The sequence below is a fragment of the Nocardiopsis deserti genome, from assembly GCF_008638355.1.
GTDB classification, from domain to species: domain Bacteria; phylum Actinomycetota; class Actinomycetes; order Streptosporangiales; family Streptosporangiaceae; genus Nocardiopsis; species Nocardiopsis alborubida.
Genome location: NZ_ML703349.1, coordinates 115,343 through 171,122 on the forward strand (window position 1 = coordinate 115,343; position 55,780 = coordinate 171,122).

General features: G+C 71.4%; 53 protein-coding genes, 1 tRNA gene, 1 other RNA gene and 2 pseudogenes (2 of these 57 cut by a window edge). 14 read left to right on the top strand and 43 right to left on the bottom strand.

Features of this window, described 5'->3' with window-relative positions:
- Together FYW99_RS05625 and FYW99_RS05630 are read right to left on the bottom strand one after the other, a co-directional pair.
- A protein-coding gene (locus tag FYW99_RS05625) for an NADPH-dependent 2,4-dienoyl-CoA reductase (protein WP_150250910.1) crosses the window boundary here: on the bottom strand, positions 1–1,878 show its 5' portion. Its footprint begins 132 nt before the window's first position; the window shows 1,878 of its 2,010 coding nt (coding positions 1–1,878); its start codon is at positions 1,876–1,878; the stop codon falls past the left edge of the window.
- A gap of 168 nt (positions 1,879–2,046) precedes the next feature.
- Positions 2,047–2,988: an alpha/beta fold hydrolase gene (locus FYW99_RS05630; RefSeq protein ID WP_150250911.1), complete on the bottom strand. Its 942-nt coding sequence runs from the start codon at positions 2,986–2,988 to the stop codon at positions 2,047–2,049.
- Positions 2,989–3,126: 138 nt separating this feature from the next.
- Here FYW99_RS05630 and FYW99_RS05635 point away from each other — a divergent pair, with 138 nt between their 5' ends.
- A complete protein-coding gene (locus tag FYW99_RS05635; protein WP_150250912.1) occupies positions 3,127–3,441 on the top strand; it encodes an ArsR/SmtB family transcription factor in 315 nt (104 codons plus the stop codon).
- 157 nt (positions 3,442–3,598) lie between these two features.
- Here the strand turns inward: FYW99_RS05635 and FYW99_RS05640 are convergent.
- A tRNA-Ser gene (locus FYW99_RS05640) sits at positions 3,599–3,683 on the bottom strand.
- Between the two features lie 102 nt (positions 3,684–3,785).
- Positions 3,786–5,144 (bottom strand): DUF2252 domain-containing protein, encoded by a 1,359-nt coding sequence (locus FYW99_RS05645; RefSeq protein ID WP_150250913.1) that lies wholly within the window; start codon positions 5,142–5,144, stop codon positions 3,786–3,788.
- Between the two features lie 182 nt (positions 5,145–5,326).
- On the opposite strand from FYW99_RS05645, the gene ffs reads away from it, so the two are divergent.
- Together ffs and FYW99_RS05655 are read left to right on the top strand one after the other, a co-directional pair.
- An RNA gene (ffs, locus tag FYW99_RS05650) (signal recognition particle sRNA small type) lies at positions 5,327–5,422 on the top strand.
- A 108-nt stretch (positions 5,423–5,530) separates the two neighbouring features.
- On the top strand, positions 5,531–7,699 hold the full coding sequence (locus FYW99_RS05655; protein ID WP_150250914.1) for a DNA polymerase III subunit gamma and tau: 2,169 nt from the start codon (positions 5,531–5,533) through the stop codon (positions 7,697–7,699).
- Between the two features lie 139 nt (positions 7,700–7,838).
- On the opposite strand, the gene FYW99_RS05660 is transcribed toward FYW99_RS05655, so the two are convergent.
- Positions 7,839–8,465 carry a TetR/AcrR family transcriptional regulator gene (locus FYW99_RS05660; protein ID WP_150250915.1) on the bottom strand — a complete coding sequence of 209 codons (627 nt, stop codon included), beginning with the start codon at positions 8,463–8,465 and terminating at the stop codon, positions 7,839–7,841.
- A 118-nt stretch (positions 8,466–8,583) separates the two neighbouring features.
- Between FYW99_RS05660 and FYW99_RS05665 the strand changes: the two genes are divergently transcribed.
- Complete coding sequence (locus FYW99_RS05665; protein WP_190394565.1) at positions 8,584–8,799, top strand: DUF6243 family protein; 216 nt, start codon at positions 8,584–8,586, stop codon at positions 8,797–8,799.
- Positions 8,800–8,932: 133 nt separating this feature from the next.
- Here FYW99_RS05665 and FYW99_RS05670 read toward each other — a convergent pair whose 3' ends face one another.
- Positions 8,933–10,198, bottom strand: a complete 1,266-nt coding sequence (locus FYW99_RS05670; RefSeq protein ID WP_150251189.1) for a methyltransferase domain-containing protein — start codon at positions 10,196–10,198, stop codon at positions 8,933–8,935.
- 452 nt (positions 10,199–10,650) lie between these two features.
- Here FYW99_RS05670 and FYW99_RS05675 point away from each other — a divergent pair, with 452 nt between their 5' ends.
- The 4 genes from FYW99_RS05675 to FYW99_RS05690 all read left to right on the top strand — a co-directional run bounded on the left by FYW99_RS05675 (position 10,651) and on the right by FYW99_RS05690 (position 14,349).
- Positions 10,651–10,998, top strand: a complete 348-nt coding sequence (locus FYW99_RS05675) for a YbaB/EbfC family nucleoid-associated protein (RefSeq protein WP_150251190.1) — start codon at positions 10,651–10,653, stop codon at positions 10,996–10,998.
- Positions 10,999–11,240: 242 nt separating this feature from the next.
- A complete protein-coding gene (gene recR / locus FYW99_RS05680) occupies positions 11,241–11,840 on the top strand; it encodes a recombination mediator RecR (protein ID WP_150250916.1) in 600 nt (199 codons plus the stop codon).
- Between the two features lie 179 nt (positions 11,841–12,019).
- A complete protein-coding gene (locus tag FYW99_RS05685) occupies positions 12,020–13,291 on the top strand; it encodes an aspartate kinase (RefSeq protein ID WP_082768385.1) in 1,272 nt (423 codons plus the stop codon).
- Positions 13,288–14,349 carry an aspartate-semialdehyde dehydrogenase gene (locus tag FYW99_RS05690; protein ID WP_150250917.1) on the top strand — a complete coding sequence of 354 codons (1,062 nt, stop codon included), beginning with the start codon at positions 13,288–13,290 and terminating at the stop codon, positions 14,347–14,349. The genes FYW99_RS05685 and FYW99_RS05690 overlap by 4 nt, the downstream gene beginning before the upstream one ends.
- 216 nt (positions 14,350–14,565) lie before the next feature.
- Here the strand turns inward: FYW99_RS05690 and FYW99_RS05695 are convergent, their stop codons facing one another.
- Complete coding sequence (locus FYW99_RS05695; RefSeq protein ID WP_150250918.1) at positions 14,566–15,309, bottom strand: GntR family transcriptional regulator; 744 nt, start codon at positions 15,307–15,309, stop codon at positions 14,566–14,568.
- A gap of 365 nt (positions 15,310–15,674) precedes the next feature.
- Here FYW99_RS05695 and FYW99_RS05700 point away from each other — a divergent pair, with 365 nt between their 5' ends.
- On the top strand, positions 15,675–16,022 hold the full coding sequence (locus tag FYW99_RS05700; RefSeq protein ID WP_150250919.1) for a PLD nuclease N-terminal domain-containing protein: 348 nt from the start codon (positions 15,675–15,677) through the stop codon (positions 16,020–16,022).
- 193 nt (positions 16,023–16,215) lie between these two features.
- Positions 16,216–16,863, top strand: coding sequence for an endonuclease (locus tag FYW99_RS05705; protein ID WP_150250920.1), 648 nt, complete (start codon positions 16,216–16,218; stop codon positions 16,861–16,863).
- A gap of 2 nt (positions 16,864–16,865) precedes the next feature.
- Here the strand turns inward: FYW99_RS05705 and FYW99_RS05710 are convergent, their stop codons facing one another.
- The 14 genes and pseudogenes from FYW99_RS05710 to FYW99_RS05775 all read right to left on the bottom strand — a co-directional run bounded on the left by FYW99_RS05710 (position 16,866) and on the right by FYW99_RS05775 (position 32,289).
- A complete protein-coding gene (locus tag FYW99_RS05710) occupies positions 16,866–17,645 on the bottom strand; it encodes a cupin domain-containing protein (RefSeq protein WP_150250921.1) in 780 nt (259 codons plus the stop codon).
- 76 nt (positions 17,646–17,721) lie between these two features.
- The gene (locus tag FYW99_RS05715; protein WP_223838769.1) at positions 17,722–18,831 is read right to left on the bottom strand and encodes a hypothetical protein; all 1,110 of its coding nucleotides are present in this window, start codon (positions 18,829–18,831) and stop codon (positions 17,722–17,724) included.
- 92 nt (positions 18,832–18,923) lie between these two features.
- Positions 18,924–20,351 (bottom strand): DUF6177 family protein, encoded by a 1,428-nt coding sequence (locus FYW99_RS05720; RefSeq protein ID WP_150250922.1) that lies wholly within the window; start codon positions 20,349–20,351, stop codon positions 18,924–18,926.
- A gap of 155 nt (positions 20,352–20,506) precedes the next feature.
- Complete coding sequence (locus FYW99_RS05725; protein ID WP_150250923.1) at positions 20,507–21,013, bottom strand: hypothetical protein; 507 nt, start codon at positions 21,011–21,013, stop codon at positions 20,507–20,509.
- On the bottom strand, positions 21,010–23,595 hold the full coding sequence (locus tag FYW99_RS05730) for an MSCRAMM family adhesin (protein ID WP_150250924.1): 2,586 nt from the start codon (positions 23,593–23,595) through the stop codon (positions 21,010–21,012). Before FYW99_RS05730 ends, FYW99_RS05725 begins: the two co-directional genes overlap by 4 nt.
- Positions 23,596–23,677: 82 nt before the next feature.
- Positions 23,678–24,052, bottom strand: coding sequence for a DUF6507 family protein (locus tag FYW99_RS05735; protein ID WP_150250925.1), 375 nt, complete (start codon positions 24,050–24,052; stop codon positions 23,678–23,680).
- Positions 24,053–24,318: 266 nt separating this feature from the next.
- Positions 24,319–24,501, bottom strand: a complete 183-nt coding sequence (locus tag FYW99_RS05740) for a DUF397 domain-containing protein (protein ID WP_150250926.1) — start codon at positions 24,499–24,501, stop codon at positions 24,319–24,321.
- A gap of 172 nt (positions 24,502–24,673) precedes the next feature.
- Positions 24,674–25,677 (bottom strand): annotated as a pseudogene (locus tag FYW99_RS05745) (IS5 family transposase).
- Between the two features lie 54 nt (positions 25,678–25,731).
- Positions 25,732–26,100 carry a DUF5753 domain-containing protein gene (locus FYW99_RS05750; protein WP_223838771.1) on the bottom strand — a complete coding sequence of 123 codons (369 nt, stop codon included), beginning with the start codon at positions 26,098–26,100 and terminating at the stop codon, positions 25,732–25,734.
- Positions 26,101–26,256: 156 nt separating this feature from the next.
- Positions 26,257–27,204, bottom strand: a complete 948-nt coding sequence (locus tag FYW99_RS05755; protein ID WP_223838772.1) for a hypothetical protein — start codon at positions 27,202–27,204, stop codon at positions 26,257–26,259.
- A 352-nt stretch (positions 27,205–27,556) separates the two neighbouring features.
- The gene (locus FYW99_RS05760; protein WP_150250927.1) at positions 27,557–28,879 is read right to left on the bottom strand and encodes a dihydrolipoamide acetyltransferase family protein; all 1,323 of its coding nucleotides are present in this window, start codon (positions 28,877–28,879) and stop codon (positions 27,557–27,559) included.
- 14 nt (positions 28,880–28,893) lie between these two features.
- A complete protein-coding gene (locus tag FYW99_RS05765) occupies positions 28,894–29,907 on the bottom strand; it encodes an alpha-ketoacid dehydrogenase subunit beta (RefSeq protein WP_150250928.1) in 1,014 nt (337 codons plus the stop codon).
- Between the two features lie 13 nt (positions 29,908–29,920).
- Entirely contained in the window at positions 29,921–31,030 is a 1,110-nt protein-coding gene (gene pdhA / locus FYW99_RS05770) for a pyruvate dehydrogenase (acetyl-transferring) E1 component subunit alpha (RefSeq protein WP_150250929.1), read from the bottom strand.
- 581 nt (positions 31,031–31,611) lie between these two features.
- On the bottom strand, positions 31,612–32,289 hold the full coding sequence (locus FYW99_RS05775) for a GntR family transcriptional regulator (protein WP_150250930.1): 678 nt from the start codon (positions 32,287–32,289) through the stop codon (positions 31,612–31,614).
- A gap of 743 nt (positions 32,290–33,032) precedes the next feature.
- On the opposite strand from FYW99_RS05775, the gene FYW99_RS05780 reads away from it, so the two are divergent.
- Positions 33,033–33,797 carry a phosphatase PAP2 family protein gene (locus tag FYW99_RS05780; RefSeq protein ID WP_150250931.1) on the top strand — a complete coding sequence of 255 codons (765 nt, stop codon included), beginning with the start codon at positions 33,033–33,035 and terminating at the stop codon, positions 33,795–33,797.
- A 189-nt stretch (positions 33,798–33,986) separates the two neighbouring features.
- Here the strand turns inward: FYW99_RS05780 and FYW99_RS05785 are convergent, their stop codons facing one another.
- Complete coding sequence (locus FYW99_RS05785; RefSeq protein WP_150250932.1) at positions 33,987–34,499, bottom strand: SRPBCC family protein; 513 nt, start codon at positions 34,497–34,499, stop codon at positions 33,987–33,989.
- A gap of 628 nt (positions 34,500–35,127) precedes the next feature.
- Here FYW99_RS05785 and FYW99_RS05790 point away from each other — a divergent pair.
- The gene (locus tag FYW99_RS05790; protein WP_150250933.1) at positions 35,128–37,074 is read left to right on the top strand and encodes a heavy metal translocating P-type ATPase; all 1,947 of its coding nucleotides are present in this window, start codon (positions 35,128–35,130) and stop codon (positions 37,072–37,074) included.
- A gap of 201 nt (positions 37,075–37,275) precedes the next feature.
- On the opposite strand, the pseudogene FYW99_RS33045 reads toward FYW99_RS05790, so the two are convergent.
- From FYW99_RS33045 to FYW99_RS05895, 21 genes and pseudogenes are all read right to left on the bottom strand, one after another.
- Positions 37,276–38,149: pseudogene (locus tag FYW99_RS33045) on the bottom strand (hypothetical protein).
- A 36-nt stretch (positions 38,150–38,185) separates the two neighbouring features.
- Entirely contained in the window at positions 38,186–38,500 is a 315-nt protein-coding gene (locus FYW99_RS32185) for a hypothetical protein (RefSeq protein WP_223838774.1), read from the bottom strand.
- Positions 38,501–39,109: 609 nt separating this feature from the next.
- Entirely contained in the window at positions 39,110–39,958 is an 849-nt protein-coding gene (locus FYW99_RS05805) for a polyphosphate polymerase domain-containing protein (protein WP_150250934.1), read from the bottom strand.
- 50 nt (positions 39,959–40,008) lie between these two features.
- Positions 40,009–40,626 carry a DUF4956 domain-containing protein gene (locus FYW99_RS05810; RefSeq protein WP_150250935.1) on the bottom strand — a complete coding sequence of 206 codons (618 nt, stop codon included), beginning with the start codon at positions 40,624–40,626 and terminating at the stop codon, positions 40,009–40,011.
- 303 nt (positions 40,627–40,929) lie between these two features.
- Positions 40,930–41,589 (bottom strand): response regulator transcription factor, encoded by a 660-nt coding sequence (locus FYW99_RS05815; RefSeq protein ID WP_017562850.1) that lies wholly within the window; start codon positions 41,587–41,589, stop codon positions 40,930–40,932.
- Positions 41,586–43,184, bottom strand: a complete 1,599-nt coding sequence (locus FYW99_RS05820; RefSeq protein ID WP_150250936.1) for a sensor histidine kinase — start codon at positions 43,182–43,184, stop codon at positions 41,586–41,588. The genes FYW99_RS05815 and FYW99_RS05820 overlap by 4 nt, the downstream gene beginning before the upstream one ends.
- On the bottom strand, positions 43,174–43,563 hold the full coding sequence (locus FYW99_RS05825; protein ID WP_150250937.1) for a hypothetical protein: 390 nt from the start codon (positions 43,561–43,563) through the stop codon (positions 43,174–43,176). The genes FYW99_RS05820 and FYW99_RS05825 overlap by 11 nt, the downstream gene beginning before the upstream one ends.
- A 117-nt stretch (positions 43,564–43,680) precedes the next feature.
- Entirely contained in the window at positions 43,681–45,126 is a 1,446-nt protein-coding gene (locus FYW99_RS05830) for a PepSY-associated TM helix domain-containing protein (RefSeq protein WP_150250938.1), read from the bottom strand.
- 107 nt (positions 45,127–45,233) lie between these two features.
- Positions 45,234–45,821: a hypothetical protein gene (locus FYW99_RS05835; RefSeq protein ID WP_150250939.1), complete on the bottom strand. Its 588-nt coding sequence runs from the start codon at positions 45,819–45,821 to the stop codon at positions 45,234–45,236.
- Between the two features lie 582 nt (positions 45,822–46,403).
- Positions 46,404–46,610, bottom strand: coding sequence for a hypothetical protein (locus FYW99_RS05840; protein WP_263364045.1), 207 nt, complete (start codon positions 46,608–46,610; stop codon positions 46,404–46,406).
- 153 nt (positions 46,611–46,763) lie between these two features.
- A complete protein-coding gene (locus tag FYW99_RS05845) occupies positions 46,764–47,672 on the bottom strand; it encodes a DMT family transporter (RefSeq protein WP_150250940.1) in 909 nt (302 codons plus the stop codon).
- A gap of 116 nt (positions 47,673–47,788) precedes the next feature.
- Positions 47,789–48,292: a hypothetical protein gene (locus FYW99_RS05850; RefSeq protein ID WP_150250941.1), complete on the bottom strand. Its 504-nt coding sequence runs from the start codon at positions 48,290–48,292 to the stop codon at positions 47,789–47,791.
- Positions 48,293–48,460: 168 nt separating this feature from the next.
- A complete protein-coding gene (locus FYW99_RS05855) occupies positions 48,461–49,465 on the bottom strand; it encodes an ABC transporter ATP-binding protein (protein WP_150250942.1) in 1,005 nt (334 codons plus the stop codon).
- Positions 49,466–49,467: 2 nt separating this feature from the next.
- Positions 49,468–50,304 carry an ABC transporter permease gene (locus FYW99_RS05860; protein ID WP_150250943.1) on the bottom strand — a complete coding sequence of 279 codons (837 nt, stop codon included), beginning with the start codon at positions 50,302–50,304 and terminating at the stop codon, positions 49,468–49,470.
- Positions 50,297–51,097 carry an ABC transporter permease gene (locus FYW99_RS05865; RefSeq protein ID WP_150250944.1) on the bottom strand — a complete coding sequence of 267 codons (801 nt, stop codon included), beginning with the start codon at positions 51,095–51,097 and terminating at the stop codon, positions 50,297–50,299. The genes FYW99_RS05860 and FYW99_RS05865 overlap by 8 nt, the downstream gene beginning before the upstream one ends.
- A 492-nt stretch (positions 51,098–51,589) precedes the next feature.
- A complete protein-coding gene (locus FYW99_RS05870; protein WP_150251192.1) occupies positions 51,590–52,486 on the bottom strand; it encodes a hypothetical protein in 897 nt (298 codons plus the stop codon).
- A gap of 2 nt (positions 52,487–52,488) precedes the next feature.
- Positions 52,489–53,127 (bottom strand): DUF6286 domain-containing protein, encoded by a 639-nt coding sequence (locus FYW99_RS05875; protein WP_150250945.1) that lies wholly within the window; start codon positions 53,125–53,127, stop codon positions 52,489–52,491.
- A 19-nt stretch (positions 53,128–53,146) separates the two neighbouring features.
- The gene (locus FYW99_RS05880) at positions 53,147–53,641 is read right to left on the bottom strand and encodes an Asp23/Gls24 family envelope stress response protein (protein ID WP_150250946.1); all 495 of its coding nucleotides are present in this window, start codon (positions 53,639–53,641) and stop codon (positions 53,147–53,149) included.
- A complete protein-coding gene (locus FYW99_RS05885) occupies positions 53,638–53,823 on the bottom strand; it encodes a hypothetical protein (protein WP_150250947.1) in 186 nt (61 codons plus the stop codon). The genes FYW99_RS05880 and FYW99_RS05885 overlap by 4 nt, the downstream gene beginning before the upstream one ends.
- A 54-nt stretch (positions 53,824–53,877) precedes the next feature.
- Entirely contained in the window at positions 53,878–54,384 is a 507-nt protein-coding gene (locus tag FYW99_RS05890) for an Asp23/Gls24 family envelope stress response protein (RefSeq protein ID WP_150250948.1), read from the bottom strand.
- A 172-nt stretch (positions 54,385–54,556) separates the two neighbouring features.
- Positions 54,557–54,748, bottom strand: a complete 192-nt coding sequence (locus FYW99_RS05895; RefSeq protein WP_150250949.1) for a hypothetical protein — start codon at positions 54,746–54,748, stop codon at positions 54,557–54,559.
- A 208-nt stretch (positions 54,749–54,956) separates the two neighbouring features.
- Here FYW99_RS05895 and FYW99_RS05900 point away from each other — a divergent pair, with 208 nt between their 5' ends.
- Together FYW99_RS05900 and FYW99_RS05905 are read left to right on the top strand one after the other, a co-directional pair.
- Complete coding sequence (locus FYW99_RS05900; protein WP_150250950.1) at positions 54,957–55,505, top strand: RNA polymerase sigma factor; 549 nt, start codon at positions 54,957–54,959, stop codon at positions 55,503–55,505.
- Positions 55,496–55,780: the 5' portion of an anti-sigma factor gene (locus FYW99_RS05905; RefSeq protein ID WP_150250951.1), read on the top strand. 273 nt of this gene lie beyond the right edge of the window; only the first 285 of its 558 coding nucleotides appear in the window; its start codon is at positions 55,496–55,498; its stop codon lies beyond the right edge, outside the window. Before FYW99_RS05900 ends, FYW99_RS05905 begins: the two co-directional genes overlap by 10 nt.

Genomic DNA, 55,780 nt, shown 5'->3' on the forward strand with positions numbered 1-55,780 from the left:
CGGCTCCTGGCCCGCGCACACCACGACGGTGTCCACGTCGAGCACGCGCTTCTCCCCGTCGACGGTCAGGTGCAGGCCCTCGTCGTCGATCCGGTCGTACTCGGCCCCCGCGACCATCTCCACGCCGCGGTGGCGCAGTTCCAGCCGGTGGATCCACCCCGTGGTCTTCCCCAGGCCCGCGCCGACCTTGCCGGTCCTGCGCTGGACCAGGTGCACGGTGCGCGGTGACGCCGGGCGCTCGGGTTCGCCGAGACCGCCGCGGGAGGCGGGGTCGGTGTCCACGCCCCACCTGCGCAGGAACTCCCCGGTGTCGACGACGCCCCCGCCGTCGGTGAGGAAGGCGGCCACGTCGAAGCCGATGCCCCCCGCGCCGATGACCGCCACGCGCTCACCGACCTCGGCGTCTCCGCGCAGGACGTCCACGTAGCCCACCACCTTGGGGTGGTCCACGCCCGGGATCCCCGGCACGCGCGGAGTGACGCCCGTGGCGAGCACGACCTCGTCGTAGCCCTCCAGGTCGGCGGCCCCCGCCCGGGTGTCCAGCCGCACGTCCACCCCGTGCCTGTCGAGCTGGACGCGGTAGTAGCGCAGGGTCTCGTCGAACTCCTGCTTGCCGGGCACGCGGCGGGCCAGGTTCAGCTGGCCGCCGATCTCCCCGGCCGCGTCGAACAGCGTGACCTCGTGTCCGCGCTCGGCGGCGGACACGGAGAAGGCGAGCCCGGCGGGTCCGGCGCCCACGACGGCCACCCTCCTGCGCAGGCGGGTGGGGGAGAGCACGAGTTCGGTCTCGTGGCAGGCGCGCGGGTTCACCAGGCAGGAGCTGGTCCTCAGGCTGAACGTGTGGTCCAGGCAGGCCTGGTTGCAGCCGATGCAGGTGTTGATCCGCTCGGGGGTGCCCGCCGCGGCCTTGGCGACGAAGTCGGGGTCGGCCAGGAAGGGACGGGCCATGGAGACCATGTCGGCGTCGCCTCCGGCCAGGACCGCCTCGGCGACCTCGGGGGTGTTGATGCGGTTGACCGCGACGAGCGGCACGGACACCTCGCCGCGGAGCCGGCGGGTCACCCAGCTGTAGGCGCCGCGCGGCACGGACGTGGCGATGGTGGGGATGCGCGCCTCGTGCCAGCCGATGCCGGTGTTGATGATGGTCGCCCCGGCCTCCTCCACGGCCTTCGCCAGCCGGACCACCTCGTCGAACGTGGAGCCGCCGGGCACCAGGTCGAGCATGGACAGCCGGTAGACCACGATGAAGTCGGCGCCGACGCGCTCGCGCACGCGCCGCACGATCTCCACGGGGAAGCGCATGCGGTTCTCGAAGGAGCCGCCCCAGCCGTCCTCGCGCCTGTTGGTGGCCTGGGCGACGAACTGGTTGATCAGGTACCCCTCGGATCCCATGACCTCCACGCCGTCGTATCCGGCGTGCCTGGCCAGTTCGGCGGCGCGGGCGAAGTCCTCGATGGTGCGCTCGACCTCGTCACCGGTGAGCGCCCGGGGCGTGAAGGCGCTGATGGGGGCCTGGATCGCGCTCGGCGCGACCGCGTCCTCGTTGAAGGCGTAGCGGCCGGTGTGCAGGATCTGCATGGCGATGCGCCCGCCCTCGCGGTGCACGGCCCCGGTGACCACGCGGTGCTCCTCGGCCTCCGCCTCGGTGGTCATCTTCGCGGCGCCCCTGTAGGTGGCGCCCTCGGGGTTGGGGGCGATGCCGCCGGTGACGATGAGGCCGACGCCGCCCCGGGCGCGCTCGGCGTAGAAGGCGGCCATCCGCTCGAAGCCGCCCGGCGCCTCCTCCAGGCCCAGGTGCATGGAGCCCATGACCACGCGGTTGGCCAGGGTGGTGAAGCCCAGGTCCAGCGGTTCCAGCAGGTGGGGGTAGTCGCCCATGTCGTCTCCTCGCGCGGTGCCTCACGGGCCGGAGTCCGGTCGGCCCGCACTCATTATGCAACAAGTTGCAAAAAGGTCGCGAGTGCCCTCGGCGATCCCTGCCCGCCGTGCGCGGGTGCCCCGCAGGGGCCCGCGCACGGCGGGCAGCGCCGTACCGGAGGCGGAGCGTCAGACGAGGAAGGACTCCAGCGCGTCGATGACCACCTCGGGCTGTTCCTCGGGGACGTAGTGGCCGCAGTCCTTCACCTTGAGCACGCGCACGTCGGTGCCCTTGGCGGGCATCACCTCGCGGAGCGAGGCGTGGTTGCTCAGCTCACCGCCGAGCACGAGGATCGGCGCCGACACGGGCGCGTAGGTCCGTTCGTCGGCGATGTCGGTGTTGAACGCCCGGTACCAGGCGTTGCCCGCACGGACGGCGTCGGCGGTGGAGAGGGCGCGGGCGTAGACCTCGCGGGACCGTTCGTCGATGGAGCCGGGGTCCTTGGCGGCGTGTTCGGCGAGCCAGTCGACGAGTACACGGGTGCGCCCCTCCAGCAGCTTCTCCGGCAGTCCCAGGACCTGGTTGAAGGCGAACCACCACAGGAGGGGGTGCCCGCCGTCCCCCACCGGGGTGTTCACCGCCTGGCCGGGGGCGGGAAGCAGCCGGAACTCCGACCACCCGTCGTCCGGGTGTGCGACGTCCAGCATGCAGATCCGCCGCGTCGCCTCGGGGTGGTTGGCCGCGTACGCGTAGGCGACCATGGCGCCGATGTCGTGGCCGACGACGTCCACGGACTCCAGGCCCAGGTGTCGGACGAGCTCGCGGACGTCGCGCGCCATCGTCTTCTTGTCGTAGCCGTCGGCGGGCTTGGCGGAACCGCCCATGCCGCGCAGGTCCACGGCGATCACCCGATGGCGGCGCGCCAGCGCGGGCATGACCCGGTGCCACTGCCACCAGGTCTGCGGCCAGCCGCCCAGCAGCAGCAGCGGGGTTCCGGAGCCGCCCTCGACGTAGTGCAGGCGGACGCCGTTGACGTCGGCGTGGCGGCTGGAGAAATCGCCGTCGAGCGAACGCGCCAGTGCGGCGTCGTCCAGGGGGCCGACCGAGGGGGCGGTCAGGGGTGCGGACACGGGGGTTCCTTCCGGTGGGGCGCCCGTCGGCGAGGGCGGGCGTTCAATGTTCGAACGTACGTAATATTCGTACTAACGAACAGTAGGTGTCAAGCTCCGTGCTCCCTGATCGATACGAAATTCGCGTACAGTGGCGCCATGGCCGTACTGCACCACCCCGACACCTCGGAGATCGAGCTCGTCGACGTGCTGGCCGCCCTGGGGCACCCCGTCCGCCTGGACGTCGTGCGCGCGCTGGCCGACGGCGAGGAGAGGTTCTGCGGGGAGGTCCTCTCCGGCATCCCGAAGTCGAGCATGACCCACCACTGGAGGGTCCTCCGTGAGAGCGGGGTCATCCGCCAGCGCCGCGCCGGGCGCAGGCTCTACATCACGCTGCGCCGCAACGAGCTGGGCGCCCGCTTCCCGGGGCTGCTGGACCTGGTCCTCGCGGACGGCGTTCCGCCCGCGCCCTGATCGGCGCGCCGCGGATTCGGCCGCGGCTGTTGTCCCACTACTGCGGTAGCGGTTCCGGGACGGCGACCGCCGCCCCGGAACCGCCGACCGGGACCGCCGACCGGGACCGCGAACGACGAAGGCCCGGAGCGCTGTGCGCTCCGGGCCTTCCGTTCCGCGGAGGATAGGGGATTCGAACCCCTGAGGCGTTGCCACCAACACGCTTTCCAAGCGTGCGCCCTAGGCCACTAGGCGAATCCTCCGCGAACAACTCTACATGCCTTCAGGGGTGCTCTGAACAGGTTTTCGCGGCCCCTCCCGGGCACCTCCGAGCGGCACCGGAACCGGGCTCCCCGGCGCCGGGATCACAGGGCCCGGCTGGACCTCACCGCGCTGATGGCGTTGTTGCGGAAGGCGTCCACGAACAGCGAGTAGTCGGCCCGGGTCTGGGCCGCGTACCGGTGCGCGAAGTCCACGCACCACCGCGTGAACTCCGCCTCGCGGCCGTCGAGCACCGCCATGACCGCCTCCTCGGTCTGGCCGCGCACGAGCGTGACGTCCGCGTGCGAGTCGGACACGCAGTGCGCCTTGGCGGTGGCGCGCCCCAGGTAGTCCAGTACCGGCACGATCTCCGCGGGCTCGGTGAGGTCGTCCCAGTCCAGGTCGTTGGTGTAGGGGGAGACCTCGCTCACCACGAAGCCCACGCCGCCCATCTCGGTGTGGCCCAGCAGCGGATCGGCGTGCGCCTGGAGCGCCCGCTGGGACACCGCGGTGCGGTGCCCGTGGTGCTGGAAGTAGTCCATGATGCGCCGGTCGGTCACCACCCGGGAGGGCGCGGCCACGTTGCCCTGCTTCATGGACAGCACGACGTCGTTGTCCCACGCCTCCGACTGGCCCTCGATGAGCAGGGTGTAGGCGGGCAGGCCCGCCGATCCGATCCCGAAGCCGCCGCTGCCCACCACGTCCTTGACCGCGTAGTTGATCGACGCGTACCGCCGGTCCTCGGGGATGGTGTTCAGGTAGGCCTCGTAGGCGGCCAGGACCCGCTCCCGCTCGGCGTCGTCCAGGCGGCGCGCCCGGGGGCCCTCGGCGAAGCGGCGGGTGTACCCGTCGCGGGTCGTCATGGACGACAGCATCTCGGCGCGGCTGTTGAGCCGCGTCTGCTGGAGCACGTCGTGCACGGTGCCGTCGGTGTTGCCCAGCTTGAGGGAGAACTCCGAGTCGTTGCCCGTCGTCGCGAACTCGCGCACCTGGGCGATGTAGGCGTCGATGTAGTACGGCAGGAGCGTGCTGATGTCCTCGTCGGACAGGGCCTTCTGCCAGCCCATGACCCCGATGCTGGCCGCGAACCTGAGTATGTCCCAGGTGAAGCGGCCGAGGTAGGCCTCGTCGAAGTCGTTGACGTCGAACACCAGCCGCCCGGTGGAGTCCATGTAGGTGCCGAAGTTCTCCGCGTGCAGATCGCCCTGGATCCACACCCGTGAGGTGCGTTCGTCGGCCCAGGGGTCGTCCATGCCCGAGACGTCGTTGTAGAAGAGCGCGGCGCTGCCCCGGTAGAAGGCGAACGGGTTGGCCGCCATCTTGCGGAACTTGACGCGGAACGCCGCCGGGTCGGCGGCCATCAGGTCCGCGAAGGCGTTCTCCAGCGTGGCCACGATGAGGTCGCGGCGCTCCGTGGAGCTGTCGGTGGAATCGAGCTGGTCGAGCATGCCCATGTCGTCCATGATCTCTGAGAGGTTGCGTGGTGTGCCGGTCCGGGGCCCGTGGGCCCTCTGCCCGAGATGAGACGCCCGGTCCGGGAGGTGTGTTCCGTCCGAATGCCCGCCTTCCGGAGGCCGACGCGCTCCGGGGGAGGGGGCCTGGGCACGGGGGTGCCCGAGCAGTCCGGGGTTCGGATACACTCGGGGCAGACCCCTCGTGCGGCGTCACCCTATGAACCTCCCCAGGGCCGGAAGGCAGCAAGGATAAATGGGCTCTGGCGGGTGCGCGGGGGGTCCTTTCTCTTTCTCCGGCCCGGTCGAACCCCTCCCGGTCCTCGTCAACCGGCGCGAGCTGTCACCGTTCGCGGGTTGAATGGACACGTGGCAGGGACCAGGGGAGGAATCACACCGTGAGCATCGCGCTGTACCGCAAGTACCGGCCCGCGACGTTCGGCGAGGTGCGTGGCCAGGAACACGTGACGGACCCGCTGCGCCAGGCGCTGCGCAGCGGACGGATCAACCACGCCTACCTGTTCAGCGGTCCGCGCGGCTGCGGCAAGACCACCAGCGCCCGCATCCTGGCCCGCTCCCTCAACTGCGCCGAGGGCCCCACCCCCGACCCCTGCGGCACCTGCGACTCCTGCGTGGCCCTGGCCCCCGACGGCGGCGGCAGCATCGACGTCATCGAGATCGACGCCGCCTCCCACGGCGGTGTGGACGACGCCCGCGACCTGCGCGAACGCGCCTTCTTCTCCCCGGTCAGCTCGCGCTACAAGATCTACATCATCGACGAGGCGCACATGGTGACCCGGGAGGGCTTCAACGCCCTCCTCAAGCTGGTCGAGGAGCCCCCGCCGCACCTGAAGTTCGTGTTCGCGACCACCGAGCCCGAGAAGGTCATCGGCACGATCCGCTCGCGGACCCACCACTACCCGTTCCGCCTGATCCCGCCGAGCACCCTCAGGGAGCTCATGGAGGACCTGCTCAAGGAGGAGGGCGTCTCCTACGATCCGGCCGCGCTGCCGCTGGTCGTGCGCGCGGGCGCGGGCTCGGCGCGCGACACGCTCTCGGTGCTGGACCAGCTCATCGCCGGTTCGGACGAGGGCGGCATCACCCGGGAGGGCGCCGTCTCCCTGCTGGGCTACACCGACTCCAGTCTGCTCGGCGAGATGGTCGACGCGCTCGGCGCCCGCGACGGCGCCGCCGTGTTCGGCCTGGTCGACCGCGTGGTGGAGGGCGGGCTCGACCCCCGCCGGTTCACCACGGACCTGCTGGAGCGCTTCCGCGACCTGGTCGTCCTGGCCGCCGTGCCCGACGCCCTGGACAAGGGCCTGGTCAACGTCGATCCGGAGGCGACCGAGCGGATGAAGGACCAGGCCGCGCGCCTGGGACCGGCCGAGCTGAGCCGCGCGGCCGACATCCTCAACCAGGGCCTGACCGAGATGCGCGGCGCCACCGCGCCCCGGCTGCTGCTGGAACTCATGTGCTCGCGGGTGCTGCTTCCGGCCGCGGACGGAAACCAGGGCGCGGCCCTGCTGGCCCGCCTGGAGCAGATGGAGCGCCGGATCGCCTCGGGCGCCGTCGCCCCTCCCGCCGCGCCGGTCCAGCCCGCTCCCGCTCCCGCGCCGGTCACCCCGGCCTCCCCGGCGGTGCCCTCCGAACCCGTGCGCGCCTCCGCAGCTCCGGCCCCGGCGGTCGCTCCGGCCCCTCCGGAGACCCCCGCCGCCCCGGCCCCGGTCCAGCAGCGGTCCGAGCCCGCGGGCTGGGACGCCCCGGCCCGCCAGGCCGCCCCCACGCGGAGCCAGGCGCCCGCGGCGTCCGGTGGTTCTCTGGACCTGGGGCGCGTACAGGGCGCCTGGGACCAGATCATGGGCACGATCATGCGCCTCCGTAAGTTCACCTGGTCAGTCCTGCTCAGTAGTGATGTCCGTCCGGTCGGTGTGGAGGGCAACGCCGTCCTGCTCGGCTTCTCCAAGCCCAACGAGGCCAAAGGCTTCAGCAACAGCGGAAGCGACCAGGTGGTGGCCGCCGCGATCCAGCAGGTCCTGGGTATGGAGGTGCGCGTCGCCGCCGCGGGCAGCGCGGTCACGGCCTCCGCCGCCCCCGCGCGCAGGTCCGAGCCCGCCGGATGGGACGCGCCCGCCGCCGAGCCCGCACGGCCCGCCGCGCCCGAACCCGCGCCGCAGGCGGCCTCCGGAGCGGAGCCCGCTTCGGCTCCGAGTCCCGCACCGCCCCCGGAGTCCGCGCCGACCGGTCCGCCGCCGGACCGTATCGTCACCGGACTCCAGGAACCGCCGCCCGACCCCTACGAGGACGCGGCCGCCGCGCCGCCGCCCGAGTACGGCGACTCCTCGCCCGTGCCCGAGCCCGTCCGGGCCCCGGCGCCCCAACCCGCTCCGCCGCGGCCCGAGACCGCGGCACCGCCTGCCGGAACCGCCTCCGCGGGTGGCCCCGGCGGCGCGGGGTCCTCCGCGTCCTCCGGTGCCTCGGGGGCGTCGGGCGCCGGGCTGATCGAGTCCGAGCTCGGCGGCCGGGTCATCGACGAGATCGAACACGAGGCCCCGGACCCGTCCCTCTAGGGCCCGGGTCCCCGGACCCGGCTCTTCTGGGGCCAACGGCCTCCGGACGCGCCTCTGCCGGTGGTTCGCCCTCGGGCGGGTGGTCCTCCGGACCGCTGGCCTTCGGCCGCGCGTCCGCGGGTGACGGGCGTCCTCGCGGCTAGTTCCGGGGGCGCAGCGCGCGCAGCACCATGTCCACGAGCTCGTCCACGTACTCGTGTGTGAGCGGCCCGGTGCGCAGCAGCCAACGTTGGTGGAACGGTCCGAGGAACAGCTCCGTGGCCAGCCGCAGGTCGATCTCCGGGTCCACCTCGCCCGCCGCCACGGCGGAGCGCAGCCGGTCCTCGAACACGCGCGTGTTCGGGCCCAACAAGCGTTCCTGGACGATCTCGGCGAAGGCCGGATCCTGCTGGATCTCGGCGGTGAACGCGCGCGTGGTCCGGTCCATCTCCGGGATGCGGAACTCGTCGACCGTGGCGCGGAGCACCGTCCGCATGTCCTCGGCCAGGTCTCCGGTGTCGGGCAGGGGCTCACCGGCGACCCCGCCGGTCAGCGCGGTGAACACGTCCAGGACCACGGCCGCCTTGGAGGGCCACCAGCGGTAGATGGTCTGCTTGCCGACCCTGGCCCTGGCGGCGATCGCCTCCACCGTGAGCCTGGCGTAGCCGACCTCGCCCATCAGCTCGGCGGCGGCGTCGACGATGGCGCGCCGCGCGCGTTCGCTGCGGCGGCGGGGGTCGGGAGTGCGGCGGACCCCGGTCTCTTCCTGTGTGGTGTTCTCTGCCATACCTGCCACGTTAACCGCTGCAAAATGACGAGACGTATCGTCTTGGTGCCGATATCCTACGGAGGTCGGATCGACTTGGCGAGGCGTTTCGCCTCGCCTGGAGGGAAAGGAGGTCCGCGTGGGCAGGAACAGCGACAATCTTCTGGGCATGGGCGGACAGCGCAACACCGTCTCGCGCTCCACGCTTCGCGGAGGCAAGGGCGGCGGCCGGGGCGGCCCCAGCGACGACGCCGTGGAACGCAAGCAGGAGCTGCTGCGCAAGCTCCGCGAGAAGCAGGACAAGGACGCGAACGCGGCGTCCGAGAAGACCGAAGGCGCCCAGGGACAGGCGTGAGCGCGCGGCGGCGGCCCCCCTCCGAGGGGGCCGTCGGCGTTCGCGCACCCCGCGCGATCCCTCGCCGTGCGCCACCGGTGCGCGCATGGCTTCCCGTCCGGAGCCCGGTTCCGGGGTCCCCGCCCCGCGGCGGTCACACCGTCCAGCCGTGTCCGTCCGGTGAGTCCAGCCACACCCGGTGCGTGCCGTCGGCGCCCACCGAGAGCCCGAACCGGTCCGGGCCGGGCGCGCCCAACCGGGTCCACAGCTCCAGGGCCTCCTCGAACTCGTCCCAGATGCTCCTCGGGCCGCCCTGCTCGATCATCCACGAGGTGCCGTAGGGGTACACGCGCACCCACGAGACGCCACCCCGGTCGAACACCCACACGCCCGACCCGGTGCCGATCCACCGCCGCCGCACCCGCCAGCCCGGCACCATCACCGAGAGCGCGAACGCCGACGGGAAGGTCATCAGCGGCGCCACGGGGTCGGTCTGCGTGAGCCGGTACTCGTCGGGCTGCTGCCCCGAGTCCCGTACCGGGCGGGGCTGGCCGTCGGGGGTCCTCAGCGGTACGAACCCCACACCGCCGTGGAAGCTCGCCCGGGCCGAGCCGTCCCCGGCGCACTCCACGCGCGCGATCACCCCGGCCCCCTCCAGCAGCCCCCACGGGCACACCACCAGGCCGCCGGGGCGCAGTTGCTCCACCCACGCGGGCGGCACGCGGCGCACGCCGCAGGTCGAGGTGATCCGGTCGTAGGGTGCGCCGGGCGGGTAGCCCTCGTAGCCGTCGGCCAGGTGGACGGCGGGGGAGTAGCCCTCCGCTCGGAGGGCCTCGCGGGCGACCCCGGCCAGGCGCGGGTCGGTCTCCACGGAGGTGACGGCGCTGTCGCCGAGCCGGTGCGCCAGCAGGGCGGTGTTCCAGCCGGTCCCGGTGCCCACCTCCAGGACCCGCTGCCCGTTGGCGAGGTCGGACAGCTCCAGCAGGCGAGCCAGGACGCGGGGCGCCGAGACGGACGAGGTCGCCGCCTCAGCCCGTTCCCGGGGGCCGGGTCCACTCGGTCCCTGGTTCCAGGGCTCGGGCTCCCGGTCGTCGCGGGTGCGCTGCTCGTGGGGCTCCGAGGCCCGTTGGTCGGGTGCCCGGAACCCGGGAAGCCGGGGATCGGGCGCCTCCCGGTACGCGGACGGATCGGGGTCGTCGACCTGGGTGACGATGGCGTTGTCGGCGTAGACGGCCGAGAGCCACCGCTCGGGGTTGCTGTTGGCGTTGAGGGCCGCCCCGTGCGCGGTCAGCGCGCCCACCTCGGGGACGAACCGGTGTCTGGGCACCGACCGGAACGTGTCGGTGAGGGCGGCGTCGGTCAGCGTGCCGTCCGCGACCATCGCCTCGACCAGCGCCGAGTGGCGCTCTCTGGCGGTCAACACGTCCTCACTCCCCCGTGGCTCTCAGCGCTACCGGTGGTGCCCGAGGGCACTACCGGGACTCCTGTGTCCCGCAGAACACCTTTTCAACCGAGAGTGATGTTAGCGCCACTCCTGGTTCTCACTCCTGGTAGGTGCCCTTTCGGGAGAGTCGTCCTCCCGCCGGGGCGCGGTGCACCCCGGCGGGCGGTCCCGCCCCGCAGCGCCGACTCCGCCGCGTCGGCCGGGCGGGGCGGTTCCGAGGGGCCGGACGGAGTCGAGGGGCCCTCCTGACCCCCGGTGCGCACCGCGACCAGCGCCGTCCCGACCCGGTGACCAGTCCGTCCCCTCTCTCGGCCGAACGGTCCGCCCGCATGTGCGCTGATGACCGGTTACGCTCACAGCAACAGCGACACAACAGCGAGACCCAGCACCAAGAGTGCGGCGAGGAGACAGCCGTGAACCCTGGCGGAATGGACATGCAGGCCCTGCTCCAGCAGGCCCAGCAGATGCAGCAGCAGCTCGTGGAGGCCCAGCAGGCGCTGGAGGACGCCGAGGTCGAGGGCACCTCCGGTGGCGGCCTGGTCAAGGTCAGGCTGAGCGGGCGCGGACAGGTCGAGGACGTGACCGTCGCCCCCGAGGCGATCGACCCCGCCGACCCCGCCGAGAGCGCCCAGACCGTCGCGGACCTGGTCCTGGCGGCCATCCGCGACGCCGAGGCGCAGGTGGAGCGGCTCCAGCAGGAGAAGATGGGCCCGCTCGCCGAGGGCCTGGGCGGCGGCGGGATGCCCGGCGGCATGCCCGGCCTTCCCGGCTTCTAGCCCTGCCCGGAACTGTCGCCGGTGTGAGGCGGGGGATCTGACCTGCGATGATCTTGTACTTATAGTCGATGTCGGTGCTCGAAGCCCGCTATAAGTACAAGATCACGACGGGTGGGGCGGTCCTGGTCCCGGCTCCGCCCCGGGCGCCGGTCCGCGTACGCGCGGGTCCGCCGCGCCGGATACGGTGGGGGTGGGGATGCGGACCGCCCCGACAGATCCGGTCCGGCACTGATGGGTAGGCGATGTACGAAGGCGCGGTGCAGAATCTGATCGACGAGCTCGGGCGGCTGCCCGGCGTCGGTCCGAAGAGTGCGCAGCGTATCGCCTTCCACCTCCTGTCCGCCGAGCACGCCGACGTCAAACGCCTCGTCAGCGCGCTCGTCGAGGTCAAGGAGAAGGTGCGCTTCTGCTCGGTCTGCGGCAACGTCGCCGAAGAGGACCAGTGCCGCATCTGCCGCGACGCCCGCCGTGACCCCGCCATCATCTGCGTGGTCGAGGAGTCCAAGGACGTCGTCGCCGTCGAGCGCACCCGCGAGTTCCGGGGCCGCTACCACGTCCTGGGCGGCGCCATCAGCCCCATCGAGGGCGTGGGCCCCGACGACCTGCGCGTCAAGGAACTCATGACCCGCCTGGCCGACGGCCAGGTGACCGAGCTGATCCTGGCCACGGACCCCAACCTGGAAGGGGAGGCCACCGCGACCTATCTGGCGCGGCTGGTCAAACCCATGGGGTTGAAGGTGACCCGTCTGGCCAGCGGCCTGCCCGTCGGCGGCGACCTGGAGTACGCCGACGAGGTCACCCTCGGCCGTGCCTTCGAGGGCCGCCGCAGCCTGGAGTTCTAGCTCACATTCGCCGTTCATCCGCGCGAAACACGAGTAACCTCCGCCTGGCCGGGTAAGCCCCACCGCTGGTGTGTCAAGACGCCACGCCCTCCCGTCGCAGGTCAGATGGGGTGGACGAGGACGTCTGTGGCTACACTCCATTTCATTGTCTTGATCCCAACTCCTCAGGAGCATCGATCGTGGCCCTAATCGTGCAGAAGTACGGTGGGTCTTCCGTGGCAGACGCGGAAGCCATCAAGCGAGTAGCCCAGCGGATCGTCGCTCAGAAAAAGGCGGGATATGACGTCGTCGTCGTGGTCTCGGCCATGGGCGACACCACCGACGAACTCCTGGACCTGGCCGAGCAGGTCAGCCCGATGCCGCCAGCCCGCGAACTGGACATGCTGGTCACCGCTGGTGAGCGCATGTCCATGGCACTCGTGGCGATGGCCATCGAGAACCTGGGGTTCGAGGCCAGGTCCTTCACCGGTTCCCAGGCCGGTGTCATCACCACGTCGCTGCACGGCAACGCCAAGATCATCGACGTGACGCCGGGCCGGATCCAGGAGGCCGTGGGCGAGGGCGCGATCTGCATCGTCGCCGGGTTCCAGGGCGTCTCCCAGGACACCAAGGACATCACGTCCCTGGGCCGGGGCGGCTCCGACACCACCGCCGTCGCGCTGGCCGCCGCCTTGGAGGCCGACGCCTGCGAGATCTACAGCGACGTCGACGGTGTGTTCACCGCCGACCCGCGCATCGTGCCGACCGCCCAGCGCATCCCCCAGGTCTCCTACGAGGAGATGCTGGAGATGGCGGCGTCCGGGACCAAGATCCTGCACCTGCGCTGTGTCGAGTACGCGCGTCAGTACAACATCCCCCTTCACGTCCGTTCATCTTTCAGCCAGAAGCCAGGGACCTGGGTTGTCCCGGAAGTCGAGGAAAGCGAAGGCATGGAACAGCCGATCATCTCCGGTGTCTCTCACGACCGGAGCGAAGCCAAGATCACCGTCGTCGGCGTGCCCGACAAGATCGGTGAGGCCGCGACGATCTTCCGGGCCCTGGCCGACGCCGAGATCAACATCGACATGATCGTCCAGAACGTGTCGGCGGTCTCCACCTCGCGCACCGACATCTCCTTCACGGTCCCCAAGGACTTCGGCAAGGAGGCCGTCGCCGCGCTCAAGAAGGTGCAGGACAAGGTCGGGTTCGAGTCCCTGCGCTACGACGACAAGATCGGCAAGGTGTCGCTGATCGGCGCGGGCATGCGCTCCTACCCGGGCGTCACCGCCCGCTTCTTCGACGCCATCGCCGGTTCGAGCACCAACGTCGAGATGATCTCCACCTCGGAGATCCGCATCTCGGTGATCGTCGAGGAGGACCAGATCGACGCGGCCGTCCGCGCCGCCCACAGCGAGTTCCAGCTCGACGCCGACCAGGTCGAGGCTGTCGTGTACGGAGGTACCGGCCGATGAGCAACCGTCTTCCCACCCTCGCCGTCGTCGGCGCCACCGGCGCCGTCGGCACCGTGATGCTGGACATCCTGACCCAGCGCGAGAACGTCTGGGGCGAGATCCGCCTCGTCGCCTCCCCGCGCAGCGCGGGCAAGGTCCTGCGCGTGCGCGGCGAGGACGTCGTGGTCCAGGCCCTGGCCCCCGAGGTCTTCGACGGAGTGGACGTCGCCATGTTCGACGTCCCCGACGAGGTGTCCAAGGAGTGGGCGCCGGTCGCCGCCGCCCGCGGCGCGGTCGCCGTCGACAACTCCGGCGCGTTCCGCATGGACCCCGACGTCCCGCTCGTGGTGCCCGAGGTCAACGCGGACCAGGTCCGCAACCGTCCGCGCGGCATCATCAGCAACCCCAACTGCACCACCCTGTCGATGATCGTGGCCATCGGTGCCCTGCACCGCGCCTACGGCGTCACCGACCTGGTGGTCTCCTCCTACCAGGCCGCCTCCGGCGCCGGCCAGGAGGGCATCGACACCCTGCGCGACCAGATGGCCAAGGCCGGTGCCGACCGCAGCCTGGGCGACACGGCGGGCGACGTGCGCGCCGCCGTCGGCGAGCTGGGCCCGTTCCCGGCGCCGCTGGCCTACAACGTCGTTCCGTGGGCGGGTTCGCTCAAGGACGGCGGCTGGTCCTCGGAGGAGCTCAAGGTCCGCAACGAGTCCCGCAAGATCCTGGGTCTGCCCGACCTGCGCGTCTCGGCCACCTGCGTCCGCGTCCCCGTGATCACCACCCACTCGCTGGTCGTGCACGCGTCCTTCGCCGAGGAGGTGCCCGCCGACGCCGCCCGTGAGCTGCTCGGCTCCGCGGAGGGCGTCCAGGTCCAGGACGACCCGGCCAACGGCGAGTTCCCGACCCCGGCCGACGTCGTGGGCACCGACCCGACCTGGGTCGGCCGCATCCGCCAGTCGCTGGACGACCCGAGGTCGCTGGACCTGTTCCTGTGCGGGGACAACCTGCGCAAGGGGGCGGCGCTCAACACGGCGCAGATCGCCGAGGTCGTGGCCAGGGAGTTCACCCAGGCCTGACCGCGCACACCGTCGGGCGACTCCAGCCGATCACTCCGGGTGATGGGGAACGGTTGGGCGGAGCAGGCGTCCGGTGGTGTCCGCACCGGCGTGGTGTTCGGCGAACGGTGAGGGCGGCGGCCCCCTCCTCCTGGAGGGAGCCGCCGCCCTCGCGCGTGTCCGGGGTCGGCGTTCGGGCGCCCGCCCCGGAGGGCGCCGGGCCCGCGTGTGCCCGGGTCAGTACCGCCGCGGGTCGCCGGGGCGGCGGGGTCGGGCCAGTGTCAGTTTGTAGAGGAGTCGACACTGCTCGGACGAACCGATGAGGTCGGAGGTCTCCACCGGCCGGTTGCCGCTGAAGTGGGTGCGCTCCACCACCAGCACGGGCACCCCCGGCGCCGATCCGAGCAGGGAGGCCTCGGAGTCGCGCAGGGCGCGCACGCCCACCTCCTCCACCACGCGGTCGACGGGGTGGCCCGCCGCGCTGAGCCGTTCGAGCAGTCCGCTGCCGGGCGAGCTGTCGAAGGGGGTGCGCAGGGTGCCCGCGGTCAGGGACGCGGGCTCCCAGGACCGGTGCAGGGTGATGGGCAGTTCCGAGGACAGTCCGCGTGAGGTGGTGCGGTACACCGGTTCTCCCTCGCGCAGCCGCAGCCGCAGGCTCAGCGGCGGCGCGCACTGCTCCTGCTCGGTGCCGATCGCCTCGCGGCTGAGCCGTCCCAGACCGGAGCCGGAGGAGGAGTCGGTCCGGCAGATCCGGAAGAGCTCGGGGACGGTGCGCACGTAGTACCCGGAGCCGGGCCTGGACTCGACCAGGCCCTCGGTGACCAGGAGCCGGAGCGCGGTGCGGGAGATCTGCTCGCTGACGCGGTAGGAGCGCGCCAGCCGGGTCCGGGAGGGCAGACGCGTGCCGGGCGGCAGCTCCCCGCTCAGGATCGGCCCGCGCAGCTGCTCGGCCAGCCACAGGTACCTGGGTTGCCTGCCCACGGCTACGGGGCCTCGGCCGCGCGGCCTCCCATCGCCCGTTGGTCTCTGCGCTCCGCCGTGGGAACGGGGACGTGGTGGTCGCCGGTGCCGGGGCCGCCACCGTCTCCGGTGGGGAATCCGGGGGGGAGGAGGGGAGTGAACCTGCCAGATCGCCGAAGCTCGCCCATGGTTCCCAGTAAAGCAGCGCGGAGGCCCGACCGGTGGCCTTACCTGAAAGTAGTGGCCCGCGTTCGGAAAGTCACCGCGGAATCGGAACTCCGTCCTTGCGTAGTGGAAACGCCCGAAAACCGGGTGACGCCACGGGATCCCCCGCGCAAGCAGTTACTCTGCGTAATAATAGGGAGTGCGCCTTGTTGGGGGAAACCATGATCACGAACCTCGCGGAACGCGCGGACACGGCCGTCACCTGGATGAGCGGGATCTTCGGGGTGATCCTGGCGCTCGTGGGCCTGGCGCTGCTGGTCCTGCTCCTCGCCGCGATCATCTCGGCGCTGGTCGACCGCGACACCTCCGTGGGCGGCAAGCTGCTGTGGGTCATCTTCATCCTCTGGTTCCCGTTGCTGGGGGCGATCGCCTGGTTCGTGGTGGGCCGCAAGGGCCACCTCAACCGCTTCCTCGGCATCGACAAGGGGAAGGCGCGCCACACGATCCCGTCCAGCGTCGGCCAGCACAGCGACGCGCCGCCCCACCGCAACGGACTGAGCCACGCCTGAGCCCGGCGCGGGGCGCCGCGGCGGGGAGGAGCCCCGGAACCGGGACGGGACCCGGATCCGGGGCTCTCCCGTGTCCGGTGCCGGGAGGGAAGGGGCCGTACACGGCCCTGTGGACAAGCGCGTCAGCGCCCTCCGGCCGGGTATCAGCCCTGTACCAGGACGCATCCGACCACACCTGGAAGGGGGCCGGGAGATGGCCAGGAACGCCGACGTCGCCCGCGCCGTGGTGGACGAGGCGGGGACGACCCTCGCCGCCGAGGCCGGGATCCGGATAGCGGACAGACCCTCAGCGCTGTGGCGGCTGCTGGTGCTGGTGAACCTGTTGTCCGCGCGCATCTCGGCGCGGATCGCGATCGCCGCCGCCAGGGAGCTCAACGAGGCGGGCGGCACGACCCCCGAGGGGATGGCCTCGCTCAGCTGGCAGGACCGCGTGGACGCGCTGGGGCGCGGGCACTACGTGCGCTACGACGAGAGCACCGCCACCCGGCTCGGCGAGTGCGTCGACCGGGTACGCGAGGAGTACCAGGGCGACCTGCGCAGACTCGGGGAGCGCTCCGAGCACCGGGCGAGCCGGGTGGAGTCGATGGTCCAGGAGTTCTCCGGCATCGGGCCGACCGGCGCCGTGATGTTCTGCCGCGAGGTCCAGGCGGTGTGGCCCTGGCTGCGGCCCTACACCGACAAGTACGTGCTGGGCGGAGCCAGGAAGGTCGGCCTGCCGGAGGACGGGGACAAGCTCGCCAGGCTCGTGGAGGGCGACGACGTCGCGCGCCTGGCGGCCGGGCTCGCCCGGATCGCGCGCGACGGGGACCTCGCCGACCGGGTGCGGCAGAGGATCGGGTGAGGTCAGACCACCTCGAAGTCGGCGAAGTCGAAACCGGGGGAGACGAAACAGCTGACCAGCGCCTCCTCGCCGCCCAGCGGACGGGCGGCCTGCCAGGTACCGGCCGGGACCACCGCCTGGAGGCGTTCTCCCCGCTCGATCCCCGAGCCCAGGGTCACCTGTCCGTCGGGCTCGGGCGCCCCTCCCGTGCCGCCGTACTCCAGCACCAGGGGCCCGCCCCGGTTGAACACCCACACCTCGTCGGAGCGCACCCGGTGCCAGCGCGACTCCTCCCCGGGGCCGAGCAGGAAGTGGATGCCGGTGGCGGTGGGCCGCGGTCCCGGGTAGCCCTCGGGGCGCACGGTGACGCCGCTGTGCCAGGTCTGCCGGTACCAGCCGCCCTCGGGGTGCGGCAGCAGGTCCAGCGCCTCGGCCGTGGCGGGCCGCTCCTCGGCGCCCGTGTAGCGGCCCGAGGGGTCGCGGCGCAGGTAGCGCACGCCTGTCACGGCTGCTCGGGGGATCGGCCCGTACACGTGCGGGAAGAGGACGTCGTCCCCCACGCCCGGCGGCGGGGCGGGCTCGGCGGCCTCCCAGCGCACCTCGCGGCCGACCGCGTCGGTGTCCACGACGAGGGCGACCAGCTGCCCGGAGGCGCCGGCGTAGAACGCGTTGGCCACCGCCAGCAGCGTGGGCTCGTCCGGCGAGGCGTGCACGAACCCCTGCGTGCGCAGGGAGTCGGCCTCGATGTCGCCGCCGCCGGAGGTCCAGCGTTCGAGTTCGGTCATGTGCAGCACGTGGGGCATGCGGCCGACCGTATACCAGTCCGGGTGCAGAGATCCGTTGTCCACAGGCTGTGGACAACACGTGCGGACAGGCGGATCACAGGTCCGCCGTCGTCTCCGCCGCCTGGAGGAAGTGCAGTGAGGTGTAGCGCTGGTCCCGGGTGAGGACGGCTCCGTCTCCAGCCCGCTCATCGGGCAGGTCGGCCGACAGTTCGCGGTGGCGGGAGTCCCCGTCGCGGCTGAGGAGGAAGACCTGGTAGCGGCCCTCCTGCCATCCCAGGGCACGGGAGGCCCGGATGACCTCGGCGATCCTGCGGTCGTCGCCGTCCGGCGAGGCCAGGAGCTGTGCGGCGGATCCGGGGGTCCACTCGACCTGGTCGCGCCGGTGGACGATCGCGGGCACCGCGGCCCTGACCTCCCCGTCGGAGTGGAAGGCGATCCGCTCCACGTCCCGGAAGAAGCGGCCCGCCCGGCAGACGTAGGCGTGGCACTCCTGGTAGAGCGGCCAGGCGTCGTCGGCGGCCACGACCACGGTGTCCTCGGTGTCGACGGGGCGCTGCCGGTACACCCGCATCGCCCGGCTGCGCCGCCTGAGCCAGGCGGCCACCCGGGGGTCGATGTACCCGGCCGCCTCGAAGATCCGCCGGATCTCGAAGGGGATGTCGACGTTGAGCATGGAGTCGTGGTGAGCCAGGCGGTTCCTGAACTTGTGCACCCCGTCCAGGGCGACGGAGACCTGTTTGCGCTGCCCCGAGGAGTGCGGGAAGGCCCGGTGCAGGCAGTCGCGCCAGAGCTGCTCGTACCTGGCGCCCACGAGGCCGGACCAGAACCCGAAGGTCAGGCCCGCCACGATCTGGTCGCGCGTCTCGCGGGGGGCGGGGAAGCGCGTGGTGTTCCCGCGCAGGCGCTGGCGTACGAACCCCACGGCCTCGCCGACGTACTCGCCACCGGGGACGGGCATGAGGAACCAGGGGATGCCGCTGGTGTCTTCCCTGTAGTGGTCGCGCAGGCAGCGGTCCAGGGTGTTGCGCAGCAGGACCTCCAGGTGGCCGACGTCCTCGAACGCCGCCGCGGCCGTGTGGCCGCTCCACTCGTACACCGCGAGGGCGGCGCGTCTGTCGCCCCCGGTCCTGTCGAGGTAGGGGGCCATCCGGGGCTTGGAGAGCCGACTCCACACGAGGTCAACGTCATCATCGACACCAGGCATGCGGAGAGGCTATCTTTGCGGAGAACGCCCCGGTGCCGCCTCTGTTCCACGCGCCCGGGGCTTTGTCGTGGGCCCGGCCGGGCCGGAGACGGTCAACCGGCCTCACGGGTGTGAGCGCCCCGAGCGGGGGCTCCCGGGCGGAGGTGCTCCATCAGCTCACGTGAGCGTCTGCGGTCCTCTGGATCAGTGCCGTCCCCGATCGGGTACCAGACGGCCGGGGTCAGCGGCGGGCCGAACGGCACACCCTCCACAGGCGCGGACAGGGCGTGCTCGACACCGAGGGAAGCCACCGCCTCCGCCCCGATGCCCAACCCGACCTGAATCGCCACGTCCGTCGAGCCGGACTCGTACGTGAGGTCCGGGCGTCCGGAGCGCCTGCGCACGCTGATCGTCCGAAGGTCTCCCCGGGCGGCCAGTTCTTCGACCAGGCCGGGCAGCACGGTCAGGTCCGGTTCGGCGCCCGGAGGATAGCCGATCGCGAGGGTGACGTGCTCCTGTACTCCGTCCGGGACTCTGGTGACGCGAAGCGTTCCGGTGAAGGGACTGTCTCCTCCTTCCGGCGGCGGACCGTTGAGGACGAACCACGAGGCGTTGGGGGCGCGCCTGCGTGCCACCGCGGTGAGGTCGGCGGTGTCCCAGGACAACGGTGTGGGTTCGCTGGTGCCCCACAGGGAGGGCACGGCCCCGGCCAGGGCCTGGGTCAGCAGCTCCACCCCGCCACCCAGGAGCAGGTTCCCCTCGGCGGGGTGGAGCAGGGACAGGTCCACCAGCAGGTGCGTGCCCGAAGCCTCGCCCCCGGGCACTTTGCCGGCTGTGTCCGCTGACGGATCACCAACGAAGCCCCACTCCTCGTGCCAGGCGAGGGGGAGACCGGAGAATCCGTCGTGGTACCTGCCCTCTGGGGTACGCACCACCCACCGGGTCATCGGGTGGGCCAGGGACGAGCGCAGGACGTGGGTCAGCCGTGAGCTGGAGGGGGTCACCAACTGGAAGCCCCGTCCCTCACGGGTGTGAGTGGTGATGGCGTCACCCAGCCACGTGGTCATCGGCACCACCGTCCGGTCCTGTATCGCCAGGGCGACCCGGTCGGTGGTCAGGGTGACGGCCGGGTGGTCGGTCGCCCCGAGCAGGAGAGGGTCGTCACGCCGCAGGGATGACGGAGACTGCCACACGACGCCGCCGAACTGAGCCACCAGGGAGTCCGCGAAGCGACGCACCATCCCGGCGGTGTCGGCTTCGCCGGGGCCGGTTTCCGCGGCCAGGGCCTCCACCCAGTAGGGCTGGGCGGGCAGGTCGTCGCCGATGCCTTGGGCGAGCAGCCTGTCTGCCTCGCTCGGGGAGGCGAGCTTCTGCGCGGCCTGGACCGCAGCGACCAGTCGCCCGGATCCGTCGCGGAGCTGGATGACGGCTCCCTCGGCGATTGAGCGCACGCGCAGGTCGGGCCCAGCCTGTACCAGCGCGTGTGTCAGCCCGCGCATGGTGGGAGCCCGCTCCAGAAGGGCGACCACGTCGTGTGTCATCGGAGTCCTCAGGTTAAACACGGTCGGTCACGACGAGTATCTTGCTGGGTATTTCATCTCATAGCTTTTCCACATCGCACGGGTGGGAATAGGATCATTTATTTTCAGAATGTAGCTTTTTTCTGGTGTTGGTATCCTTTTTGTGGCGTGGTGATCTACTGGTCCAAGATGTCCAACATGGCTGAATCAAGCGAGGCCTGGGGTTCTTTCTCGCGATACTGAAGTGCGGATCCTCGGCCCATGGCGGCATCGTCTATCTGGATCAGTCTGGTCGTGTCAATCCCGAAACCGCCGCCTCGCTCGTAGAAGATGATGAGCGGGCTGAACATGTCCGGGATGTCAGGAAGCTCTTCTCCTGCGTCGCGCAAAGCGCTGAAGTGCAGTGCCCAGATGCAGGTGTCCTTCACCAGGGAGAAATTCTGAAGAAGGTCCTCGTTTTCTGTAACCATTGAAATGGTTTCTTTGCTGGCGCGCACGTCGGGGTTTATGATATCGGCGGGGTCGAAAAACGGCCAAGCCTTGGCGTTGAGGTGGTGTGCCCACAGGGCTGATCGTCGAAGGTACTCCTTCATCAAAGCGACCCTGGAGCGCGTGTGGTCGAAATTTCCTCGCCAGTCGACGCGTGACAGGCGTTCGGCTAGCTCATGTGCAGAGTTGCTCATTTTAGTCCTTTGAACCCGATGACGATGTCTACGATATCATCGATATTGGAGAGATCGTCTGCTATTTCGAAATCCGGTTCTGGTATACCGTACCGCCTCCAGACGATGAAGATGTCCTGATTATGCTCATGGGGAGCGATGTCATGGGCTCCGTGCTGATCAGGGTTGGGGAAATAGACGCCCTCGTCCCACATCTCGGGTCCATGTGCCCTGTAGGGGATCCCGGCCTCCATGAGTCGGCTTTCCACATACTCGTGTATCAACAGCCGGTGGAATTTGTCCGCCTCTTGGCTTTTTTCGGGGAGATTTATGTCGCCAGATTCTGCGAGTTCCCAGAATTCGGCTATGTGGTTTACGGGGGCGAATTTTCCGTTCAGGGTTTCCCCGGTTGGTGGAGTTGCAACATTGGTGTGTTCCCTCAGGAATAGGTGTTCTTTGACCTGGTTAAGGACGTCCAGATTGTATCCAGTGCTCTGGTGAATTTCTTGTGTTGATTCTGTTGAGTTAATCACTCGCCGGTAGGTGTTGGCGGCTTCGGGGGACTGGGGGACATCGATGAATCTGTCCCCGAACTCGTCAACGTAGGCGCCCGACGCGTCTCTGTGGCCTACATCGACAAACTCGCCTGTTCCCAAGTAGTAGCCATCGCCTGGTCTTGAATTAAGAATATCCGGATCTGTCTCTCCGTCGCCTTGTGTCAGGCTCTGGGATTCCTCCGGGTACTGTGCATCGGGAGTTTTTCCTTCGGAAGGATCGGGAAAACTGGGTCCCGGAGGGCCGGGTGGCCTGGGAGGTTCGGGCGGTCCTCCGGAGCGTGAGTCGCCGGTGGCTGGCCTCTGGTCCTCGTGGACGGTGACCGGGTCGCTGTCGCCTTGTGCTCCCGAGCTAGGGTTGGCGCTGTTGTCGAACGTGCCGTCAGCGCGCAGCTCTGCGCCGCTGGAGGCGACCGGAATCCGCGAGTCGGCTCCCGCGCCACCGTTGGAGCCGGAGTCCTCCAGAGGGCTCATCGCCCAGAGGTCGTCGTCGCTGAAGACCGGTGCGCGGCCGTCATCGACGGAGTCCGTGTCGTTCGCGAGGTCGTCATTGTTCCGCGCCAGCTCAGCGAAGGCCTCGTCGACCTCCTGCGCGGTCGGGTCTCGCTGCTCGTTTTGTTCGGGACGCTGCTCGGGAGCGTCCGAGTCGGTGTCACTCTCCAGGGAAGGAGCCGGTTTCTCAGCATCAGGCTGGTGACTCGGTTCAGGGGAACGCTCAGGCGTCGGTGTGGGAGCTGGTTCTTCGCTAGAAGTGGTGGGCGGTCCCTGGGTCTGGCTGTTCTCCAACTCGGAGAGGGATTCGTTCATCCCACCGATGCCGGAGGACTCGTAGTGGTCGTCGGCACTGATGCCGCCCTCTTCCAGGGCCTGCGGGCTCTGCGAGCCGGAGCCCTCAGACCGGGGCCGGTTGCCACCGTTGCCGTTGCCTTCGGAGCCGTCATATCCGCCGGAGCCCTCGCCTCCGCCAGGTACGCCCTCCCCGCTTCCGATGCCGCCGAAGATGCGGGTGAGGCGGGAGGCCGCCATCGGAACGCCCACCACGGCCCCCACACCCGTCATGGACAACGCGACGCCGCCCACGATGAAGGCCGCGTTGGTGCCCAGCGTGCCCCACGCGTATCCGGGGCGCTCCTCCAACTCGGTCCAGGGGAAGAACCCGTGCAGGGCACTGAGTCCGGCGTCCGTACTGACCTGGACACCCTCTCCGAAACTGTTCGTCCAGTCCTGGGTCTCCGGGTTCCAGACCCCGGCCGCCGCTCCCATGCCAGCGAGGACGTCGCCCCAGTAGGCGTCGAAGTTGTCACCCCAGTCGCCGGTGAACCACCCCGGTTCGCCGTAGGCTCCGACCGCGCCTCCCACGTCCTCGACGCTGCCCCGCACCACGTCCCAGGCCGCCAAGGCGGCGTCCACGGTCCAGAAGTGGTCGATGCCCTGCGGGGTGCCCCACGGTGTGGCGACGTTCTCCAGCGGTTCATCGAAGCCGTAGACCATCTCGTCGGCACCCGGCTGGGTAGTGCCCTCGGCGTCGCCCGCGATGAAGGTCGTGCCGCCGAACGTACCGGTGATCGCGTTGGCGCACGTCCGCTCGGCCTCCTGGTACTCGTGCACCAGTCCGTTGATGAGGCTGAGGAGGGCGTCGTGCTCCTGGCCCTTCTCGCTCTCGAAGTCGAAGGGGTGCTCGCCGCTGTTCCAGTCCTCGTCACCCTCGATGTCGGCGAGGAGCTGACGGGCTTCGCCCTGCGCGGCGAACAGCTCGCCACGGATCCGTTGAGCCGTCTCGGCGAAGGTCTCCAGGGCCTGGGCCGCCGTGTTCAGGGCTGTCTCGGCGTCGTCGCCCTTGGTCGACACGGGGTCCACCGCGGCGAAGAGCGTCTCGGACTCAGGGGCGCTGTAGACGGACTGGAGACCGGCCCAGGTGGACTTGATGTCGTGGCCCGCCTGGGAGATGTCGCCGCCGTCCGACTTCATGCCAGCGGCGGCGGATTCGAGTTCCCAGGTGTTGGCCGCGGGAATGGGGATCGCGTCCGGGTTGATCAGGCCGTCACTCACGGGGATGTCTCCGTCGGGGGGTGGGCGGGACGAGCGGCACTGGGGGAGTGGTGGGGCCCGGTCCGCGTGGGTGGCGGTCCGCTCAGTAGGGGCTGACGGGTTGGCCGCCCCCGGCGCCGTCCGCCGGTTCGGGGATCTTTCCGGCGTTGGCCTGGGACTCGGCGGCCATCTCCAGGTTTCCGTTCACGTAGTACAGGGTGGCGTCGCTCGCTCCGGTGACCGCGCTGGAGGAGATGGCGACCATGTCACCGATCTCGCCGAAGTAGTGGTCGGCGAACTCCGCCAGGGCCATGCCGATGGGGTCGCTGGCGGCCCCGCTGTTGGCCTCGTTGAGGTGGGTCTCCAGGGAGCGCATGTGACTGGTGAGTCCTTCGGTGCCCTCCTCGTCGCCCACATGACCGGAGACGCTCGTCAGGATCGCGCTGACCTCCGAGGGCTGGATGTTCCACGCCGACAAGTGGCTCTCCTTCGGTTGCGGGGGCGCTGTAAGTCGATTCCTCTGCGTTGTCGAATGATGTCGCAGACGGCACAAGAAGGTCCAATCACTATGAAAGGCCTCTTGAGGGCAGGCGGACACCTGTCATACCTGGTGGGAGGGATATCGATTCCGTGCCCAGCCGCTGTGGGGGTCCACGTCACGTGTCCGGAACCGGCCAGCACGCCTGTGGACGACGAAGTCCCCGTCTGCCCGGTGTCGGCGGACGGGGACTGCTGGTTCTGTGGTCAAAGGTGGGTGATCTTGGTGCCTCGGATGAAGGCCTGCCACTCGGTGCGGTCGAACATGAGGGGCGCTTGCTCCGGCGCCTTGGAGTCACGGACCGCGTGGAGGGTCGGTGTGTCCGCCACCTCTACGCACGCCTGAGCGTTAGCGCTGTAAGAGGACTTGCGGAACGCCAGGTCGAACATCGGTATCACTCATGTCCTTCTACGTGTAGTCGTCACGCAACAGCTGTTCGATGAACTCCACCGATGGGCCGGGCAGAAGTGCCGAGCCCTGTAGGTGCCCGTACACGTCGTTGTGCCGTTCGATCTGATGGGGTTCCTCTAGGAACAGGCTAGGGCCTGTATCGAGTTGTGATCATTGATCGGCTCGGATGAGGTCCTTGATCCAGATCATGGAAGCGCGGAGATGGAGACCAGCGAGGTAGCTCTCGGGGGTCTTGTCGTAGCGGGTGGCGATGCCGCGCCACGCCTTGAGCTTGTTGATCAGCCGCTCGACGGTGTTGCGCTCCTTGTACAGGTCGGCGTCGTAGGTGACGGGGCGGCCGCCCCGTCGGCCCTTCTTCTTCCGGTTGGCGGCCTGGTCCCTCTTCTCCGGAATGACCGCCTTGATGTTGCGTCTGCGCAGGTAGGAGCGGTTCTTGCGAGAGGAGTACGCCTTGTCGGCGGCGACCGCGTCCGGCCGGGTGCGGGGACGGCCGATCGGTCCGCGCACCCGCACCCTGCCGAGCACGGGTATGAACTGCGGGCTGTCAGCGGCCTGACCCGCGCTCAGTGTGAGCACGAGCGGTCGGCACCCGCGCTCACCCGCGACGTGGATCTTGCTGGTCTGTCCGCCCCGCGAGCGACCGAGCAGGGCGGCCTTCAGCCGGAGCTTGCGGCGCCCTCGGATGCGCCTGCGTTCGACCCGCTCGGCTTCGCCTTCGGCGCCCTGTCCGGTTCGTCCTTCTTCGTCGCCCCCTTTAAACGGGCCTTCTCCTCTTCGGCGGCGGCCTTCTCCAGGGCGGCGAGCGTGTGGGCGTCCAGGTGCATACCGGCCGCATCGTGGTGGGCTCGGGCCGTGGTGGAGTCCACGCTGACCAGCGACAAGTCCACCCGGCCCCGCTCGGCCGCCGTCGCGATCAGACCCTCCAGCAGGGTTTGGAAGACCCCGGCGTCCCGCCACTGCCGGAACCGGTTGTGCACGGTGGACCAGGGGCCGAACTCGGCGGGCATCTCCCGCCACTGTGCTCCCGTGCGGAATCGCCAGAGCACACCCTCGAACTGCTGTCGTAGCCGTGTGGGATACGGGCCGTACTCGCCGATCGGCAGGAACGGCTGGACGTAGGCCCATTCCTCGTCGGTCAACTGCGCGCGTGTCATGTGCTCCGAACTACCGGATCCGCCCTGGCCGCCGCGGCGGATCCAGCAGATTGATCACGACTCGATACACGCCCTAGTAGTGACCGACTCGGTGAACGCGAGTGTCTGGTCCAGCGGGTCCTCGAAGTCGAGAAGGATGAAGGAGCCGAGCATCGCGGAGTGGGCGCCTGCCGAGAAGGGAAGCACTCGGAGATCCACGTTGTGCCTGGTGGCCGAGTTGATGAGGTGCTGAAGCTGCTCACGCATGACGCCAGGTCCGCCGACCATTCGGCGTAGGGCGCCCTCGTCGAGGATCGCGTACAGCTTGGCCGGGTGCACACCCTCCAGGATCCTCTGTCGCTCCAACCTGGCCTGTACATGACGCTCGACGACGCTGGCGGGACGGGCGGCGCCCCGGCCGTTCCGGGCAGGGGCGCCGCGCACGCGGATCGCTGTTCAGGGGTTGGCCGTCACGGCGAGTCCGTAGTCGACGACGCGGTAATCGTCGTTCGACCCGTCCTCCGAGGGGAACTTGACGTGGTCGGCCCAGTCGGTCAGCGACAGGTCCGAGGGGGAGGGGATACCGAGCGCCTCGGCGGCCTAGATCACCATCATCGCCAGCCGCACCCCGTTGACCTCGTCGTAGGGGTACCTCGGCGAGTGGTAGGCGATGTCCTGGCGGCGGTGGCGCTCCTCGGTGGCCCTGGTCCACCCCAGTTCCTCCGGCGTGGGGGACTCCGGGCCGAAGAGGTCCACCACCGCGTCGTCCAGGCCGAGTTCCACGTGCTCACCGAGCTCGAACTGGAAGACCCAGGGGCCGTCCGTGCCCGGGACCCGGCCGTGGAAACCGAAGGAGCGCGAGAGGCCCAGGGCGGTCAACTCGGCGGGCAGGGTGCGCAGGGAGTCGGCCAGCAGCCTGCCGTACCCCTTCCAGTCGGTGTGCCGGGTGATGCCCGCGAAGGACATACCGGCGTTGTCCCTGACCGGGCGGGTGCCGATGAACCCGCCCACGGTCCCGGCCCCGTGTTCGCGGTTGTACCAGAACCACCCCTCGGCCGGGTCGTTGGGCAGGAGCGACAGGACGGGACCCTCGGTGCCCGCCCGCAGTTCCAGACTGTTCTCCCGTCCCCTCCACCGCATGAACGGGGCGCCCCAGTGGGGGACGTCGTCGTGGAAGGAGGCGGAGGTGTCGTCGGCCCCGAGGACGTGGGGTTGGACGAACGCGTCACGGAGGCTCTCGGCGACCTGCCCGAACGCCTCGACGTGCTCCCTGACCCCGCCCCGCACCTCCTTCACGAGGAAGTGCAGACCGGCGTACTCCTCCGTGGTCGCGTGGATCTCCATGAACTCGTCCACAGGACGCAGCCGGGCCTCGCCGAAGCCCTCCTCGGTGCGCAGCCGCGGCTCCTGCTCGCCGTCGACCCACTCCCATCCCTGGCGGTCGGCCGTCGCACGCAGGTCCGCTTCGGTCCACTTCCCGGGGGAGAGTCCCCGAAGTCGGCGGGCGAGCCCCACGACGTCTTCGGTGCCGCCCTGTGTCTTCGTCATGGTTCCTCCCACGTGCCGTTCGGTTCGCGACGATCATGGCAGGAGGCGGTGAACGGGACGGAACCGGCGCGTACCGAAGGGAACGGGGGGCTTTCGATCCCCCCGTCCACAGGCTGTGGACAGCGGTGGCCGCCACGCCGGGGACGCCGGTGCCGGAGCGGTGGGAGCGCCGCCCTGTCACTCTGGCACCCTGTCGGTTCGTCGCGGTGTCGACTCGTCGGCATGTCTCCGAGTCCGTTCGTCCACAGGCTGTGGACAGGACCCGCCGTGCCCGTCCGGACGCGCGGGTCCGGGAACGACGGACGCCCCGGCCGTTTCCGACCGGGGCGTCGCGTGTACCGAGCGCCAGACGCTACAGGATGATCCGCATCGGCTCTTCCAGGATCTCCGCGAGGTCCTTGAGGAACGCGGCGCCCACGGCGCCGTCCACCGCGCGGTGGTCCACCGACAGCTCCAGGGAGATCCGGTTGCGCACGACGACCTCGCCGTCCACGACCACCGGCTCCTGGCGCATCGCGCCGACCGCGAGGATGGCCGCCTCCGGCGGGTTGATCACCGCGGAGAAGCTGTCCACGCCGAACATGCCCAGGTTGGACACGCTGAACGTGCCGCCGCTCATCTCCTGCGGCTTGAGCTTGCCGTCACGGGCCTTGCCCGCCAGCTCGCGCGTGCGCGTGGAGATCTCCGACAGCGTCGCCTTGTCCGTGTCGTGCAGCACCGGCACCACGAGTCCGGCGTCCACGGCCACGGCCACACCCACGTTGACCCGGTGGTGCTGGAGCAGCTTGTCGTCCACCCACGAGGTGTTCACCGCCGGGTGCAGCTTCAGCGCCGTCGCGCTGGCCTTGACGATCAGGTCGTTGAAGCTGACCTTCACGCCCGTGCTGGACAGCTGCTCGTTGATCTGCGCGCGGAAGGCCTTGAGCGCCTCCGCGTCGATCGTGCGGCGCAGGTAGAAGTGCGGCACCGTCTGCTTGCTCTCGGTCAGGCGGCGCGCGATCACCTTGCGCACGTTGCTGACCTTGAGCTCCTCGGAGGCGCGGCCGTCGTCGAAGGCCGGTGCGGACGCGGCCCGCTCGGCGGAGGGCTTGGCCTCCTCCTTGGCCCGCGCGGCGGGAGCGGTCTCCTCGGCGGAGGAACCCTTCTCCCGGGCGGCCTCGATGTCGGCGCGCACGATCCGGCCCTTGGGGCCCGACCCCTGGATCCTGTTGATGTCCAGGCCGTACTCCCTGGCCAGACGCCGGGCCAGCGGGGAGGTGCGCGGGCGCGCGGCCTCGTCGCCGGAGGCCGGGGCGGATTCCTCGGACCCCTCCGCCTCCTCGGTGCCCTCGGCGGCCTCCTGGATCTCCTCCGCCTTCCCGCCCTGCTCCTCCTCGGCGGGCTCGGGCTTGGCCTCGGGCTCCGAACCGCTGTCGCCGGAGTCCTCGGGCACCGCGTCCGGGGAGTCGCCGATCACGCCGATGACCGCGCCGATCGGCACCGTCTCACCCTCGGAGACGGACTGCTTGACCAGGTAGCCGTCCTCGTAGGCCTCGTACTCCATGACGGCCTTGTCGGTCTCGATCTCGACCAGGACGTCACCGGAGGCGACCTTGTCGCCCACGTTCTTGACCCACGTGCTGATGACGCCTTCCTCCATGGTGTCGGAGAGGCGCGGCATCTGGATCTCGCTCATGCTTGAAACTCCCTCTACCCGACCCGTTTGCCGACGGCGCTCAGGGTCTCCTTGATGGCGGTGCTGATCGATTCGACCGACGGCAGGGCCGCCGTCTCCAGCGGCTTGGCGTAGGGCATGGGCACCTCGGCCATCGCCACCCGGCGGACCGGGGCGTCGAGGTAGTCGAAGGCGCCCTCCTGGATCGAGGCGGCGATCTCCGCGCCGATCCCGTAGGTCAGCCAGTCGTCCTCGCAGATCACCGCGGCGCCGGTCTTCCTGACCGAGTCCACGAAGGTCTGGCGGTCCAGCGGGCGCAGGCTGCGCAGGTCGACGACCTCGACGTCGATGTCCTCCTCGGCCAGCTTCTCGGCGACCTGGGTCGCGACCATGGCCATCCGGGAGTAGCCGATGAGGGTGATGTCGCTGCCCTCGCGGGTGACCTTGGCGCGGCCGATCGTGGCGACGGTGTCGTTCGAAGGCTCGGCGTAGTCCTCGGGGACCTCGCCCTTGGAGTTGTACAGGCCCAGGTTCTCCAGGAACAGGACCGGGTCGTCGTCGCGGATGGCCGCGCGCAGCATCTGCGAGGCCTCGGCCGGGGTGCTGGGAGCGAGCACCTTCAGGCCGGGGATGAACGAGTAGAACAGCTCGATGTTCTGCGAGTGCGTGGCACCGAGCTGCTGGCCGCCGCCGCCGGGCGTGCGGATGACCATGGGCACGCTCGTCTGACCGCCGAACATGCCGTAGATCTTGGCGGCGTGGTTGATGATCTGGTCGATGGCGATCAGCGAGAAGTTGATCGTCATCAGCTCGACGACCGGGCGCAGGCCCAGCATGGCCGCGCCGACGGCCGCGCCGACGAAGCCCTCCTCGGCGATCGGGGTGTCCTTGACCCTGCGGGGGCCGAACTCCTTGAGCAGGCCCTCGGTGATCTTGTAGGAGCCCTCGAAGACGCCGATCTCCTCGCCCATGACGAGGACGTTCTCGTCGCGGACCATCTCGGCGCGAAGGGTGTCCCGCAGAGCCTGGCGGTAAGTGATCACAGACATGTGGGTTCCTTCCCTACTCCGCGAACACCGGGTCGGCGGGCATGCGGGTGGACTCGTTGGGCACCGGGGTGGCGTAGGTGTAGTCGAAGAGCGTGGAGACCTCCGGGTGCGGGCTGTTCTCGGCGAACTCCGCGGCCTCGGTGACCTCGGCCTTGACGGAGGCGGCGATCTCCTCGCGCAGCTCGTCGGTGAGGATGCCCTCCTCGGCGAGCCTGGCGTCGAACAGGGCGATCGGGTCGTTCTCCTCCGACCGGGCCTCGTCCTTCTGCTCGTCGGTGCGGTACTTGGCCGGGTCGACCACGGAGTGGCCCTTCATCCGGTAGCTCCACGCCTCCAGCAGGAACGGGGTCTGCTCCTCGCGGGCGCGCTCGATGAGCCTGGACGCGGTGTCGCGGACCGCGAGCACGTCGCGGCCGTCCACGCGCTCGCCCTCGATGCGGAAGGCGGCGCCGCGCTTGTACAGGTCGGGCTCGGCGGAGGACATGTCGACCGTGGTGCCCATGCCGGTGAAGTTGTTGATCACCACGAAGACGATCGGCAGGTTCCACAGCTTGGCGATGTTGAGGGTCTCGTGCCAGGCGCCGATGTTGGTGGTGCCGTCGCCCATCTGGCACATGACGACCTCGTCGCCGCCCCGGTAGGAGACGGCCAGCGCGGCACCGGCGGCCAGCGGCAGCTGCCCGCCGACGATGCCGTAGCCGCCGAGCATGCGGGTCTCGGTGTCGTACATGTGCATCGAGCCGCCCCAGCCCTTGGACACGCCGTCGACGCGCCCGTAGAGCTCGGCCATGACCCGCTTGGGGTCCATGCCCTTGCCGATCGCGTACCCGTGGTCACGGTAGTTCGTGAACAGGTAGTCGCGCTCCTGGAGGGCGGTCATCAGGCCGACGACCGTGGCCTCTTCGCCGAGGTTGAGGTGACAGTAGCCGCCGATCCTGGCCTGGGTGTAGGCCTGGGCCGTGCGCTCCTCGAACCGCCGGACGAACAGCATCTGGCGGTAGTAGTCGAGAAGGGTGTCGGGCTTCTCGTCGGCGAGGCCGGGGGAGGTGTCCTTGCGGGTGGTACGCCGCCGGGTCCCTGAGGACCTGGCGGTGCGGCCCTTCGGCTTGGCCGTGTCAGCCATGGTGTGCCTTTCTACGTACGAGAAGGCCTGGGGCCCCGGGTCTGTGGACCGGGGTACCAGGCCCGCCGTGGCCGCGCTGTCGGGTGCGACCGTGGCGTGCGCAGCCACCCGGCTCATGCGGTGGCGGCGCTCTGTGGCTGTTGCGGGGCGCGTTCCGGAGGAGGGTGGCTCGCCCTCCCCCGGACACGAAGCGCTGGTGGGGTCTCGTGTGCAGTTGTCCGCAGAACCCCTGCCGCATTGCTTCCCGGTCTGCACCCGCATATGCGTCCGTGGTCCGGCGCGGCGGTGTCGGTCGCACGGGTTCGTCCACCGGCCGGATGAACGACTCCGCTTGCCCGGGAGGGGCCCGCTCGTGTGTGACGTGTGTCGCGCACACTCTACGGTCTGATCGATGATCGATCAATACAACTCTATGTCAGAACGTCCGGTTTCGGAGTGGCGGGGCAGGTCACCGCGTCCTCGCGGGCCGGGAGGGATCGGCGGGGCCGCCGCCGGGGCCGGACGGGCCGGGGCGGGGCGGTTGACGCGCGGACCGGACGGGCGGACGGGCCGTCGCGGGGCGGGGGCCGGGGGCCCAGGGGTCAGCGGGTGCTCTCGTGGGACTTCAGTGCCGCCTCCACGTAGTTGAGCACGTGGTCGCTGAGCATCTGCCCCACCGAGGGGTCCCCCTCGATGAAGGCGCGCGTGATCTGGGCGTGGTCGGCGGCCTTGGCATGCAGCTCCATGTTCAGCCAGCGCACCGACAACGCGGTCCACACCTCCACGCCCAGCGACTCCCAGGTGTGCAGCAGCACGCTGTTGTCGGCGGCGCGCACCACCTCGCGGTGGAACTCCACGCTGTGCCGGATCTGCTCGGACACGTCGCCCTGTGCGGTGGCTCGTTGGAGCGCCTTCACCTCCCGCTCCAGGGGGGAGGGGTCGGCGGCCAGCCGGGGCGCGGCCAGCTGCGCCGCGACCAGCTCCAGCCCGGCGCGCACGGGGTAGATCTCCGCCATGTCCTGGACCCCGAAGGCCCGCACCCGGGCGCCCTTGTTGGGGACGGTCTCGATCAGGCGCAGGGTTTCCAGCTCGCGCAGCGCCTCGCGCACCGGCGCCTGGCTCACCCTCAGCTCCGTGGCGACGCGGCGTTCCACGATCCGCTCGCCGGGCTGCCAGCGACCGGACAACAGGCCCTCGACCAGTACCTGCCGGATCTGCTCCCTGAGCGGCTCGCGGGCCAGCTTCGAGGGATCATCCGGCAGCTGGGGCAGGTCGACCATCCAGGGCCCTTCCGTTCCACGTCCAGCACACGGCCCGTGCGCGGACCGGCTCACTCAGCGTCGTACAAGCTCCTTGAAGAGTGCCACACACCCGCGGGTCAACCGGACAGCAGGCCTCGAACCGCTAACAGAAGGCTCACGAACAGGTCGCATGGCGGTGAACCGTCGTCGACCACTGCCGGGGCGTGGGGCAAAGTCCGAGGTGGTGGCGGACGTACGTGTGCCACCACACCACCGACGGGGGGAACTGTCCGGGTAGGCTCATCTGTCGGCAATATTCACACAAAGCTGCACGGAGCGTGACGCACGTAACGACGAGGAGTTCGATGAGGTGCCCTGACCTGCGCCGACCTGAACCGGGCCGAGCGCCCGGTGCACTGTAGACGCCACTGTCGACCCCCTTGTTCCTTGGACGCCGATCCTGCTCAGAGGCCGGTCACGACGTAGTGAACCAGCCCGAAGGAACGGTCGTCGAACGGAGTGGGCGGAAAGTATCGAACTCTCCGTCATGTCCACCCCGAGTCGGCGCTGAGGACGTCAGATCAGTTCCAGCAACCACGGCTAGCCCGTCCCCCACGCTTCACAAGTGCCACAGGCAAGCCCACGACGTGTGAGACAGCACTGAGCACATGACGCACTCTTCGAGGACACGACGACATCCACGGGCGAGGCAGTTGACCGAGCCACACGACAGGCAAGAGCGGACGACACCGCTCCCGGGGCCCTACAGCGGGCCGATTCCCATGGTGCGTACCACCGTGTACGACCCGGGGCGGCCCGTCGTGCGCCCGGTCCGATGGCCCAGTGTGAGCGAGATCGCGTGGGGAATCGCGTCGGACCGCATCGCCATCATGCTGGCCGTGGCGCTGATCGTCATGACGATGCTGGCCGCGGGTCCGCTGCACCCGGTCGACAACCTCCTGAACGAGCTGCCCCGGCCCTACTGGGACACGCTCCGCGAACCCATGATCCTCTGGCCGGACACCGTCGCCTCCCGTGCGGTCGCGCTGCCGGTCCTGGGCGTCACCGCGCTCCAACTGGCCTACTGGCATCGCAGCTGGCGTCCGATCGTGCTGGGCGCGGTCGGCGTCGTGGGGATGATGTCCCTGGTGTCGGTGATGAAGCTGGCCATCAACCGGGGGCACGCCAAGGACTTCGACCCCGACTTCTTCATGGGGCCGGGCAACGTGGCCTTCCCGTCCGGACACGGGGCGAACGCGATCCTCATCTACGGCCTGGTGCTCTTCCTGATCATCCGGTTCGCGGCGGCCCGGCCGCACATCATCCGGCGCCTGGCGTACTGCATCGTCGCCATCGCCCTGCTCCAGTCCATCGTCTCGATCTACCTGCACTTCCACTGGTTCACGGATCTGATGGCGGGGATGATCGCGGGCGGTTTCGCGCTGAGGGTGACCATCCGGCTGGACCGGATGATCCCGTCCGGGCGCACCACGCAGTGGTGGCCCTGGTACGGGGAGAGGGACGGCGCGCTTCCCGCGAGGGACTGAACCGCTCTCCCACCCGTGGCACCGCGCCCGTCGGACCCGGTCCGGCGGGCGCCGCGCTTGTCCACGGCCCCGACGCCCGTCCGGGACGGAGCCGGGTACGCCGACGTGTCGACGCATCCGCGTACGTGCTGGTGGGGACGCTGGCGGATTCGCGGGGCCGACGGGGGAAGCCGGGAGGGCTCCCCGCGGTCAGGCCCCGGCCTCCACCAGTTCCCGCATGCGGGCCAGACGTTGGAGGAACATCCGGTCCATCGCAAACCTTAGTACGGTTCTGTCCACAATGGGACCAAAGAAGCTGGCGAATTCCACCCGGTCGGTGTAGGCGGTTCCGGCGCCCTCGCGTGCCGTCGTGTGCGTGTGCCGGAAGTACCGGAACACGCCGCGCAGTTGGAGGTCGGTGAAGTGGTCGCCCTCCTCGAAGGAGTCGATGACGCCGACCCAGCGCACGGGGAGGATCCCGGCCAGGCGCCAGCGCATCACCATCGTCTCACCCTCGGCGAAGCCCGCCTCGGGCCAGCGCAGGACGCGTACCCCGCCGGGCATGGAGTCCTTCAGCCCCGACTCGCTCGTGCAGAACGCGAACACCCGGTCGGGCGGTGCGTCGAAGTGGGCCGTGTAGACCGCCGTGCTGGTGGCACGGGGGCGTTCGGTGGTGTTCGGGCCGCTCAGGAGCCCGCGTTCGTCGATCTCGCGTCCGGCCATGGTCCCTCCAGGTCCACTCGGCGTCGGCCTACCCCGGTACCCCCGGAGGGAACCCGCGCGGAGGTGCCGTGAGGGGTGGCGCTGTACCGGGGCTGTACCGGGGGCACTGTCTTGGGCGGTGCTGTGCCGGGTAGCACCGTGCTGGGCACCCGGCCCCGGCTCCGGGTGCGGGCCGCCCCGCTTCCTCCGGCGGGTGCGGGCGGGGAACCCGTGTCGGGGGCCGCCGGACCAGGAGCGCCGAATGACCGGGGGAGGGCCGTCGTCCCTTGTAGGAATACCCCTTGGGGGTATATTGCTCGTAGTGACACGCCGACGAGGCGAGCGCCTGTCCCGTATATACCCCTACCGGGTATGTTGCGAGAGTGAGGAGGAGAACGACATGACCGCAGGTGAACACGGACCGCACGGCCACGACGGGCACAGGGGGCGGGACGAAGGCTCCGATGGACGTGCCGGGCACACGGGCCCCTCGGCACATGAGGGACACGCCGATCACAGAACGCACACTGTGCACACCGGTGCCTCTGTGCACAGCGAGCACGCCGGTGACGGGGACGCCCCCGGCCACGGTGAGCACGCCGGTCACGGAGGCCATGGGGGTCATGGTGGCCACGGGGATCACGCCGCGATGTTCCGGACCCGCTTCTGGTGGAGCCTGCTGCTCAGCGTTCCCGTGGTTCTCACCAGCCACATGGTTTCCGGCTGGCTCGGCTACCAGGTCCCCTCCGCGCTGACCTGGGTGCCGCCGGTCCTCGGCACCGTCGTCTACCTCTACGGCGGCTGGCCCTTCCTCTCCGGCGTCGTCGGAGAGCTCCGCGAGCGCAGGCCCGGCATGATGACCCTGGTCGCCATGGCGATCACCGTCGCCTTCGGCTCCAGCATGCTCGCCACGTTCGGCGTGGTCGGCATGGAACTCGACTTCTGGTGGGAGCTGGTCCTACTGGTCGTGGTCATGCTCCTCGGCCACTGGCTGGAGATGCGCGCCCTCGGCCAGGCGTCCGGCGCCCTGGAGGCCCTGGCCGCGCTCCTGCCCGACCGCGCCGAGAGGGTCGGCGCCGACGGCGGGGTCGAGGAGGTGGCCGTCGCCGACCTGCGCACCGGCGACACCGTTCTGGTCCGCTCCGGCGGGCGCGTCCCCGCCGACGGCACCGTCGTCGAGGGCGGCGCCGCCATGGACGAGTCAATGATCACCGGCGAGTCCCGCACGGTCACCCGTTCGGAGGGCGACCGCGTCGTCGCCGGGACCGTCGCCACCGACTCCGCCGTCCGGGTCCGCGTCGACGCCGTCGGCGAGGACACCGCTCTGGCCGGTATCCAGCGGCTCGTCAGCGAGGCGCAGGAGTCCCGCTCCCGCTCGCAGGCGCTCGCCGACCGGGCCGCGGCCCTCCTGTTCTGGTTCGCCCTGGTCGCCGCCGTGCTCACCGCCGCAGTGTGGACCCTGCTCGGCGAGGCCACCGAGGCCGTCGAACGCACCGTGACGGTTCTGGTCATCGCCTGCCCGCACGCCCTCGGTCTGGCGATTCCGCTGGTCATCGCGATCTCCACGGCCGTCTCCGCCCGCAACGGCATCCTGGTCAAGGACCGCATGGCACTGGAGCGCACCCGCCTCGTGGACACCGTGCTCTTCGACAAGACCGGCACCCTGACCAGGGGCGCCCCCGCCGTCACCGACACGGCCGCCGCCTCCGGACACACGTCCGAGCGGGTGCTGGCCCTTGCCGGTGCGGTCGAGGCCGACTCCGAGCACCCGCTCGCGAGGGCGATCGTCCGGGCGGCGCGGGAGGCGGGCGCGGTGCCCGCCGCCACAGGCTTCCGGTCGCTGACCGGGCGCGGTGTCCGTGCCTCGGTCGCGGACGCCGACGTGCACGTGGGCGGCCCGTCCCTGCTGGAGTCGCTCGGCCTCACCGAGCCGGGTGACCTGGCCGGACGCACCGGGCCCTGGCGCGAGCGCGGCGCGACGGTGCTGCACGTGGTCGTGGACGGTGAGGTGGCCGGTGCCCTGGCGCTGGCCGACGAGGTCCGCCCCGAGTCGGCGGCGGCCGTCCGGCAGCTCCAGGAGCGGGGTGTGCGCGTCGCGATGGTGACCGGCGACGCCCGCAACGTGGCCGACACCGTGGCCGAGCGGCTCGGCCTGGACGAGGTCTTCGCCCAGGTCCTGCCCGACCAGAAGGACGCCGTGGTCCGCGACCTCCAGTCGAGGGGGAACCGGGTGGCGATGGTCGGCGACGGTGTGAACGACGCGCCAGCCCTGGCCAGGGCGGACGTCGGCATCGCGATCGGCGCGGGCACCGACGTGGCGATCGAGTCCGCCGGGGTCGTGCTGGCCTCGGACGACCCGCGCGGCGTGGTGGCGGTCCGCGAGCTGTCGGGGGCCGGTTACCGCAAGATGGTGCAGAACCTCGTGTGGGCCGCCGGTTACAACGTCGTCGCCGTCCCGCTGGCCGCCGGGGTGCTGGCGCCGGTCGGGATCGTGCTCGCCCCGGCCGTGGGAGCGGTGCTGATGAGCCTGTCCACGATCATCGTGGCGCTCAACGCCCAGCTCCTGCGCCGGGTGGACCTGAGCGCCTCCTCCTGAGGGGCGCGGTCCGAGGACGGGTCCGGCACCGTCGACGGCGGAGTCGGACCCGGTAACGTCTGGGAGGAGCGTGACGCCCCTCCGGTAGCGGGAGGGACGTCGCGACAGGCCACCGTCCCGATCGGATACGGGACGGTGGCTGCCTCGTTCTCGCAGCTCAGCGAGGTTTCACGTGAAACCTTCATGCTGATCGCGGACGTGTCAGTCGAAGAGGTCCTCCGCGCGTTCGACCTTGGTGGACCGGAGGACCCACGTCCGCAGGGTCTCCAGGTCGGTGCAGGAATTGACGCGCTGGCGGACCTCGTCGGAGACGGTCAGACCGCGTGCGTCGAGGAAGAGCAGGACGCTGTTCGCGGCCTCAGCCGCACGGCCTTCCTCGCGGCCCTCCTCGCGGCCCATACGGACGTACTTGCGGGCGAAGTCGCTCTGCCACTTGTAGGTGTCCAAGGCCATCAAGCCCTCCAACTCCTTCCGGGCGGCCTCCTGAAGACCGGCCAGTACGTAGTCATAGTAAAACGTGCGGTTCTTCGGAGCAGTGGAGTCGAGCGCCTCCACTACCGTTTTCAGGGTGCGCGGGTCGGTGTCCCCGTGGGCGTAGGCCGACAGCACCGCCAGTTCGGGCATCGCACGAGCTTGCTCCACGTCGGTGACGACGGGAGTGTTGCCCGGACCGATCACCAACGGCCTCAGCACGAAGTCGGGATGACCGATGCTGATGGGTTTGGCGCACCAGCGCGCCATCGCGTCGTCAGGGCAGGACGACGAGCACGGCGGGGCACTCCAGGCGGACGTGCAGGTTGACCAGGTAGGCGGGCCAACTCGCCCGCTTCTCCTTGTCCCGGTCGTGCTGGCGTTCCACGACGACCGCCAGTACGTTGCGGGTCCCGTCGCGGAGCACTGTGGCTCCGTCGCTGTTGAGCTCCTTCGGATCGCAGTTGGTGAGGACTGAGGTGGTGGGCAGCGCCTCGGTGTGGTGGGGGACGTCGAATCCCAGGGACTCCTTGAGTAGTACTGAGGCCAGGGCTGGTTGGTTCTGAATGATCCGCAGTGGGATCTCGTGGGCTCGGCTGGGCATACGTCTCCTTGTCGGTGCTGTCGGGAGGGGAAGAGGTCACGCGGGCGTGGCCTGGCGCTGCTGGCCGAGCCACGTGTGCGTCAGCCCGCGGAGCTCCTCCCGCACGGGGGACCTGGTGGTCCTGACCACCCCGAAGTGGAGGGCGGGTGCGCCGAGCAGGTCGCCGCCGGGGTCGTTCCGCCACTGCTGGCGCAGGGCTGCGGCGCGTTCGAGGGCGAGGGCGAACGCGCGCCGGACCTCCTCCGTCTCGGAGGCGAGTTCGGGGACCCGGGGCGCGGGAACGCGGGGTGCCGAGGCGCGGGGCGCGGGGTGCCGAGTCGCGCTGTGCCGGGATGCGCGGCGCCGAGGCACGGGGCGTGGAGGCGCGCAGGCGCTCGTGAGCGGCGAAGTAGGGCCTGACCAGGGCGATGTCCTCGGCCGGAACGGTCTCGCGGGGAGGTGCCAGACGGGGAGGCGGAGGCGGGGACGTAACGGCGGACGCGGGAGGAGCGTCGTCGGCGGCGAACGGCCACCGTGGAGTGGCGTCCGCAGGGGGCGGAGAGGAAGGCGATCAGCGGGCCGAGGGCACGGCTGAGAAGGGCAGCGCTAAACTGGCGCATGCTGGCAAGTTCCTTGTGTCTAAAGAGGTGGATGTTGCTGGCCGCGGCCCCGAACGGCTTTTAACCGTTGCGGGGTCATCGTGTGGGTTCAGTTGTGTGGTCGCAGCCAGATTAGGGCACGCCTGTTCGGGCGGAGCATGTTTCCCACGAAGCAGGCGAAAAAACTTCTTTCTTATGCTGTAATGCCAGCTCAACAGGCATGAAAAAGGGGCCAGCGCTAACTGCTGGCCCTACCCAGAAAATCCCTCATGCCGGAATTGAAAGTGTTCGCGCATAAGGTCCGGCGCCCAGTCCACTCCCGTGGCGGGGCCGGGGCCGTTTCCCGTGCGGGCGGGCTCCGGGGCCCCGGTCGTCGGCCCCGTCAGGGAACGGGCGCGGTCCCCACCCGCGCCCGCTCCAGGGTGCACGGCGCCGGATGGTCCAGGCACGCGCCCATCGCCCGGTGCCACCGGTTGCCCCGCAGCCGGGGCTCCAGCGCGGCCACCGTCGCCCCGTACTTGGTGAACCGCGCCTCCCGGACCCCGTACTCGTGCAGCCTGCGCTCGGTCGCGGTGAGCCCGCCGCGCGTCTTGATCTCCAGCAGCACCGCCTCCGGGCGCATCCGCACCGACCAGCCCGCCCGGTAGCCGACCAGGCCGGTGTCCACCGTCACCCGCTCCTCACCCGAGAAGGCCACCACCGTCGTGCGCCGGTAGTCGGTCACCGCGCTGGCCGCCAGCACGTCCGGCGCCTCGATGCCGTACGAGAGCAGGGTGTCGTCCAGGAACCGCCGGGCCTCGGGGGTCATCCGGTCCGGCGGCCCCGTGTAGGCGATCCGCGTCTTGTCGGTGATCCCGCGCGCGCCCTTGAGCTTGATCTCGAACATGCGCGTCCCCGTGTCCACGTACGTGCGTGTCCGGGCCTTGAAGCGCACCCGCCGCCCCTGACGGTGGTCGTGGAAGGTCCGCAGGTCGGGAGTGTCGAAGTAGGTGGACGAGTACCGGAAGTCCCGCTGCCCGTCGATGGTCAGCACCCCGAACCGGTCCCCGGCGCCCGCGAACAGCGGTTCCAGCAGCTCGGCGGGCACCAGGTACTTGCGGCAGGTCCGGGTCACCAGGGCGGCGCGCTGGTTGATCTCGGCGAGCGACATCGGGCGCAGCGCCGCCAGGACCGGGGAGGGGACGTCCGCCGGGGCGGGCGTCCCCGCGGGCCTGAGGGCGTCCAGGGTCATGGGTGTCTCCACGGTGACGGGGGCTTCCACAGGGGCGAGGACGGAGAGGCTCACCGGCGTCCCGTCCGTCCCGTCATCGAGGCGAGGCCCTGCCCGAACCCCCGACCGGGGCCCGGAACCGACGCGATCCGGGGCGCCTGGAACCGCACGTCCACGATCATCAGGTCGCGCACGTAGTCGACCTCGGTGACCTCGATCTTCGTGACCCGTCCGCGCAGCCGCGCCTCCAGGTCCTGGCGCAGTGCCACGGGGTCCTCGTGCACCACGTCCAGGGTCAGGATGCGGCGCTCGTGCCGCGAGAGCAGGCGCGGGTGGTCGGCGGCGTACATGCCGGTGAGCAGCAGGGCGTTGAGGCCCAGCAGCACCCAGGGCATCGGGGCCGCCACCGCGTTGACCAGGCCCAGGGCGATCGCCGTGAAGTAGTAGCCGATCTCGCCCTGGCTGATGAGGTCCGACCGCAGGCGCAGGATCGACAGCACGCCGAACAGACCGAAGCCGACCGCCAGACCGACCTCCTGGTTGGTCAGCATGGACACCACGGCGAAGATGCCGGTGTTGAGGGCCACGTAGGCCAGCAGCAGGTCGCGCCGACCGTGGCGGCGGAAGTAGATGGCGTAGGACAGGACGATGATCGCGGTCGTGTTGACCGCCAGTGCGAACCAGAACATGTGTTCATCCTCTGGACGGGCGGTGAGGATCCCATGAGGAGTGGATGAGGGAACCCTCATGTTCGTCACGCGCCGGTCATCCGAGGCGCGGACGAGGGGGCGGAGGTGTCACCGACACCTCCGCCCCCTCGTCACCGGAACGTCGCCCGCCGCACACCGGAGCTCTCCCGTCCCGGAGCACCCCGGCCATCCAGAGCCGCCCGGGTCACGTAGGCCGCCCGGGACACACGGATCACCCAGGGCGTGGGGCCGACTGGGCAGCCCGGGTCACACAGGCCACCGGAGCCTCCCGGAACGCCCGTCTCACCCGGTCAACCGGTATCCCATCCCGCGCACGGTCACGATCCGCTCCGCGCCCACCTTGCGGCGCAGCGCCCGCACGAACACGTCCACCACGTTCGACCCGGGGTCGTAGTCGTAACCCCACACGTGCGACAGCATCTGCTGCCGGGTGAGCACCTGGCCCGGGTGCCGCATCAGCAGCTCCAGCAGGGAGAACTCGCGCGCGGTCAGGTCCACGGACGTCTCCTCCACCGCCACCCGCCGCGTGCGCAGGTCCAGGGCCAGACCGCCCGCCCGCAGCACCGTCAGCTCGGTGGGGCGCTCGTTGCGCATCCGCAGCCGCACCCGCGCCAGCAGTTCCTCGAACCGGAACGGTTTGGTGACGTAGTCGTCGGCCCCGATCTCCAGGCCGGTCACCGTGTCCCGCACGCCGTCGCGCGCGGTCAGGATGACCACGGGGATGTCCACGCCCAGCGAGCGCACGCGCCGCAGCACGTCGAACCCGTCGGTGTCCGGCAGGCCCAGGTCCAGCAGCATCAGGTCGAAGCCGCCGGTCACCGCGTAGTCCACGGCCTCCGCCCCCGTGCCCACCACGGTGGTGGTGAACCCGCTGGCGTCCAGGCCCTTGCGGACGAACGAGGCGATCCGCTCCTCGTCCTCGACGATGAGGATGCGACTCACACGAACCTCTTTCCGGTGGGGATGACGAGGGTGAACGTCGAGCCGACGCCCGGCGCGGAGCGCAGGTCCACCCGTCCGTGATGGGCCTCGGCGATGGCGCGGACGATGGCCAGGCCGAGACCGGCGCCCCGGTCCCCCCTGGCCGCCCCGCTGCCCCGCGAGAAGCGCTCGAAGATCCGGCCGTGCTCCTCGGCGGGGATGCCGGGCCCCTGGTCGGCGACCCAGAACAGCACGTCGTCGCCGCTGAACCCCGAGCCCACGCGCAGCGTGGACCCCGGAGCGGTGTGCCGCACCGCGTTGGCGGCCAACTGCACCACGGCCTGGGTGACGCGCTGCGGGTCGAGCCGGGCGACCCCCTCGGCCAGCGATTCCAGGCGCCAGTCGCGGTCGCCGAGCCTGCGCACCTTGGCGTCGATGTCGCTGGTCAGCTCGGCCAGGGACACCTCCTCCTCGCGCAGGAAGTCGGGCTGCTGGGCCTTGGCGAGCAGCAGCAGGTCCTCCACGATCCGGCTCATCCGGTCCAGTTCGTCGGTGACCAGGCGCAGGACCTCGCGCCGCTCCTCGGGGTCGTCGCCCATCAGCTCCAGGTGGCCGCGCACGATGGTGATGGGCGTGCGCAGCTCGTGCCCGGCGTCGTCCACGAACTGCCGCTGGGCGGTGAAGGCGCCCTCCAAACGGTCCAGCATGCTGTTGAACTGCTCGGCGAGCGCGGCGATGTCGTCCCGCCCGGACACGTCGATGCGCCGGGTCAGGTCCTCCTCGGTGATGTGCGCGGCGGCCTGTCGGACCAGGCGCACGGGCGCGAGGAAGCGGCCCGCCACCCACCAGGCCGCGGTGCTCGCGGCGATGAGCCCGGCCAGGCTGACCAGCGCGATCGTCTGCGTGGTGGAGGTGACCGTGTCGTCGTCGGCCTCGGTGAAGTAGCCGATGACGAACCACCCCTCGCCCGCGGCGTCGCCGTCCGGAGGCAGGGCGCGGGCCTTCTCCCACCGCATGGGGCCCGCCGGGGTGTCCAGGGTTCCGCGTGCCCCGGGCGCCTCCAGGATCTCCGCGACCATCGCGGGTTCCGCGGACACGTCGAAGGGCGGCTCCTGGCCCTGGCGGATGCGTCCGTCCTGGGCCGCGGCGTCCGGGGCCGCGCCCGCGCCCCCTGCGGAGCCCGATCCCTCCACCCAGCCGAACAGGATCTCGGCCTGATCGGGGTACTGGCGCTCCAGGTGGACCCGGAAGAGGGTGGGCAGGTCGGCGAAGGGCTCGCCCGTGTTGGGATCCACTCCCTCGGCGGCGAACTCCTGGAACTCGCCGGTCTCCTGGGACAGCGCGCGGTCGACGCGCTCGTCGTTGCGCGCGGTGAGCGCGCTCCAGGTGAGGATGTTGACCAGGACGAGGACGGCGGCCATCAGCAGGACGACCCAGGCCATGATGAGGAGTCTGGCGGGGATGCGCCGCTTCTGCGGCACCTCCGGCTGGGGTCCCACCATGACCATGGTGGAGTCCATGTCGGCGTGCGCGGACGCGCCCCAGGCGCCCCTGCCGACCACGCCGCCGAGGTCCTCGGTCGGGGCGTCCCCGTCGAAACGACCCTCAGTCGTCATCGTCGCCGCCCTCGTCGTCGCTGTCGTCGTCGCAGTCGTCGTCATCATCATCGCCGCCGCCGTCACCGCAGGTGAGGTCGGGGGTCTGGCTCGGTGTTCCGGAGGGGGTCGGCGAGGGCTCCGGCGGCGTCCCGGTGTGGTCGGGGTCCTCCTCGTCCCGGGTCCCGTCGCCGTCGTGGTCGGTGATCGGCGGCGGGGGAGCGACGACGTCCTCGTCGGAGGGAGGGGCGGGGATGGCGCCGGGGGACTCCCCGACCACCACCTCGATCGGGGCGGCGGCGTCCGGGGTGCGCTCGGGCATCGCCCACACCAGGACCGCCCCCGCGGCCAGGAAGGCCGCGACGGTGCCCGCTAACAGCAACAACAGTGGTGATCTCATACTCGCCGAGCATTCCGGGCGCGGAGGAATACGAGATGAAACGAACATGAGGAATTCTTCATCCACGCCCGTCGGGGCCGGACGCCGGCCCGAGCGCGTCCGGCCCCGACGGCGCTGTCACGGGCTCGGGGCGGTCTCCGGGCGCGTGCGCCCGCGCCGCAGGCCCAGGAGCGCGTCCACCACGAGGAAGGCCAGCAGGGAGACCCCGAACACCGGCAGGAACAGGCCGACGCCCACCGCCGCCGCGGCGACCAGGGCCAGGCACCACCACGGCAGCCCCCGCCAGGTCCCGCGCGGGGCGAGCGGCCGTCCCACGGAGAACGCGGTGTCCCGGGTCGGGCGGCGCAGCCACCACATCCGGTAGCCCCAGAACACGAGGAGGAGCGCGGACAGGGCCACCGCCGTCAGCAGGAGCTGGTTCGGCAGGCCGAACAGCAGGCCCATGTGGAAGGCGATACCCCACGTCGACATCTTGGCCATGAGGGGGTGGTCCTCGAACCGCAGCTCCTCGACCACCTCGCCGCTCATCGCGTCGACGGCCGCCGCGTCCTGGTGCACGGGCCAGCTCCGCCCGGTTCCCTGGACGGTGAAGGGCGCGCCCTCCTCCGCGGGCACCGAGATCTCCATCGGCCCGTCGATCCCCACGGCGTGCACCGACTCCAGGACCGTGTCCAGGTCCACGCCCTGCCCGGCCGAGCCGTGGTCCGCGTGTTCACCGTGTTCGCTGTGGTCCCCGTGGCCCTCGTGCTCCGACGGGGCGGGCGCCGACAGCGCCGGAGTGGTCCAGCCGAGGGCCACCCGCATGTCGGTCACGTTGGCCCCGGCGAACCGGGACCAGGTCAGCCCGGTGGCGGACAGCACCAGCAGACCGACCACGGCCCAGATCCCGACCGACCCGTGCCAGGACATGGTCCGGTTGCGCCCCTTCGCGGAGGGCTCGGGCAGCAGGGTGCGACGCAGGCGGCGGGCCTTGCGCCGACGCGCGGTCCACAGCACGACCCCGCCCAGCGCGACCGCCCACAGCCAGCTCGCGGCGAGTTCGCTGTAGAGGCGGCCGAACTCACCCAGGTGCAGGTGGCGGTGGAGTTCGGACAGCCACGACCGTACGGGCAGCGCGCCGCTGCTGCCGTAGCTGGTCGTGTCGCCGAGGAGTTCGCCGCTGTAGGGATCGACGAAGACGGCGAGCCGGTAGCTCTCGGGGAGGCCCTCCACGTCCAGGAGGACGCGGGTGCTCTCGTCGGGGTCCGTGCCCGGGCGCACGGCGCTCAGCGTTCCCTCGGGATGGGCCGCGACCGCGGTGTCCACCTGTTCCTGGAGGGGAAGCGCGCTGTCGCCGGGGGTGACGCGGAGCTGGTCGGCGTAGAGCACCTGCTCCAGCTGCGGCGCGTACGCGTACAGCAGTCCGGTGAGGGCGGCCACGGCGATGAAGGGCGCGACGAGGATCCCGGCGTAGAAGTGCAGGCGTAGGAGGAGCTGGCGCAGGGCCGCCCAGACGGGGGAGCGGCGGTTCGGAGGGGGAGGTGACTCGGGGGAGCCGAGCCGGTCGGGGGCATGGGACGTCACGGGGGCGACCTTCCTGGGTCTGGTTCGGGGCTGCCCGGGGGGTGCGGGCATGCGTGGGACACCGACGTGTCGGTGGGGCCGGGTGCTGGCGGCACCGGCGGGGTGGCTCAGAACGGGAAGGTCGCGGGTGGTCCGCGCAGGATCCGGACGTGCCGCAGGAGCAGGAGGGCGGCGCGGTGCCGAAGCGGTGTCCGTCCGCGGAGCCGTGCGGGTCCGCGGCGCGCGGGAGCGGCGGGGGCCGAGACGAGGACCAGCAGGCGGTGGAAGAGGGAGCGCACGAGGTCGACGAGGGCGAGGACCGCCCGCTCTCCCTGGCGCAGCCACCACGCGCACACCACCCCGGCGGCGGTGTGGGCGAGGAGCATGCCCGGCCCGACCCCGGACCCGTCCAGTGCCCCGGACCCGGCCGCGTGGGAGGCCGCGCCGTGCGACACGGAGCCGTCCGGCGACGCGACCGCGAACAGCAGGTGCAGGGCCGCCTGTCCCCACAGCGTCGTCGCGACGAGGGGCCCGAGGCGCTGCTCGGAGCGGAAGAGCCCGTGGGCGACGGCGAGGACGAGGACGAACCCCGCCGCGAGGCCGAGCGGCGACACCGCGTGTCCGGAGGCCAGGACGTGTCCGGTGGAGGACACGCCCGTGCACACCGCGGCGAACACCGTGGCGCGCGGCAGTCGGAGCGGGACCGTACCGGCCATGGCGGACAGTATTCCGCACTTTCCCGGGGGTGCCCATCCCCCTTTTGGGAGCGTTCCCACGACCGTGCGCGCACGCGTGGTCGCGCTTTCCGTGGGCGCCTGGACCGAGCGTGCCGCGCACATGTGGCCGCGGTTTCTGTGAACGACCGGACCAGCCGTGCCGCGCATGCGTGCCCGTGGTGTCCGAGGGCTCCCGGGGTCCGCACCGCGCACGCGTGGTCGCGGTGCCCGCTCTCCGGGCTGTCCGGCCGGTGGCGGCAGGCGCCCGACGCTGTGGTCAGCGGCCACGAGGTCGTCACGTGGCCGGTGAGGACCGCGGCCCTCCGCCGGACCGGCGCGGTCGCTGGGCGGGGCACCCCGGCAAGCACCGCTCCGGTCGGCCCGGGGGCGCCCCGGAGAGCGCCCGGAGGGGCACGGCCGAACGCGTTTTCGGGTGACGAAACAACGCAACGAAACGGGGACCGGCGACACAACGGGTTTCGTCACCACGGGGGCCAACGGAAACCTGACCATGGGTGAGCCCTGACCGCCAACGCAATGGCCGCGCCCGCCCCCGTCGCGGTCGGGCGCGGCCGTCACGGGTCAGGCGGAGCCGAGCGCCTCGGCCGGGTGCTGCGCCGCCGCGCGCAGCGCGGACACCAGGCCCGCCGCCGCGACCATGGCCGCGATCCCGGTGGCGATGCCCAGCGCGGACAGCACCACCCGCGTGGGACGGGCCCGCAGGCCACTCGCCCCGGTCCGCAGCCGGTCGGCGGCGGACAGCCTGGCCGCTCGATCGCCTCCGCCCACGGCGCGCGGGCCACGGCCCGCGCACGCCCGGACGGAGGACTGGTGGTGACCGTCGGGTTCCCGGCCGGGGGGAGCTGAGCGCGGTCCGGCTCGGCACCCGTGCAGCCCCCGTACGGGCGGCGACACGTGTCCGCTGACCGATCAGCTGACCGATCAGCGCTCCCCGGACACGCTCCCCGACTCCTGCGGCCTCTCCGCCTCCGGCGCGGAGGCCGGGCCCTGTGGAACGGTGAGCAGCCGGATCCCGTACGCCGCCAGCAGGGCGCACACCACCGCGACCGCGCCGCCGATCCACCCGCCCGCGTAGGTCTCGCCCATGAAGGCCACGCCCACCACGGTGGCGGAGACGGGGTTGGTGAAGGTGGTGATCCCCAGCGGTGCGCCCAGCTCCATGCCCTGGTAGGCGGCCTGGGCCAGGAACAGCCCGAGCACCGCGATCACGGGCGTGGCCAGCGAGGACGCGTGCAGCAGCCCGGTCGCGCCGGTCTCCCCGATGACCGCCACCGCCGTCTTGACCGTGGCCGAGGAGACCCCGAAGGCCACGCCCGCCGCGCCCGCGAGCAGGTAGCTGCGCCAGGCCGCCGAGCGGACCCGCCCCGCCGCCCACGCGGTCGCCAGCAGGAGCGCGGTCGTACCGCCGCCGACCACCACCGAGCCGGTGTCGTCGAGGACACCGCCCTGACCGCCGGTCACCGTCACCGCCAGCAGCACGCCCAGCGCCACCGAGGTGAACGCTGCGCCCCTCCACTCCTCGCGGGTGACCCTCCGCCCGCCCAGCCGCGCCGACCAGGGGATGCCGAACACCAGCACCAGCACGCCCAGCGGCTGCACCACGGTCAGCGGCGCGTTGCTCACCGCCGCCACCTGGAAGCCGGCCCGGCCCCCGTTGAACAGCAGGGAGAGCCACCACAGCGGGTGCCGCAGCAGGGCCGCGAGCTGTCCACCGCCGGTGAGCGGCTCGGCCACCCGTACCGCCAACCTGCGCTGGGCCACCGCGGCGGCCGTGTAGGCCGCACACGAGAGCACCGCGAACGCGATCCCCAACACCACGCCTGATTCCATGACAGCGATGATCCCGCCGCCCCCGGCCCGGTTCGCCGCCGGGGCCGGAAAACCGCGGTCGGCGCGCGCCTTCCGTCCGCTCGGGGGACGGGCGCACCCGTCCCCGGTCCTGTCCCCTACGCCGACGCGCTTTCCGGTCGTCCGGAGGCCCTGGCGAAGAAGCGGTTCGAGGAGGGGGCGAACGTCAGCACGACGGCCGTCGCCACCGACGCGATGTGCGCGGTCCGCAGCGCAAGGTACAGCGGCCCGTGCGACGCGTGGCCCATCGCGTCGAGGACCCCGTCGCCCTCCAGCACGGCCAGCGCCACGGGCGCGATCAGCGTTCCCAGGCCGCCCACCACGCCGAGCCCGACGACCAGGGCCGCCCGCGCCCACCGGTGGCCCCGCGCGAACCACACCACCACCAGGGCCGCCGACGTGTAGACCGCCAGGCGCAGCGCGAGCCCCGGCCACGGGACGCCCTCACCCGCCGCGACCATGCCCGCCAGCGCCACCGCGCTCTCGGCGACACCGCAGGCCACCGCCGTCGCCCATGCCGCGGCCGCCCAACGCACCGGGCCGGGAACCGTCTCGCGCACCGAGTCGGGAACCGTCTCGGGCGCGATCTCAGGGTTTCTCATGCCCTCCAGGATTCTCCGGAACGGGACCGGCCTCCAGGGTGTCCGTTCCCCTCCGGGGGTGGTGCGCGCGCCACCCGCCGTCGGCGCGGAAGGGTTCACCACCCGCCCCTTCGCCGTGATCTTGTACTTGTAGCGAGGTTCGAGCGCCGACATCGGCTAAGACGCAGTTCAGAGCCCTTTCGTTTCTTCTGGGTTCCGCGCCCCCCGGTACAGCGCGGCCACCACGCCCTCGATGTCGGGTTCGCGCAGGGTCAGGTCGACCACCTCGTGCCGCTGGGCGACGCGGGAGATCACCGCCGCCGGGTTCTCCGACAGCTCCAGCCACTGGCGCGGGCCGTCCACGCGCACGCACCGGCCGCCCTCCACCTCGATGGCCGGTGCGGGCTCGGCCAGGTCCACGACCAGAACACGCGGTGAGGGCACGCTCGCGCGCAGTCCGTCCAGGCCTCCGTCGTAGGCCAGGCTGCCCCGGTCGATGACCACCACCCGCTCGCACAGGCGCTCCACGTCTCCCAGGTCGTGCGTGGTCAGCAGGATGGTCGTGCCCTCCTCGGCGTTGAGTCGCAGCAGGAACTCGCGGATGCTCGACTTGCTGACCACGTCCAGACCGATGGTCGGCTCGTCCAACACCAGCAGCCGGGGGCCGTGCAGCAGCGCCGCGGTGAGGTCGCCGCGCATGCGCTGGCCCAGGCTGAGCTGGCGCACCGGGGTGGTCAGGAACGGCCCCAGTTCCAGGAGTTCGGTCAGCTCGGCCAGACGGCGGGCGTGGTCGACGGCCGGGACCCGGTACATGTGCCGGGTCAGCTCCAGGCTGTCCCGCAGCGGCAGGTCCCACCACAGGGTGGTGCGCTGGCCGAACACCACGCCGATCCGGCCCGCCAGCCTCGTGCGCTGGCGGGAGGGCTCCAGGCCGGACACCCGCAGGTGTCCGGAGGTGGGGGTGAGGATGCCGGTGAGCATCTTCATGGTGCTGCTCTTCCCGGCGCCGTTGGGGCCCAGGTAACCGACGATCTCGCCGGGCCGCACGGTGAGGTTCACGTCGCGCACGGCGCTGACGGTGCGCCGCCTGCGCCGCAGGAACGGTCCCTCGGACAGGACGAAGTCGCGGCCCAGGCCGACGGCCTCAATGATCGGCTCGGCGGCGGACGCGCCGGTCTCACGGACGGAGGTCATGCTCAGCTCCCGGAGGATCGGTAGTGACGCAGCCCGAGGCGCCAGCAGGCGGCGGCGACCAGGCACAGGACGGCGGCGACGAGGGGTGTGGCGTGGCGCAGGGCGTCCGGCAGCCCCGTCGGGTCGGGGCGGTCGAGCAGGTACAGGACGGGCTGCCAGGTGACGAAGGCGAGCGGCAGCACGAAGGTCACCGCCCGCACGAGGTCGCGGCCGTAGATGGCCAGCGGGAACTCGGTGAGGGCCTGCCCGCCGTAGGTGATCGCGTTGGCGGCCTGGCGGGCGTCGGCGACGAAGAACTGCAGACACGCCCCGATGACCCAGACCGCGCAGCAGATCGCGGTCCCCGACACCAGCAGCACCGGCAGCATCAGCACCCTGCCGGGGGTCCAGTCGATGTCGCACGCGGCCAGGGCGACGGCGACCACGACCGAGCCCGGGACGATCCGGCCCAGGCGGCGCGGCGCGAACCGGTCGGTCGCCATCTGCACCAGCGGCGGCACCGGGCGCACCAGCATCACGTCGAGTGTTCCGGCGCGGATGTGCTGCCCCAGCCGCTCGACGTTGCCCAGGAGCATGTCGGCGCAGGCGAAGGCGGTCGCGGCCAACCCGGCGATGAGCAGCCCCTCGGCGAGGTCGAACCCCGCCAGCCGCCCGGCGTGGCCGAACACGACGAGGACGGCGCCGATCTCGGCGAACACGCCCAGCGAGGTCGCCAGGGTCATCAGCACCAGCGAGGTCGGGTACTGGGCCAGGGCCCGGCACCAGGTCCAGGCCAGCAGCAGGTAGGCGCGCAGCGGCCAGGCCACGGACTCGCGGGCGCGGGAGAGCAGGTCAGCCACCCTGGACCACCACCCTGCGGGTCGCGCGGGCGGTGGTCCACGCGCCCAGGCCGAACAGGGCGGCGGCCCACCACGCCTGGAGGGCCAGCCCGCCGAGCACGGTGCCGCCCGGCAGGGTGTCCTTGCCGAGCATGATCTCGGCGGGGATCTGGACCATCGACGCCCACGGCAGCAGCCGCAGGGTGTCGGCCAGCGCCGGGGGGAACAGGGTGAGCGGCAGCAGCATCCCGGCGGCCACCGGGCCGAGCAGCGCGGCCACCGCCCAGATCCCGCTGGAGTCCAGGAGCCAGAACCCGGCCAGTTCGTACAGGTAGCGCAGTCCGAACGAGACCAGTGTGGCCAGCACGGCGGACAGCAGGACGGCGGCCCAGCGGACCGGGTCGCCGGGCAGGTCCAGGTCGAACAGCAGTATTCCCACGGTGAACGTGGGCACCCCGCGGAAGACCAGGTTGAACGTGGCCCGGCCGAGGTCCTCGGCCAGCCACCAGCCCTGGAGGGAGACCGGCCGCATCAGGTCGGTGCCCACGGCGCCCGAGCGCACCCGCTCGCCCAGTTCCAGGGGCGGACCCAAGATGGCGACCATGCCGATCAGGCCCTGGCTGACGAACACCTGGGTGACGGCGTCCCCGGCGTCGTAGCCGTTGATCTCGGGGCGCGCCGCGAACAGGGCGAGCATGACGGTGGCGTTGATCGTGCCGAAGACGGAGTTGGTGAAGATCCCGGCGATCGTGGCCGCGCGGTAGGTGGAATAGCGGTGCAGCCCTCGGGCGTACACCGCGAAGTAGACGCGCACGGGCGTGGACTCCTGGTGTGTCGAGACGTGCAGGTGGTGAACTACCGGTCTCGACACCGGGGGCCGGGGAGACACGGGGGTCCGGCACGTCCCTGTCGCACGGGGGCTCAGGTCCGGGTCGCCGCGAGTGGCGAAGATAGCACACACGGAACCGCCGCCGGTCCGGATCACGGCGGAGGCGGGGCGTGCGGAACCCGGGTGTGATGACGGGGGCGGGGTCACGCCGGTGTCTCCCCTTGTACCGGCGGACCGCGCCGCCCCCGTCTCCCGCCCGGTCCCGCCCCCTCCCCTCGGCGGGGGCGCACGGACCAGGCGGGGTCTTCGCTCCCGTATCCCCTCGGTGGGGTGTGCGGGACAGGTGAGGTGTCTGCTCCTGCTTTCCTTCAAAGGGGTGCGCGAGGCAGGTGGGGTGCCTGCTTCCGTTTCCCCCTGGCGGGGTGTGCGGCTCAGGTGAGCTGTCTGCTTCCGCTTCCCCTGGGTGGGGCGCACGGGTCAGGTGAGGTCTCTGCCCCCGCTGCGCCCCGAGACCGACATGCGCACGACGGTGGGCAGCCGCTCCAGTTCCAGGGACTCGCGCAGGGAGCCGACTCCCTCGTCCCGGCAGGTGCGCCACACGTCCACGGGATCGGCGTCCTCGGTCAGCACCAGGTCGAGCCACAGGCGCGGCTCCCGCGCGGACCCGGTGAACCTCGCCCTGCCGCGCACCACGCGCGGGTGCGCGCTGAGCTGGGTGGCCAGGGCGCTCCCGGCGGCGGACGGCGACACCTCGGTCCGCCCCGCCGCCGTGTCCGTGCCCACGAGCAGCCTGCGCGGGCGGTACGCGCGGCCCTGGACCAGCAGCCAGCGCACCGCCAGCACCGTGAGCACCAGCGCGACCGCCGCCGCGGCGTGTGGGGTCCAGGGCCAGGCCAGGGCCCGTGCCACCGGTTCGAGGCCGGTCAGCGGGGCGGCGGCGGGGCCGTCGCCGAACAGGCCGCCGCCGACGGCGAGCCCGGCCGCGCCGCCGACCAGGAGTACCAGGCCCGTGAGGAACAGCCCGAGCCGGTTGCCCCGAGCCGTCCTCCTGCTGCGGCGGTGGGGGAAGCCACGGATCGTGGACCGGGTCGGTGCGCTCCCGTGGACCGGGCTGGCGTGTGTCGCGCCGGTGCCGGTGCCGGTGCCGCTCGCGTCCGAGACGGTCGTGTCCGCGTTGGTCGCGCCTGGGGCGGTCCCGCCGGTACCACTCCCGCCGGTGTTGTCCTCGGCGGTGCCGCTCGCGTCCGCGTGGGCCGCGCCCCCGCCGGTCGTGCCGGTGCCGCCTGCGTCCACCGGGGCAGCGTTGCCCGCGTCCGCGTCGCTCGGACCGGTGCCGACTGGGTCCGGTTCCGGTCCGGGCCGCTGTCCGTCCATGCTCACGCCTCCTCCCGTACCCGGACGCGGACCCTCGGAGCGCGGACCGGGACGAGCTCCTCCAACCTCCGGCGCACGGCCGCGTCCACGTCCCGCCTCAGCCAGTGGGCGCCGCGTATGTGCGTGCGTGCCCGCACCCGCACCGTGCGGCGGCCCACCCGCACCCGCGCGCCGCGGATACCGTCCACTCCGCGCGCCGAGACGGCGAGGAGGTCGCGCAGCGCCCGCCGGGACAGGCCCACGGCCATGTCGCGGTCGTCGGTGCGCAGGACCAGGTGGCCGCCGTACCCGGGCAGCGACGCCGCGATCAGCAGCGTCAGGCCCAGGGCGGCGGCGACCGCGGAGGCCAGCATGGTCTCGGGCGCCTCCCACGGGGTCGTGGCGGCGTGGGCGGCCATGCCGTCCACCGCGGGGAACGGCGCGGGCCGGCCGACCAGGCTCGCGGTGACCACGGCGAGCACCAGTCCGGAGACCACCGCCACCGAGGCGGCGACCACGACGGCGGGCAGCACCCGCCGGGGCCGGAAGACCCTCACCGCGGTCCGCCGGGCACTCCGGTCCCCGTGCTGACTCCCGGGCGGGAGGACGCCCGGGGCGGCGGACGCCTCTCGGGTCCGCGCCTCTTCCTGGAGGGAAGTCATGTCCGCTTCCTTCGATGGCTCAGCGCACCCGCGGCGCGGGTACGAGTTCGACGATCTCGATGTCGGTGCTGTGGACGGTCAGCCCGGTGAGGCCCTCCACCGTGGCGGCCACGTGCGCGCGGACCTCCTCGGCGGTGCGGGCGAGCGGGGAGGGGTAGGCGACGGCGATCTCCAGGCGCAGTCCCACGCGGGAACCGCCCCGGCGCACCTCGGCGCGGGCCGTCCGGCCCTCGCCCGCCAGCCCGCCCAGCCGGTCCCCCAGGGGACGGGTGGACCGGTGCTCGGTGGCGGCCGCGCACGCCAGGCGACGGACCGCCCGGTCGGACACGACCGTGGTGCCGCGCTCCTCGGGCGGCACCCGGGGCGCGCGCCGGTCCGGCTCGGCGCCGGACAGCGCACGCCCCCCGGGTGTTCCGGCGGTGGCCTCCACGGCCGTCCCGGTTCCCACGGCCTCTGCGGCGTCCTCGCCGGGGGCCGGTCCGCGGCTCCCCGGGAAGGACTCGGCGGCGCTCACCGGCGACCGCCGCGCCCACGGCGCGTGAACAGCTCCGCGAGGTCGGCCTCGCCCTCGTAGGCCCTCCCCGCCAGGAACCCCGCGGCCCCCAGGAGCAGGACCAGGAGGAAGGCCCCGAAGCCGCCGAAGGCGGCGGCGAGGCCGAGGACCGCCCCGAAGGCGAGTCCGACGATCGACCACATGGGCCCTCAACTCCCTCACGTCGTGTCTGCCGGTGTGCCGCTGCCGCTCCGCCGTCACCTGACCCTCGGCTCGGCGGCGGTGGAGCGGCCCTCCTCCTCGTCCGGCAGGTGGATGTCGTCCACGGTCACGTTGACCTCCGTGACCTCCAGACCGGTCATCCGCTCCACGCCGGAGATGACGTTGCGCCGCACGACGGCCGCCAGGTCGGGGATCGAGACGCCGTACTCGACGACGAGGTTGATGTCCACCGCGGCCTGGCGCTCGCCGACCTCCACGGCCACGCCACGCGCCGCGGTGCTGGTGGAGGTGGAGCCGGGGATGCGCTCGCGGACGGCGTCGAAGGCGCGTCCGGCCCCGCCGCCCATGTGGTGGACGCCGCGGACCTCCCGGGCGGCCATACCGGCGATCTTGGCGACCACGTGGTCGGCGATCGAGGTGCGCCCGGTGTCGGTGTTCAGCTCGTGGGAGTGCTGGGCGCGCACGGGGACGGTGCTCGCGCCGCCCGCCCCGCGCAGCTCGGCGGGGGCGAGTTCACTGCTCTGGGCGCTCTTCGCGGCCATGGTCGGATCTCCTTGCGTTGTCGGTTCTCGGTTCGGGGCGAAAGCGTGCGGACCGCCGCGGGCGGGCCCGTCCGCCGGTCCTTCGGGTGGGGCCGCCGGTGCCGCTCTGAGCTGGACTGTCGGTCTTCCTCAGGCGGCGCCGTCGAGTCCTCCTCCGGCGGTGTCGCGGCATCTACCGCCGGTGGCGCCGGGAGGAGGCCGTGAAGCGGGCCGCCGCGTCGACGACCACGCCCCGGCTGTCGGCCCGGGCGTGCTCCGGCACGGCGTCGGGGGCGCGGGCCGGGGGCGGGCTCCCCGCCAGGGCGGACGCCTCGGCGGCGCGTCTGGCGGCCGTCCTCCTGAGGCTGAACCTGATCTCTCCCATGGCGGTGCTCCTCGCTCGCTCGGCGCCGCCCGTCGTGGCGCCGTCACAGGGAAGGACACGGGGGAGGGCCGTCGGCTCACGGTCATCATCCTGTGACCTGAGTCACTACCAGTGTGGGGGAGGCGCGGGCGCGGGGCTTCCGTGTTCGGGCGGAAACCTGGGGTAGTTTCTCTGTGCCCGTGTACGGGGAGGGGTGGCCGCGGCGACGATGCACAGGGAAACCGCACTTCCGGAGAGCGTGCTCGTGGAGCGCGCCCAGGACGGGGACGACAGGGCGTTCGAGGACCTCGTCCGTCGGCACCAGGACGCCGTCTACCGGATCGCCCTGCGTGTGCTGCGCGATCCCGCCGACGCGCGGGACGCGGCCCAGGAGGCGCTGGTCACCGCGTGGCGCAGGCTTCCCGAGCTCGCCGACCCGCAGAGCTTCCCCGCCTGGCTCAACCGCATCGTGGGGCGGCGCGCCCTGAACATGCTGCGGGCCCGCGGGCCGGTGGAACCGGTGGAGGACGACGAGCGGCTGGAGGCCCGGGAACCCGGGCCGGTGGGGGAGACGCTGGCGGGCGACCTGCGCGAGGCGCTGCTCGAAGCCCTGTCGGGGCTGCCGCCCCCGCAGCGGATCTGCTGGGTTCTGCGCGAAATGGAAGGATTGGGCTATGAAGAGATAGCGGAGATCGTCGACACGACCCCGACCGCTGTGCGTGGACGTATTCACCGCGCGCGTACCCATCTCGTGGAGGCGCTTGAGCCATGGCGGTAGACCCGTCCGACGACCACGACCGACTGCCCTGCGGAACCTCGGTGGACGCACTCCTGAGGGACCTGCTGTCCGGCCGGCTCACCGAGCACGAGTCCGCCTGCGAGCACTGCCGGGCGGAGGCGAGCGAGCTGCGCCCGCTCGTCGACGCGGTGCGCCGGGACGGCGAGGAGGAGGTCACCGCCCCTCCCGGGCTGCTCACGGACGTCATGCGCGTGGTGCGTGCGGAGCGCCGCTCCGAGGGGACGATCGTCCTGAGCGGTTCCGGTCCCGGCGGC

Bases quoted from the DNA above. Each gene is read 5' to 3' on its own strand.
- FYW99_RS05705 (WP_150250920.1), top strand. From the start codon at position 16,216: ATGGCCAGGAACGCCGACGTCGCCCGCGCCGTGGTGGACGAGGCGGGG.
- FYW99_RS05785 (WP_150250932.1), bottom strand. From the start codon at position 34,499: ATGGCCGGACGCGAGATCGACGAACGCGGGCTCCTGAGCGGCCCGAAC.
- FYW99_RS05660 (WP_150250915.1), bottom strand. From the start codon at position 8,465: ATGGCAGAGAACACCACACAGGAAGAGACCGGGGTCCGCCGCACTCCC.
- FYW99_RS05690 (WP_150250917.1), top strand. From the start codon at position 13,288: ATGAGCAACCGTCTTCCCACCCTCGCCGTCGTCGGCGCCACCGGCGCC.
- FYW99_RS05765 (WP_150250928.1), bottom strand. From the start codon at position 29,907: ATGTCTGTGATCACTTACCGCCAGGCTCTGCGGGACACCCTTCGCGCC.
- FYW99_RS05715 (WP_223838769.1), bottom strand. From the start codon at position 18,831: ATGCCTGGTGTCGATGATGACGTTGACCTCGTGTGGAGTCGGCTCTCC.
- recR (WP_150250916.1), top strand. From the start codon at position 11,241: ATGTACGAAGGCGCGGTGCAGAATCTGATCGACGAGCTCGGGCGGCTG.
- FYW99_RS05760 (WP_150250927.1), bottom strand. From the start codon at position 28,879: ATGAGCGAGATCCAGATGCCGCGCCTCTCCGACACCATGGAGGAAGGC.
- FYW99_RS05700 (WP_150250919.1), top strand. From the start codon at position 15,675: ATGATCACGAACCTCGCGGAACGCGCGGACACGGCCGTCACCTGGATG.
- FYW99_RS05775 (WP_150250930.1), bottom strand. From the start codon at position 32,289: ATGGTCGACCTGCCCCAGCTGCCGGATGATCCCTCGAAGCTGGCCCGC.
- FYW99_RS05780 (WP_150250931.1), top strand. From the start codon at position 33,033: ATGGTGCGTACCACCGTGTACGACCCGGGGCGGCCCGTCGTGCGCCCG.
- FYW99_RS05835 (WP_150250939.1), bottom strand. From the start codon at position 45,821: ATGGCCGGTACGGTCCCGCTCCGACTGCCGCGCGCCACGGTGTTCGCC.
- FYW99_RS05675 (WP_150251190.1), top strand. From the start codon at position 10,651: ATGGACATGCAGGCCCTGCTCCAGCAGGCCCAGCAGATGCAGCAGCAG.
- FYW99_RS05870 (WP_150251192.1), bottom strand. From the start codon at position 52,486: ATGGACGGACAGCGGCCCGGACCGGAACCGGACCCAGTCGGCACCGGT.
- FYW99_RS05825 (WP_150250937.1), bottom strand. From the start codon at position 43,563: ATGAGATCACCACTGTTGTTGCTGTTAGCGGGCACCGTCGCGGCCTTC.
- FYW99_RS05820 (WP_150250936.1), bottom strand. From the start codon at position 43,184: ATGACGACTGAGGGTCGTTTCGACGGGGACGCCCCGACCGAGGACCTC.
- FYW99_RS05755 (WP_223838772.1), bottom strand. From the start codon at position 27,204: ATGACGAAGACACAGGGCGGCACCGAAGACGTCGTGGGGCTCGCCCGC.
- FYW99_RS05645 (WP_150250913.1), bottom strand. From the start codon at position 5,144: ATGGACGACATGGGCATGCTCGACCAGCTCGATTCCACCGACAGCTCC.
- FYW99_RS05725 (WP_150250923.1), bottom strand. From the start codon at position 21,013: ATGAGCAACTCTGCACATGAGCTAGCCGAACGCCTGTCACGCGTCGAC.
- FYW99_RS05740 (WP_150250926.1), bottom strand. From the start codon at position 24,501: ATGTTCGACCTGGCGTTCCGCAAGTCCTCTTACAGCGCTAACGCTCAG.
- FYW99_RS05720 (WP_150250922.1), bottom strand. From the start codon at position 20,351: ATGACACACGACGTGGTCGCCCTTCTGGAGCGGGCTCCCACCATGCGC.
- FYW99_RS05810 (WP_150250935.1), bottom strand. From the start codon at position 40,626: ATGTTCTGGTTCGCACTGGCGGTCAACACGACCGCGATCATCGTCCTG.
- pdhA (WP_150250929.1), bottom strand. From the start codon at position 31,030: ATGGCTGACACGGCCAAGCCGAAGGGCCGCACCGCCAGGTCCTCAGGG.
- FYW99_RS05875 (WP_150250945.1), bottom strand. From the start codon at position 53,127: ATGACTTCCCTCCAGGAAGAGGCGCGGACCCGAGAGGCGTCCGCCGCC.
- FYW99_RS05845 (WP_150250940.1), bottom strand. From the start codon at position 47,672: ATGGAATCAGGCGTGGTGTTGGGGATCGCGTTCGCGGTGCTCTCGTGT.
- FYW99_RS05710 (WP_150250921.1), bottom strand. From the start codon at position 17,645: ATGCCCCACGTGCTGCACATGACCGAACTCGAACGCTGGACCTCCGGC.
- FYW99_RS05890 (WP_150250948.1), bottom strand. From the start codon at position 54,384: ATGGCCGCGAAGAGCGCCCAGAGCAGTGAACTCGCCCCCGCCGAGCTG.
- FYW99_RS05885 (WP_150250947.1), bottom strand. From the start codon at position 53,823: ATGTGGTCGATCGTCGGACTCGCCTTCGGGGCGGTCCTCGGCCTCGCC.
- FYW99_RS05635 (WP_150250912.1), top strand. From the start codon at position 3,127: ATGGCCGTACTGCACCACCCCGACACCTCGGAGATCGAGCTCGTCGAC.
- FYW99_RS05900 (WP_150250950.1), top strand. From the start codon at position 54,957: ATGCACAGGGAAACCGCACTTCCGGAGAGCGTGCTCGTGGAGCGCGCC.
- FYW99_RS05855 (WP_150250942.1), bottom strand. From the start codon at position 49,465: ATGACCTCCGTCCGTGAGACCGGCGCGTCCGCCGCCGAGCCGATCATT.
- FYW99_RS05850 (WP_150250941.1), bottom strand. From the start codon at position 48,292: ATGAGAAACCCTGAGATCGCGCCCGAGACGGTTCCCGACTCGGTGCGC.
- FYW99_RS05895 (WP_150250949.1), bottom strand. From the start codon at position 54,748: ATGGGAGAGATCAGGTTCAGCCTCAGGAGGACGGCCGCCAGACGCGCC.
- FYW99_RS05805 (WP_150250934.1), bottom strand. From the start codon at position 39,958: ATGACCCTGGACGCCCTCAGGCCCGCGGGGACGCCCGCCCCGGCGGAC.
- FYW99_RS05790 (WP_150250933.1), top strand. From the start codon at position 35,128: ATGTTCCGGACCCGCTTCTGGTGGAGCCTGCTGCTCAGCGTTCCCGTG.